Genomic DNA, 57121 nt, shown 5'->3' with positions numbered 1-57121 from the left:
GATCTCCTTCTCGTTCTTGCGCGTGTGCTCGCGGAGCGGGAAGGCGACGTTGTCGTAGATCGTCATCGAGCCGAACAGGGCACCGTCCTGGAACAGCACGCCGTACTTCTTGCGCACTTCCAGCAGCGGCCGGTTGCGCAGGGTCGGCACGTTCTTGTCGTCGACCCACAGCTGGCCCTCTGTGGGGCGCAGCAAGCCGATCAGGTGGCGCAGCAGCACCGACTTGCCGGTACCGGACGGCCCCAGGACCACGGTGACCTTGCCCTTGGGGATGTCGAAGGTCAGGTCCTCCCAGATGACCCGGGACCCGAACGCCTTGGTGAGGTGGCGGATCCGGATCTTCGGTTCGGGCTGGGTCGGGTCGAGGACCCACTCGCGCCGGTCGGCCCCGTCTGGGCAGGGGGCCCACCCGTCGGGCAGCTCGAATCCCTCGGGGGGCGGGACCGGGTTGCCGTACTCGTCCAGCTCGAGCTGGCCGCCGAACCCGGTGGGGATCGGCTCGTTGAGCACCGCGACGGAGCTGGACTGCGGCTGGTGGTCGTACTGGTGCACGGTCTCCTGCGTCTGCGGGGGGGAGGACGCCGGGAACGGGGGCGGCTGGGGCGCGGGTGGCGCCGGTGCCGGCGGGGTGGGCGAGGCCGACCCCGGACGGACCGAGGTGGACCCCGACGGGTGCAGGTCGTACTCGATGGTCGACCCGGCACCCACGCCCGACGGCCCGGTGGCCGGCGGCCCGGGCACGACGGGCGGCGGCACGGCGGACGCCGCACGCGGCGGCTTCGGCAGCTCATGATCGTGGTCGGTCATCGGTGGCCTCGCTTCTGTATGGATCCGGCGGTCTCCCGGCGTGGTGCAGCGATCACGTGGTCTTGACGATCAGCAGGTCCGCGCCCACGTGGTGCGACACCTTGTTGGGGACGCTGCCGAGCAGGAACCGGCGGGCGCCGGTCATGCCACGGTTGCCCAGCACCAGCAGATCGTAGTCCGCGGCACGCTCGACCAGCACCGCGGCGGCGTCGCCGTCGTGCTGCTCGGTCTCGACCGGCACACCCGCGGCCTCGACCCGGGCCGACGCCTCGGCCAGCACGTCGGCGGCCCAGCTGGACCGGCCGACGGTCAGCACCGTCACGCCTGCGCCGAGCGAGCTGGCCACGGCGATGCCGCGGTCCAGCGCCTTGGTGGCGGTCCTGGACCCGTCCGTGCCGATCAGGACCCGGCGAGGGGCCTCGTCCTCGCGCTCACGGCCGGTGCGGACGACCATGACGTCGCCGACGGCGTGGTGGGTGATCTTGTTGGGGACGTTGCCGAGCAGGAACAGCCCGGTCGCCCCGAGGCCCTGGCCACCGATGACCAGCAGCGCGTTGCCGCGGGTCTCGGTGAACTCCAGCAGCGCATCCGCGGGGTCGCCCTGCGGGGTGGCCACGTCGACGTCCAGGTCGGGGAAGGCCTTCAGTGCGATCGACACGCCGTCGCGGGCGGTCTCCTGCGCGCCGATGTAGCCGAACGCCCCGATGTTCTCGGGAAGCTCTGCCTGCACCGACCGGGGGCCGAGCTCCTCGGGCCGGACGCGCGTGTACGCGGTCGCGACGATCAGCGGGATGCCGATGCCGGCGGCAACGGTGGCGGCCCGGCGGACCGCGCGGCCGGCGGTCACCGACCCGTCGGTGCCGACGATCACGGAACTGTAGACGGACATCTAGCCCTCCTCGGGCTCGGGATCGCCGGACGGCCCCGCGGCGTCCTGGTCGATCGGGGTGATGGTCGAGGGTCCGAGGACGGCGACGTCGCTGGCCAGCCACTCCCCCTCGACGAGGGTCAGCTCGATCTCCATGCGAAGCTCGTCGGAGACCTGCTGGGGTTGCAGCGCAGAGGTGTAGGTCTGGCGCATGACCGCGAAGACGGTCGCGGTCTCGTCCCGCACGTCCTGCACGAAGGCGCTCAGCACCGTGCCCACCGACTGGACCTGCGCGTCGGCCAGGCCCTGCCTGATGGCGGGGTCGAACCGTTCGGCGACCTCTCGGGCGTAGTCGCCGGTGGACAGGCTCTGGGTGTCGGTGACCCAGTCGTCGATGTCGCTGCCCTCGAAGGTGGTGACCCGCAGGGCCACCAGCTCACCGGCCTCGCGGACGTCCTCGCGGACGGCAGCCTCGCGACGGAGGTCCTGCGCACCGAGGAAGAACACGGCGGCGAGGATCAGGCCGAGCGCACCCACGGCGACGCCGATCCGGGCGCGCCACAGCAGGCTGCGCACCGGGACCGCGACGGTGTCGGGCAGGCCGTCGGCCGGCCGCACCGTGGTGGCCCGGTCACCGGCGAGGGCGTCCGCGTCGAGGTCGTCCCCACCGATGTCGTGGGGCACCGTGGCACGGTCAGCCACCGCTGCCCACCTCCGAGCCGCCGGGGGCGACGGGCACCGAGAGGTCGGGCAGGCGCAGCAGGCGGGACAGACCAGCCGACGTCGAGACCCGTGCCTCGGGGTTGCCGCGGTCGTTCTCCGGGCGCACGACCTCTCCCTCCGGGACTGCCAGCTGGTGGTTCAGCTGGAACGCCGAGGTGGCGCCGGGTCCGAAGACCGACTCGCACGCCCCACCGGGCAGGGTGTCGGGGATGGGCCGCCGCGGAACGTAGCGTTCGGCTGGCGGTTCGGGCTCGAGCAGGAAGTTGACGCGCAGCCACGGCTCGCCCTGGGCGCTCGTCGGCCCGATGATCCGGAAGGCGTCGAAGAAGTAGGCCTGCTGGCGGATCGTCTCGCCGAGGTTCTCCAGGTTGGGCGCGTCGCTGACGTACTCGTTGAGGTTGGCGAGGTCGCGGATCGAGCAGGCGAGGTTCGCGTCGCCGCGCTGCAGCACCGAGGTGGTGAGCGCGAGGGTCGGCGGGACCGTGTCGAGCAGCCCGTCGACGTCGGCCCTGATCTCCCCGATCAGCTGGGCGCTGTCGGCGAAGTCGGTCAGCAGGTCGGCCAGGACGTCCCGGTTCTCCGCGAGGGAGGCGTTGACGATGCGGCTGGCGGCGAACAGGCGGTCGTACTCCGCACCGTTGTCGGCCACGGACTCCGACAGCGCCGCGGAGTCGGTCATGATCGACTGCAGGTCCTCCGACCGTCCACGGACGGTGTCGGCCAGCTCGCTGATCAGCCTGGCGGCCTGGTCGTTGTCGACGTTGCCGAACACGCGGTTGGCGACCTCGAGCAGGTCCTCGGGCTTGGTGGGCAGCACGATGGAGAGGGGCACGATCACGTCGCCCTCCTCGTAGTACTGCGTCGTGGCGGACTCCGGCACACGCGGGCGGAAGTCGACGGCCTGCTCACCGACCGCGGACTGGCGCAGGACGACGAGGTCGACGTCCTCGGGGATCCGGGCGTCCTGGTCGATCTCCAGCTCCAGGCGCACCCCGTCCTCGTGCAGGTCGGCGCTGGCGATGCTGCCGATGCCCACGCCGCGGTAGGTGACCTGCTTGTTCTCCGTCAGGCCCCCGGCCTCCGGCAGGTCGACGTAGACGGGATACCCCTGTCCGAACACGGCGCCGGCGACGAGCTGTGTGAGGGCGTAGAGGGCCAGCACCGAGGAGGCCAGCACCACGGTGACCAGGTTGATGAACGTCCGCTTCTTCACTGGTCGTAGTCCACCTGTGTCGGACGGGGGGTCGGGATCTCGCGCCCCTGCGGCGGGTCGGTGCACCCACGGACCGGGTCCCCCGGGATGTCGTTGATGCCGCAGACGATCATGTCGAGCACCACCTGCGCGTGCTCGTTGTTGATGCCGCGGATGGTGGAGAAGTTGTGCTGGGCCAGGTTGACGAACAGCCGGTCGAGGGCGGTGAGCGTCGACTCGCGGGTCAGCTCCTCGGTGATGCCGTCCAGCCTCCGGACGAAGTCGTCGATGCGCTGCTGGTGGGTGACCATGATGTCGGTCCCGGTCTCGGCCAGGTCCTGGAGGTTCACCAGCGTGTCCACGAGGTTGTCGTCCTCCTCCGCCAGCACCCGGGTGAACTGCTGGATCTCCGCCAGGGCCCGGCCGTGCATCTCCGCCTGCGGGCCGACGGTGTCGAGGAACTGGTCCAGCCCGTCGAGCAACCGGACGAGGTCCGCGGAGTTGGCGTTGTAGGTCGTCGACACGGCGTTGAGGTCGTCGATGATCTGTCCGAGGGTGGCGCCGCGGCCGTCGAGGCCCTCGGCGCCGGAGCGGATGGCGCCGGCCAGCGTGTCGGTGCTGACGGCGATGAGCAGGTCGGTGGAGGTCTGGATGACCTCCTCGAGCTCGGGTACGACCTCGGTGTCCTCGACCTCGTTGCCCGAGATCCACTCGCCACCCTCGCCGACGGGAACGAGGTCGATGAAGCGCTCGCCGAGGACCGACGTCTTGCGCAGGCGGGCCCGCAGCCGGCCGGGCAGGGCGACGTCGGGGTCGATCTCCATCGTGACCATCGCCTGCAGCTCGCTGTCGAGCTCGATGTCGGCGACGGTGCCGATCGGGACGTCGGCCAGGCGGACCGAGGCGTTGGTCGTCAGGTCGGCGACGTCCTCGAAGGTGGCCAGCACGACGGTGGCGTCGCTGCCCGTGCAGCCGCCGGCGAGCAGGGCGAGCGTCGCGAGGACCGCGGTCAACCAGCGGGTCATCGGCCGTCCTCCTCGTCGTCGCTACCACCGAGCAGGCCCAGGTCGGGCAACAGCCCGCCGTTGCCGCCGCCGTCGGCTTCCGGCACGGGCACGGACCCACGGCCCGACAGTCGCGGGTCGGCACCGGGCAGCGGCGCCGGGGCGGGTGGCGTCGCCGGTGGTGATGCGATCGCCTCGGCCTGCCTGGCGGCGATGTCGTCGGCGATGGCCGTCCGGGCCTCCAGCGGGAGTGAGGACAGCGCGATGCCGAGGGCTTCGGTGAGGGTCGTGCCGCCACCCTCGGGGGCCACGCACAGGCCGGGAAGGCACAGGTCGGGGATCTCGGCCAGGATGTCCTCGACGACGCTGCAGTCGGCCAGGTCCAGCCGGAGGCACAGCCCGAGGATGCGGTCCTCGAGCCGATCCGACAGCGCACCGGTCAGGTAGCCGGCCTCGTTGTCCAGCGGCAGTCGTGCGTTCTCCCAGTCGATGACGCGGCCGGCGGTCTCGAACAGCGACCGGCTGCCGACGAGCGAGTCGCCGATGCGCTCCAGGTTGCGGTCGACCGTGGACAGGGTCGTGGCCAGGGTGTCGAGGTCACGCACCAGCGGGTCGCCGTGCTCGACGACGATCGGCTGCAGCTCCCCGACGGCACGCTGGAGCTCGTTGAGCGCCCCGATCAGCAGGTCGCGGTCGTCCTGCAGGTTGCGCAGGACCGTGGAGGTGTTGCGCAGCGTCGATCCGATGCGCTCCTCGCGGGTGGCGAGGGTCTCGTTGAGGTCGGCGAGGTCACGGACCACCTGGTTGAGGTCCACCGAGCTGTCCGACAGCACCCGGACGGTGTCGGCACCGGAGGCGATGAGGTCGTTGAGGCCCTGGCCGTTGCCGTCGAGGGTGTCGGCCAGCACGTCGATCAGGTCGGCCAGCGCGTCGCCGTCCAGCGCGGCGAGGAACTCCTCGAAGGACCGCAGGACCTCGTCGACCTCGGCGGGGATGCCGGTCCGCTCCATGGGCACGTGGGCACCGGTCTGGAGGGTCGGCCCCTCGATGTAGGGCGGGTCGAGTGCGGCGAACCGCTCGCCGAGCAGGGACTGGGGAGTCAGCCGGACGTTGACGTCGGCCGGGTAGTCGCGGCTGCCGTCGAGGGTCAGCTCGATGTCGACGACGTCGCCCTTGGGCTCGATGGCGGACACCTCACCGACGGGTACGCCGAGCACGCGGACCTCGGACCCGACGAACAGGTTGGCGGTCCGCAGCACCGTGGCGGTGACGACGATGTCCTCGGGGGCGTCGTCGCTGCCGGTCAGCGACACACAGGCCGACGCGACGACGGCGAGGGCCATCAGCGTGGCGACGAGGGCGAGGCGAGCGCGGGTCACTGGGACGCCCCTTCCAGCATCCGCATCAGCGAACGGGGGCCGACGTCGATGCCGAGCTCCTGGGGGGCCCGGACGATCACGGCGCCGCCGCCGCCCAGCAGGTCGGGCAGGACCGGGATCAGCGCTCCGCTGTCCTCACCCTCCGGTGGTGGCGGGTCCTGGGTGTCGGGTGTGCTCGTGACGCCCTGCTCCTCGCAGGTCCGGGGGTCCGGGCCGAGGATGGCGTCGAGCTGCTGGTCGACGAGGCCGCCGCACCCGACGAGGACGTCGACGCCCACGGGGCCGGCGGAGGTGACGAACACGTGGCCCCACGGCACCGGCTGGTCGCCAGCGAACCCGATGGAGGCGTACCCGTTGAGGGCGTCCCCGGCGTAGGCCAGGCCCTCGGCGAGGTCCACCTGGTGGCGGCGGACGATCTCGAGGTCGAGGTGCAGCTCGTCGAGCACCGCGTCGAGGTCGCCACGCACGCGGGCGAGGAAGTCGGCGGTGACCGCCCCGGTCGTCTGGGTCTCGCGGAGCAGGTTCTGCAGGTCCGCCCGGCGGGCCGCGATGTTGCCCATGGCGACGTCGAGGTCGTCGATGATGCCGACCAGCTCCTCGTCGCGGGACTCCAGCGTCTGGCTGAGCGTCGACAGGTTGCGCAGCAGCAGCCGGATCTGCTGCTCCTGGGAGTTGACCAGCTCGGTCAGGTCGGTACCGGAGTCCACGAGCCGCGAGACCTCGTCGCGCTGGTCGCGGGTGACGTCGGCCACGGCGACGAGCAGCGTGTTGAGGGCGTCGGAGTCGATCTCGGTCAGCAGGTCCTCGGCGCTCTCCGCCAGCTGCGGGACGTCGATGGTCACGCGGGTGTTCTCGATGCCGATGCGGTCGCCGTCCTGCAGCAGCGGCCCGTTGAAGGCCGCCTCGCTGATGCCGGTGTCGAGGTCGATGGCCTTCTTGCCGACGAGGGTCCGCACGGTGATGGATGCGCGGGTGTTCTCGGGCAGCTCGACCCCGCCGTCCATCTGCACGATGGCCTCGACGTGGTCCTCGACGATGTCGACCTCCAGCACGCGGCCGGCCTGGATCCCGGCGACGATGGCGATGTCCCCAGCCGCGAGGCCGTTGGCGTCGGCGAACTCCATCGTCAGCGTGTACCCGCCGGTCAGGTCCTCACGGGTCACGGCCAGCGACACGAACAGCGTGCCGGCGATGAGGGCCGCGGCGATGATCCCGATGATGACGGGACTGCGCTCGATGAACTGCTTGCCCATCAGCGACCCTCCTCCCCGGTCCCGGCGCCCCGGGGCGCGGAGGTCCCGAGGGCAACGTCCTGGGCGGTCAGCAGGGGCATGCCGGTGACGACCTCGATGGCGTCCAGCCGTTCCGGGGCGTAGGACAGCTCGGGCGGTGCGGCCGGCCCGGACGTGCCCGACGTGGGGGTCGTGCCGGCGCTGGGGTGGTTGGGGCTGTTGGGGATGGAGCAGGCCGTCGCGCTCTCGGTGACGCAGGACACGACCGTCCCGCCGGCCTGGACCTGCACGGCGACCGCACGGACGTTGAACCACTGGCCGCCGCGGGTGGACAGCATGTAGGACGCCAGGCCCTGTCGGAGCGAGGCCAGGGTGTCCTCGAAGGACCCCCGCTGCTCGCCGATCCGGTCGGTCACCTGCTCGATGTTGTCCAGGGAGGACACCAGCCCGTCGTCGTTGGCGGCGATGAGCCGTCCGAGCTCGGCTTGCACACGCGTCAGGTCGACCGCGGCGTCCAGCAGCTCGCCGTTGCGGCTGGCCAGCGTGCTGGAGACCAGCCGGAGCTGGTCGATGAAGCCCACCAGCTCGGCCTCCCTGGTGTTGAACTCGCCCAGCAGCAGGTTGGCGTTTGCGATGACCGCGCGGATCTCCGGCTCCTGCGACGACACGGTGTCCGCCAGATCCGACAGGTTGACGACCAGGTTCTGGATGTCGTCCTCACGTCCGATCAGGGTGTCGTTGAGCGCCTGGGTCAGCTTGTTCTGGCTGACGGGGTCGATGGCCTCCAGCAGCGGGGTGATCTGGTCGACGAACGCCGCGAGGTCGGCGACGGCGACGGCCTTGCTGATGTCGATGCGTTCCCCCTCCGGCAGCGGCACGCCGCCGGGCGCGGGATAGAGGTAGAGGAACCGCTGGCCGATGACGTTGCGCCAACGCGCACCGACCCCCCAGGTGGTGGTCGGTTCGATGTCGTCGGACACCTCGAACTCCACCACCGCGAGGCCCCGCTCGAGGCGGATGCTGTTGACCCGGCCCACGTCGACCCCCGCGACGCGCACGTCGTCACCGACCAGCAGGCCGGCGGCCTCCTCGAGCTCGGCCTCGAAGACCTTGGCATCGTCGAGGAAGGGCAGGACGGTCGGGATGATCCGGTCCAGCGCGATGTTGCCGGAGATCGAGGTGACCCATCCGGCCGCGATCGTGCAGACGATCGCGAACAGGACGAACTTGGTGCCTGGCAGGCGGTCGGTCACTGGCCGCCTCCGAGGAGCAGGTCGAGGTCACCGAGGACCTGCGTGAACACGTCGGTGATCGCGCCGTCGCCGACGGGCGCCTGCGGGGCGGCGACCACGACGTCGGGGATGGCGAGCACCGGCAGCTGCGGCGGGCCGCCGTCACCGCCGCCCGGTGGGGGTGCGGTCCCGCTGCAGATCGGCAGGACGGCCGCGAGCTCCGGTGGCACGTCGGCGCACAGCTCGCCGGTGATCGGTTCCTCGATGAGGATCTGGAAGCCGGCCGCGAAACCGCTCCACCCGGGGTCGGTCTGCCCGCCGTTGCCGATGATGTCGGCGTAGTCGTTGATGCCCTCGACCATGTCGGCGAGCTCCGGCCGGTAGGCGAACAGCACGCGGGTGACGTTGTCGCCCTCGACGATCAGCCGGTCGAGGTCGGGACGGGTCAGCTCCAGCACGATGTCGAGCTGGTCGGAGAAGGCGTTGAGCTCTGCGAGCATGAACCGCAGGCGGTCCTGGTTGGCCGTGATGGTGTCCAGGGCGCCACCGTCGATGGTGCTGGCGATGCGGTTGAACTCGTCGCCCACGGGACCGAGCGCCTCTGCCACGAGCGACAGGTCGCGGAGGGTCGGCACCTGGTCGTCGAGGCTGCGGGACAGCACGTTGGTCGCCCGGGCACCCTGGTCGATGGCGCGGGCGATGGAGTCCTCCTGGCCGACGAAGGCCCCCATGCCGTCGTTGACGACGACAGCCAGGTCCTCGGGATCGATGGCGCCGAGCAGCCCGTCGAGGTCCTGCAGGACGTCCTGCACCTCGACGATCTGGTTGACGTCGGAGACGCGTCCCTCGTCGGGGATGAACGCGGCGGCCAGCTCGCGTGGCCCGTCGAAGCGCACCTCCAGCTGCTTCTCGCCGAACAACGTCTTGCCGACGATGGCGAACTGGGCGTCCTCGGGGATGCGGTACTGCGGCTCGAGGATCAGCTCGACCTCGGCCTCGAGGTCGTCGTTGAGCTCGATGGCGCCGACCTTGCCGATCAGGACTCCCCGGGCCACGACGTCGGAGCCGTTGACGAGGCCCTGGCCCGTCTCGCCCATGACGACGGTGAAGCGGTAGTCCTCGGCGAAGGCGCCCTGTGCGGCGCGCGTGCCGAACCAGCCGACGGCACCCACCACGACGATGATCAGCAGTCCGAGGAACGCCCGGGCAGCGGTCGAACGGCCCATCAGGCGATCCGCACCGTGTTGCCGCCGCCGTAGAAGATCACCGAGAGCAGCAGGTTGAGGAGGACCACGCCCACCAGCGAGACGCGGATCGCGTTGCCCACCGCGATGCCCACGCCCGCAGGGCCACCGGAGGCGTTGTAGCCGTAGTAGCAGTGCACGAGGACGACGAAGATCGTGAAGACCACGGCCTTGGTCAGGCTGTACAGCACGTCGATGGTGGGCAGGAACAGGTCGAAGTACTGCTCGTAGGCGCCGGAGGACACCGTGTAGTACTGCGTCACGATCAGCTCCGACGCCGAGTACGACGCGAAGAGGGCGAGGAGGTACAGCGGGATCGCAAGGATCAGCGCTGCCCAGATCCGCGTCGACACGAGGTAGACCAGCGACGGGACGCTCATGACCTCCAGCGCGTCGATCTCCTCGGAGATCCGCATGGCGCCGATCTCGGCGGTGAACCCGGCCCCGATCTGTGCGGCGAGGGCCACCCCGGCGATCAGCGGGGTGATCTCACGCGTGTTGGCGAAGGACGCGACGAGCCCGACGTAGGCCTCGGCGCCGATCTGGTCGAGGGCGACGTAGCCCTCCAGGCCGACCGCCGTGCCGGTGAAGAACGCCAGGGCCCCGATAACGAAGAACATGCCGCCGCCGAGCACCAGGGCACCGGCACCGATCGCCACGTCGGTGATGAGCGTGAGGATGACCCCGCCGTACTTGAACGCGCGGGGCATGCCGCGGAGGGCCTCGCCGTAGAAGGCGAACTGGTCGTAGACGTTCTCGAACGGACCGCCGAGGCGGCGGCCGAAGCGGGACAGCGGTGCGGGGATGGCGCTCATGTGCGGCTCAGAGCTTCTGCGGGATCAGGTTGAAGTACATGGCGGTCAGCAGGAAGTTCTGGAAGAACAGCAGGATGAACGTGATGACGACGCTGGCCTGCACCGCGTCCCCGACGCCCTTCGGCCCGCCCTTGACCGTGAACCCCTTGTAGCAGGCGACCGCGCCGGCGGTGAAGCCGAAGAACAGCGCCTTGGTGATCATCATCAGGAAGTCCGGCAGCTGCGAGAGCGCCGACAGGGAGTCGAAGTAGGCACCCGATGTGCCGCCCTGGACGGGCACGGCGAAGTACCAGCCACCGAGGATTCCGGCGACGGCCACGATCGAGCAGAACAGCACCGAGCAGACGGTCGCCGCGACGAGGCGTGGCCCGATCAGCCGGTGCATGGGGTCCACGCCCATGACCTCCATGGCGTCGATCTCGTCGCGGATGCGCCGCGACCCGATGTCGGCGGTCATGGCGCTGCCGCCGGCCCCGGAGATCAGCAGCGCGGTCGCGATCGGCGCCTGCTCGCGCACGGTGGCCAGGAACAGGGCCGACCCGATCTGGGCCTCGGCGCCGAGCTGGCGGAAGAACGACCCCACGTGCAGCGCGATGATCATGCCGAAGGGCACGCTGATCAGGACCAGGGGGATCGCCGAGACCTTGGTGATGAACCAGGCCTGCCGGCGGAACTCGTCGAGCTGCAGGGGGCGCCGGCGCAGCGACAGCATGCCGTCGAGCGCGATGGCGGAGATGCCGCCGAGCTGTCCGAGGACGTTGCGGATCTTGTCCATTGCTGTCGGCCCACTCCTTTCGGTTCCCTGTGTCGAATCCCGCCGACATGGGTATGGCTCGGGGGTCGCTCGGCTCGTGTGAGCGACGTGAGTATGTGGTTCCGGCCGTGCGGGGTCGCTACGCACGTTGACTGCTGGATGTGTACCGGCGACCGATGCTGGTCAGTGGTCGAGGGTTGCCCGATCCCGTCGGTAGGAGCAGAGCATAGGGTCTCGCGGCCCCAGACGTGAACAGCAGCGTCGCCACGGTGTCATCGACGGGCCCCGGAGAGTGACAGTTCCTCTCCAGTCCTCGCCCATCGGCTGGCGCTGCCGACATAAGGTGCACAGCCCCGGGTCACCGGTGCGTCCCCCACCCCAGCCGGCATCACCACACAGGAGGAGCCATGAGCGGTACCGACACGCCGAAGGTCGACGAGGCCGACGTCGAATCCCTCGCCGCGGAGCTCGAGGCGATCCGGCGGCGGGTGATCAACGTGGTCGGCCACGAGCTGCGTACCCCCGTCACCACCATCCACGGCCTGGCCGGCGAGCTGGGCCAGGCGCAGGACCTCGACACGGTCCGCGACGTCATCGGACCGGCGCTCCTGCGCAACGCCGCGCGGCTCACCGTGCTGCTCGACGACCTCCTCGTCGCAGCCGGCATCGACACCGCCATCCCGGTCGATGCCCCCGGCCAGCTCGAGCTGAACGACGAGGTCCGGGCGATCTGGGGCGACCTGCGCAGCAGCATGCTCCAGCTGGAGGGACAACCGGCGACGGTGACGGGTCCCCTCACCGGGATCCGACGGGCGTTGCGGGCGGTCCTGGAGAACGCCGCGGCCTACGGGACCAGCGAACCCGAGGTCACCATCAGCGAGGAGGACGGCCGCGTCACCGTCCGGGTCTTCTCCCCCGGCCCCGACATCCATCCCGAGGAGGTCCGCCTGGCCACGGAGCCGTTCTTCCGGGGCGAACGAGCGGTCACCAGCCGCGCAGGTCTCGGGATGGGCCTGTCCATCGCCAAGGCTGTCGCCGAGGGTGCAGGGGGCACGCTATCGTTCGAGGCGACCGCGGGAGGGACTATTACGAGCATCGTGTTGCCGAGAGCGCCCATTACATGACCAGCAGTGCCCCCCTTCGCGTCGTCATCGCCGACGACGAACCCGACCTCCGGCTCCTGCTGCGGATGCAGCTGGACCGCCACCAGGACTTCGACGTGGTCGGCGAGGCCGCCGACGGCAGCCAGGCGGTCGACCAGGTCCTGAGCACCGCGGCGCAGGTCGTCGTGATGGACCTGCTGATGCCGGGCACCAGCGGGTTCGAGGCCATCGCGATGCTGGCCGAGCAGGCCCCGACGGTGGGCATCGTGGCCTACACCGCGGTGGCCGGCGACTTCGTCCGCACGGAGATGAAGCGGATCGGCGTCGAGCTGGTCCTGAAGTCCGGCGACGTGGGGCCGTTGGCCGACGCGCTTCGCCGCGCGGCACCCGCGTCCGTCGACCGCTGACCCGTCCATCGACCGCTGACGCCTCCCCCGGCGCTGCCCCCAGCCGGTAGCCGGTCCGGTGGGAACCGGCGCGATCGGGGACCCACCCACCCCACCGTGGGTACCGGCACGATCCGAGGGCCTGGTCAGAGGTTTTCGACCCGGCGTGGAACTTCCGGGCACCGAGGTGCCACCCTTGAGGTGTGCCCGCGCAGTCCTGTCCCCGTCATCGCCAGCTGACCCCCCGTGGGTTGGCTGGCATCCTCGCCCTGTCGACCCTGCTGCTGGTGGTCCTGCTGGCCGCCCCGGCCAGCGCCCACGCGGTGCTGGAGGGCGGGTCGGTGTTCGACGGGCAGGTCCTCGACGACGCCCCCGAGGAGCTGTTCCTCGACTTCAACGAAACCGTCGTGTCCCCGCGGGGTGGGCTGCGGGTTTTCGGTGCCGACGGGGAACGGGTCGACGAGGGCGGCACGTTCCAGACCGACGACGCCCCCGACATCGTGCGGGTCGCCCTGCAGCCGGACCTGTCCGACGGCACCTACGCCGTCACCTACCGGGTGACCTCGGCGGACGGCCATCCCGTCAACGGGGCGTTCGTCTTCAGCGTCGGCGCGGAGTCCGGGTCCGGTGACCAGCTGCTCGGCCAGGTGTTCTCCTCCGGGGCCGATCGACCGTGGGCGATCCTCGCGGCGCTCGTCCGGTGGGTGACCTACGCCGGCGTGCTGCTCGCCGCCGGCGCGGTGGCCACGGTGGCATGGCTGCGCGAGCACCTCGACGGCGACGACGCCCCGGTGGCGCGTGTGGTCCGCCGGGCCGGGCTGGCCGTGCTCGCCACCGCGTTCCTCGGCGTGCTGCTGCAGAACGTCCTGGTCAGCGGTGACGGGCTGTCGTCCCTCGTCGACGCCAGCGGGCTGCAGTCCACCATCACCAGCTTCGTGGGCATCTCCGCCATCGTCCGAGCGCTCGGCGCCGCGCTGCTGCTCGTCGGGATCCGTCGCACGCTCGGCGGCCCCGTCGCGCTGCTCGGCGGCCTCGTCATGCTGTCGTCGTTGTTGCTGGAGGGCCACACCCTCACCACCGGGCCGGTCGCCGTGGTCTGGGGTGCCTCCGTGGTGCACATCGCCGCCGCTGCGCTGTGGTTCGGCGGCCTGGTCGTCATGGCCATGGAGCTGCGTCGTCGTCGCCGTTCCGACGACCCGGTCGGCGCCGGCCGGCTGGTCGCCCGCTTCTCCTCCCTGTTCACCCTCAGCGTCGTCGCGGTCGTGCTGGCCGGGACGGCGCTGTCGTGGGCGGAGGTTCGGGCCCTGCGCGCACTGACGTCGACGGGCTACGGGTGGGCGCTGATCGCCAAGGTGGTCGCCGTGCTGCCGCTGCTGGCCCTCGGCACCTGGAACAACCGCAAGCTGGTCCCCGCGCTGACCGCCCGTCGCCGCCGCAGCGCCCGTGGCGGCTCGGGCCAGCCGGTGATCGCCGGTGGGTCCGACGAGGTGGCCGACCGCGCCGCCACACGCGATGCCGCCTGGTCGACGCTGGCCCGGACGGTCCGCATCGAGGCGCTCGTCGTCGTCCTGGTCCTTGCTGCCACCTCGGTCCTCGTCGCCCTCCAGCCCGCCGCGGAGGCCGCCGGTATCACCGGGGCGTTCTCCACCAACCAGCAGTTCGAAGGGCTGGGGCAGCTGTCGATCACCGTCGACCCGAACCGGGCCGGCGCCAACGAGATCCACATCTACCTGCTGAGCGACGTGGGGCGTCCGCTCGACATCGACGACGGCGTCACGATGACGCTGTCGCAACCCGAGCTCGACATCGGCCCGCTCGTCCGCACCCCGACGTTGTCGGGTCGGGGGCACTTCGTCCTCCAGGGCCCCGAGCTCAGCGTGCCCGGCCGGTGGGAGATCACCACCGAGGTGGCGACCAGCCGCTTCGACGTGGTCTCGACGGTGACGGAGATCACCGTCAACCCCTAAGCAGTCCGTCCATCCACGATCCGAGGATCCGGCGCGTCCCTGCGCCACCCGTCCCTTCGAGAGGAACCCTCCGATGACCCTTCGACGCCTGACCGCGCTGCTGGCCGGTCTGACCCTGCCCCTGCTGTGGTCCACCGCAGCCTTCGCCCACGCCGTGCTCCAGCCCGCGGCCGCCCCGGCCGGCGAGGCCACCGAGTTCCAGCTGCTGATCCCCCACGGCTGCAGCGAGGGCGAGCCGCCGCCCCCTCCCGGGAGCGAGGTCGTCGACACCCGCTTGATCTCCCTCGAGATCCCCGAGGGCGTCACCATCGACAGCGTCGCCGACGTCGAGGGCTTCGAGATCGAGCAGACCGACGAGGCGATCACCTGGACGGGCACCCTCGTCAACGAGGACCCGGGCCAGCTGTTCTTCACCGCCACCGTCGACGGCGAGGACGGCACCGAGGTGCCCTTCAACGTCTACCAGGAGTGCAACGACGAGCTGTCCTACCGCTGGACCGGCGACCACGACGCGGCCACTCCGGCCCCCGTGGTAACCGTCGGCGGTGACCCCGAGGCGGGCCACGGCCACGGCGACGACGCCGAGGGCGACGAGCACGACATGGACGAGATGGCCGAGGGCGAGGAGATGGCCATGGACGCCACCGAGGGCGAGGAGATGGCCATGGACGCCACCGAGGGCGAGGAGATGGCCATGGACGACATGGCCGCCACCGAGGAGGCCATGGAGGAGGTGACCGAGGACGCCGACGACGAGGCCACCCCCGAGGGTGCCGTCGCGACCGGTGCCGGCGGTACCGACGGCGGGTCCTCGACCCCTTGGATCATCGGCGGCGCGGCTGCCCTGGTGGCCGGGGTGGGCGCCTTGGTGATGGGTCGCCGCAAGGCGTAGCCCATGCGGAGATGCAGACCCCCGTGGCCCGTGCCACGGGGGTCTTCACTTGCCGGCCTCGCCTCCGCTCGGGAGGACCCCCGGCATCCCCGTGCTAGCATGCATGCATGCGCACGACAGTCGAGCTGACCGACGCGTCCCACGAGGCCATCAGCAACCTGGCCCGTCGCCGCGGCAGTCGCGGCCTGTCGGAGATCGTCCAGACCGCGGTCGACCTGTACCTGGCCTCGCTGAGCGCGGAGGAGGTCGAGGCGGTCCTGGGACTCGAGGGCTCGATCAGCGAGGAATCGGCCGCGTCCATGACCGCCGCGATGGAGGAAAGCAGGGGTCAGTGGCGCACGACGGCGTGATCGCCGACACCGATGTGGTCATCGACTTCCTTCGCGGGCACGGCACGGGCGTGGGGGTCGTTCGCGACCTGTTGCGTGGCGGCCGCCTGCTGCTGTCCTCCATCACCCTGTTCGAGCTGACCTCGGGCGCGCGAACCGACGCGGACACCGCAGCCGTCGACGCGTTCTCGGCCGGGCGCGTGGTGCCCTTCGGGGTCGGGGCCGCCGTCTCGGCCGGGACGGTCGGTCGCGAACTCCGGGCGGCAGGGACCCCCATCGGGGCGGCGGACACCATGATCGCCGGGCTGTGCCTGCACCACGGGTTCGCCCTGGCCACCGGCAACCGGCGACATTTCTTGCGTGTCCCGGGACTCGTCCTGCACGACGCCTGAGCGCCGCGTCAGGGACAGCGCGACGCCCGGCGCAGACCCGGGACCTACGCGCTGGCGCCCGTTCGCTGCTCGAGCTCCTCGACGGTCATGAACACCGAGCGGGCCTTGGGGCCCTCCGACGGGCCGACGACGCCCATCTCCTCCAGCTCGTCCATGAGCCTGCCGGCACGGGCGAAGCCGACCTTCAGCTTGCGCTGCAGCATCGACGTGGAGCCGAGCCCGGACCGGACGACCAGCTCCATCGCGGCCTTGGTGAGGTCCTCGTCGGAGGCGTCGTCGCCCTGCACGTCGGCGATGACCGCGTCCTGCCCCTCCTTGACGACGTTGTCGGCGTAGGTCACCTCGGCCTGGGCCTTGCAGTGGTCGACGATCTTCTCGATCTCCTGCTCGTCGATGTAGCAGCCCTGCAGGCGGTGGGGCTTGGAGGCGTTGGCCGGCATGTAGAGCATGTCGCCCTGGCCGATCAGCTTCTCGGCGCCGTGCTGGTCGAGGATGGTCTTGGAGTCGTGGCCGGTCGCCATCGACAGCGCCATGCGGGACGGCACGTTCGCCTTGATCAGGCCCGTGACGACGTTGACCGACGGGCGCTGGGTGGCGATGACGAGGTGGATGCCGACCGCGCGGGCCATCTGGGCGATGCGGACGATGGCCCCCTCGATGTCGCGCGGGGCGACCATCATCAGGTCGGCCAGCTCGTCGATGACGCACATGATGTACGGGAGGGGCTCCTCACCCTTCGGGCCCTCGTCCTCCAGTGCCCCGTCGTCGAGCACCTGGGTGTCGTCCTCGGGCCCGGCCACCTCGGCGACCGCCTGTGCGGCGAACTCCTCGGGCGTGGGCGCACCGTCGGGCAGCAGCAGGCCGGCCGCGGCGGCCTCGTTGAACCGGTCGATGTTGCGGTGGCCGTAGCGGGCCAGCAGGTCGTAGCGCCGCTCCATCTCCGAGACGACCCAGTCCAGCGCGTCCTTGGCCCGCTTGGGGTCGGTGACCACGCGGGTCAGCAGGTGCGGGACGTCCTCGTAGGTGGCCATCTCGACCCGCTTGGGGTCGATCAGGATCATGCGGACGGTCTCCGGGGAGTTGCGCATGATCACGCTGGTCACGATGGAGTTCATGACCACGGACTTGCCGGACCCCGTCGCACCCGCGATCAGCAGGTGGGGCATCTTGGCGAGGTTGATCAGGACGGGGCGGCCGGAGATGTCCAGGCCGATGCCGGCGGTCAGCGGGTGGGTCTGGGCGGCGGCCTCGGGCGAGCGGAGGATGTCGCCGAGGGTGATGTGGTCCCGCTCGGTGTTGGGGACCTCGATGCCGATGGCGACCTTGCCGGGGATCGGCGCGACGATGCGGATGTCGGGGGTCGCCAGCGCGTAGGAGATGTCCTTCTCCAGCTTGGTGATCGTGTTCACCTTCACGCCCGTGCCCAGCTCGATCTCGAAGCGGGTCACGGTGGGACCACGGCGGACGGCCACGACCCGGGCGTCGACGTTGAACTGCTCGAGCATCCGCTCCAGCGCCTCGGTCATCGACTCCATGTTCGTGGCGTTGCCCGACACGGCCTTGCCGCTGCGCAGCAGGTCCAGCGACGGCAGCTCGTAGGCGATGTCGGGGTTGAGGACCAGCTGGCGGGCCTGGCCGTTGCGCTGGGGCGAGCCCGAGTCGATGAACTCCGGACGGCTGCGCGGCGCGTCGGGTTCGTCGCCCGACAGCAGGTCGGCACGTTCGGCGTCGTCGTCGGCCGCCCGGTCGGGGACGGCACGGCCGGAGGCAGCCCGGTCCATCACGACGGTGTCGGTGGTGGCGGGGTCGATGCGGGTCCGCTCGCGGGCCGGCGCGTCCCCCTCCTCGTCCAGCGGGATGTCCAGCGCGGCGCGGACACCGGCGTCGTCCATCAGGGCCGGGGCCCGACGCGACTCCTCCTCGGAGAACTCCTCCACCCAGTCGCTCGCCGATGGGTCGTCGAGGTCCTCGTCGAGGGCAGCGCGGCTGTCCTCGCGTTCGGCTGCGCGCTGCGCCTTGCGTTCGCGGCGACGCTGGCTTCGTTCGGTGGGTTCGTCGCTGACGAACAGCGTCCAGACCGCCATGGCGGCCACCCGCGGCGAGGTGGCGGTCAGCACCAGCAGGCCGGCCGACAGCAGGCCCAGCAGGACCACGACGGCACCCGGTGTCGCCGCCAGGTTGCTGAGGGGCTTGGCCATGACCACGCCGACCCAGCCGCCGGCGGCGTGGAGGGCCGCACGTCCGGCGTCGGCGCCCGGTGCACCCGATGCGATGTGCCACAGCCCGATCAGGGCCAGCAGCACCACCGCGGTGCCGCCGACGATACGGGGGTTGCGCGGCAGGGGCTTGCCGAGCAGCAGCACCCCACCGGCGGCGATGAGGACGGGGACCGCGAGGCCGAAGACACCCAGCAGGCCCCGGAAGACGTTGACCAGCGCGACCCCGACGAGGCCGGCGCTGCCCTGTGCGTACAGCCCGAGGCCGCTGAGCACGGCGAGCACGATGAGGCCGATGCCCCACAGGTCGCGGATGCGCTCGGGCTCCAGGCCCTTGTCGGGCGGTGCCGCAGCGCGGCTGGAGCCCGACCGACCCCTGCCCGCGGCGGGCTTCTTCTTCGCCGGGGCCTTGCGGGTGGTCGCAGGCGTCTTCTTCGTGGTCGCCACGTCCTGGGTCACACCTCCATGAGGACCGGCACGACGACGGGCTTGCGGCCCAGCTGTTCGCGCCAGAACCGGCTGAGGGACTCGTACACCTTGCGCCGGACGACATCCTCGTTGCTGCTGCCGAGGGAACGGACGTCGTCGCCCAGGACCTTGGCGGCCTGGTCGAGCAGGTGGGCGTTCTCGGCCTCGTAGATCAGGCCCTGCTGCATGATCTCGGGTTCGCCGTCGAGGCGGAACCGACTGTCGAGGCGCAGCACCGCGACGCAGACCCCTTCGGAGGAGAGGCGTTCGCGGTCGCGGAGCACGGCGTTGCCGACGTCACCGACACCGAGGCCGTCGACGAACACGCGGCCGCTGTTGAAGCCGTCGCCGCGCTCGACGCGGCCGTCGCGCAGGACGACGCGGTCGCCGTCGGTGCACACGAACACCTGGTCGGCCGGGGTCCCGGTTGCCACGGCCAGCTGGGCGTGGGCGATCAGGTGGCGGAACTCGCCGTGCACGGGCACGACGGCCGAGGGCCGCACGATGTTGTGGAAGAACTTCAGCTCCTCGGCGGCGGCGTGCCCCGAGACGTGCACGCCGTGCTCGCGACGGTGCACGACCTCGGCGCCCTGGCGCATGAGGCCGTTGAGGGCACGGCTGATCGCGGCTTCGTTGCCCGGGATCTGGGAGGACGCCATCACGACGGTGTCGCCCTCGGTGAGCTTTACGTGCTTGTGCTGGCCGGCGGCCATCAGCGAGAGCGCCGCGTAGGGCTCGCCCTGGGATCCGGTGCAGATGATCAGGATGCGGGCCGGGTCGTACCGGTCGCAGTCGGCGATGTCGATGATGTCGGCGTCGTCGTAGCGCAGGTAGCCGAGCTCGCGGGCGATCGGCATGTTGCGGACCATCGACCGGCCGACGAAGCAGACCTTGCGGCCCATCGCCGTCGCGGCGTCGATGGCCTGCTGCACGCGGTGCACGTGGCTGGCGAACGTCGTCATGACCACGCGTCCGCGAGCGGACTCGAAGACCGTCCGCAGCGTGTTGCCCACGGTGCGCTCGCTGGGCACGTGGCCGGGCACGTCGGCGTTGGTGGAGTCGCACAGCAGCAGGGAGATGCCCTGGTCACCCAGCTGCGCCAGGTGCGGCAGGTCGGTGACGCGGCCGTCGATCGGCGTCTGGTCCAGGCGGAAGTCGCCCGTGTGCAGGATCGTGCCGTGCGGGGTGTGGACCGCCACGGCCATCCCGTCGGGGATGGAGTGGGTGACCTGGATGAACTCCAGCTCGAAGTCGTCGATGGTGACCTTCTCGCCGGGTTCGACCTCGACGAGCTCGACCCGGGCGTCGGGGTGCTCGGCCAGCTTGGCCTCGAGCAGCCCGAGGGTCAGCTTGGCGGAGTAGACCTTCACACCGGGGAAGTCGCGCAGGAAGAACGGCAGCGCCCCCATGTGGTCCTCGTGGCCGTGGGTGATGACGACACCCACGATCTCGGGGCCGCGCTGGATCAGGTCCTTCCAGTCCGGGAGGATCAGGTCGATGCCGTGGTGCTCGGCGTCGGGGAAGGTCAGGCCGACGTCGACGAGGACCGCCTTGCCGTCCACCTCGATGGCGCACATGTTCGCGCCGATCTCACCGAGACCGCCGTAGAAGGAGACGACTGCTGCGTCGTTGGGAATGCTCATGTCACTTGCCGTTCCACTGGGAGGCCGGCGGCCACCATCGCGTCGCGCAGGCGGGCGGCGGTGTCGTCGGCGATCGGGACCATCGGCAGGCGCAGCGCGCCGCCGGGCAGGCCCAGCCACTCCATGGCCGCCTTGAGCGGCGCGGGGCTGGGCTCGAGGAACAGGGCCTCGAAAAGGGGGAGGAGGCGCAGGTGGATGCGCCGGGCGGCGTACAGGTCGGCGTCGACGAGGGCGATCATGTCGGCCAGCTCGTCACCGACGAGGTGGGCGGCCACGCTGACCAGGCCGGCGCCACCGACGGCCAGCAGGGGCAGGCAGTTCTTGTCGTCGCCCGACCACACGCCGAAGTCGTCGGGGGCACGGGAGATCAACCAGCCGGCCTTGGCCATGTCGCCGACGGCGTCCTTGACCCCGTTGATGTTGGCGACCTCGGTGGCCAGCGTCAGCATCGTCTCGGGGGCGATCTCGCAGGCCGTGCGGCCGGGGATGTTGTAGAGGAGGACCGGAAGGTCGGTGGCCGCGGCGGCGGCACGGAAGTGCTGGTCCAGGCCGCGCTGGTTGGGCCGGTTGTAGTACGGCGAGACCAGCATGATCCCGTCGACCCCGACCTCGGTGGCCTCGGCGGTCATGCGGACGGTCTCGGCGGTGTCGTTCTTACCGGTCCCGGCGATCACCGCGGTGTCCTCGCCGACGGCCTCGACGACCGCGGCGAGCAGCTCGAGGGTCTCGCCGTGGCTCAGGGTCGGCGACTCACCGGTGGTCCCGGCCACGACGATGCCACCGTTGCCATGCGCCGCGAGGTGGCGCGCCAGCTTCTGGGCCGCGGGCAGGTCGAGCGCACCATCGGCGTCGAACGGCGTCGCCATGGCGGTCATCAGCGGAGGGAAAGCGTCTGGAGTGGACATTTGTGGGTGTTGACCTCGTGTTCGCGCACCATCGTCGGCACGCACACCGCGTTGGTGCAGTGTACTGGCGTGCCCAGTGTTGCTGGTGTGTTTGCTGAGGGCCCTGTTGCTCGTGTGGCCCGTGTGGCTGGTGTGACAGGCCCGGGGGGTCAGGCCTGTGCGATGTCTGCCGTCGAGTGTGCACCCGGTCCGTCGTCGGCGTCGTCGGCCGACGGGGCGTCGCGTGGGGCGAGCCGGAAGCCGACGAGGAAGATGGAGCCACCGGCCGCGCGGGGTTCGTAGGTGATCTCCGCTCCCATGGCGTCGACGAGCTCCTTCACGAGCGGCATGCCGACCCGCGGCCCGCCACCCTCGTCGGGGGCGTCGAACAACCGATGGGCGATGCCCGATGGTACGCCGGGACCGTCGTCGGTCACGACGAGGACGCCCTGGCCGCCGGTGGACCGCGCCTCGACCCAGACGGTGGTGCCGGCGGGGGTGTGCTCGGCGACGTTCTCGAGGAGGTTGTAGGCGATGCGCCGGGCGGCTCGCCGGTCCCCCACGACCCGGATGGGCGGGACGTCGACGTGGACCTCGTGGTCACCGAGGCGCGGCCCGAGGGCGTGGAGGCAGTCGGCGACGACGCGTCCGAGCTGCACGGCCTGGGGCTTGGCGTCGCGGGCCTCGTCGAGCGCGCCGACGTCGGCGAGCTGCTCGATGCCGCCCTCGAGCTGGGCGGTCCGCATGCGCAGCTGGGCGGCGAGGGCACGGCGGGTGTCGGCGTCGAGGGCGTCGGCGGAGTCCAGCCGGTCGGCGACCCGCTCGACCGCGCCGAGGGGTCCACGGACGTCGATGCTTGCCTGCCGCACGAACGATCGGCGTCGGCGGGTCCGCTTGGCGACCTCCGAGGCGGACTGTCCGGCCTCGGCGATGTTGTCCTGCAGGCTGGAGGCGTAGGTACCGGTCAGGTAGCCGACGCTGATCAGCACGGCCGTGATGATCATGAGGACCACGACGCGGTCGCCGAGGTCGGGGCGGTGCAGCGCGACGGGGGTGTACAGCCACTCCTCGCTCGCCAGCTGCAGCCAGGCCAGCGCCACGGAGAGGGTGGTGAAGCTGGTCGCCGCGGTCGGTCCGAGGATGATGCCGGCCGACACGATCGGGATGACGTACAGCGCGCCGGTGCCCGATCCGGTCCCGCCGACGAACGCCGCGGCCCCACCGAGCACGATCGCGTCGGCGACCAGCGACAGGGCCACGGAGGTCCTGGGGACGGTCAGCGAGGTCCGGAAGTAGATGGTCGTGACGACCGCGAGGACCGGGATGCCCAGCAGCACCGGCCATGCCGTGGTGCCGTAGATCAGCCCGATGATGACGCAGGCGATGATGTAGGCCCCGCCCCCCACTGCGCGCACGATGCCGAACCGACGAAGGAGGACTTCGTCGGGGGTGTAGACGCTGGACTCCGCCCGCTCTGCGATCTGGCTCACGGCCTGCAGCCTACGCGGCGGGTGTGTCAGCGGGCCCGTTGCGGCCCCGGTCAGCCGGCCACGACCGCGGCGGTCGCGGGCCCGCCCGGGGCGTCAGCCGGCGCTGTCCAGCCGGTGCCGCAGCTGGTGCCATCCGCGGAGGTTGCCGAGCACGTCCTCGTCCCCAGCTGCTGGTGTGGCGACGTGCTCGAGCGGCGACCAGTGCGGCGGGTCGGCGGTGACCAGCCGCTGGTACAGCTCCTCGTCGGCGGAGAGGTCCCGGCGGCCGTCGTGGGTGAGGTAGCTGACGCGGGCGCAGCGGGCCGCGGAGATGCGCCGCTTGGTCCGCTCGTCGAGGTCCTGCTCGTCGGGCCGGATGTAGGGGGTGTGCCAGCCGCCCACGGGGACCTCGACGGGCGTGGACGCGTCGAACGCCTCGCGCATCGCCTCGGCGGCCACGCGGATCTCGGGCTGGGCCAAGGGGCTGCAGCGCTGGTGCCAGAAGCCGTCCCAGTCCGTGGCCGTCACGATCACGGTGTGCCACATGAACGGCTCGAGGATCCGGTTGGCGACCTGCTTGTGCACCCCGAGGTCGTCGAGGACGCGCACGGCCTCGACCGCGGCGTCACGGGCCCGCAGCCACGCGTCGGTGGCGGCCCGTGCCTCCTCCCCCTCCAGGGGTGCGCCGGCCTGCATGCCCCGCTGGTTGGCGCCGAACTCCACCGGCATGGCGGGGTCGTCCTCGACCCGGGCGATCTGCTTGCCGATGGGGATGGCACGCGAGGACGCGGAGTTGCGGGAGAACACGCGGTGGGTGTTCAGCTCGGCCAGCACGAACCGGTGCAGCGTGACCTCGATCGTGGTCACGCGGACCCCGTCGGGCGAGATGCTGTCGGCGATGACGGTGGCCGACGGCACGGTCGGGGACGAGTCGTCGGGGTCGGCCCCGGTCTGGGGCTGCTGCAGGTCGGTCACGGCGCCGGTCACCTCGGGTCTGATCGGTCTGGCGGAGGGTGTTCACCGTACCCCCCGACGCCGACATCGCCCGGGTCGACGAGGTCCGACCCAGCGGGTCACCGACGGCCCCACCCGGAACTGCGCAGCTCGACCGGCCGACCGGCCGAACTGCACATCTGGGCGGCGGGACTGTGCAGGTCGGCCATGGGGGCGGCAGAGGTACACATCTCGAAGGGCCGGGACCGTCCCACCCCGGGGCGCCCTCCGCGACGCTGTCACCGGGTCACGCGGGCCGGCTGGCCCCTCGGGGCTCTCCCGCACGCACCTGCTCCAGGTCGAACACCCCGGAGGCCCGTGCGGACAGCGAGGCCCGCGGGCGCATCGACCCCGGACGGCTGGGCGCCTCCTGCACGTTGGCCGCGGTGGCCCACAGGATCGTCTTGACCTGGAAGGGTCGCAGGCCGGGGTGCTTGGAGAGGATGCGGGCCGCCATGCCGGCGATGTGCGGGGCGGCGTAGGAGTTGCCGGTCCCGGTGATCCGCTGACCGCCGCGCCAGGCGACGTCGACGTCGACGCCGCGGGCGAGGAACTCCGTCGGCGGGTCGGGGTTGAAGTGGAAGCGTTCGGGGTCGTCGGTGGTGTTGCAGGCCACGCTGACCACGCTGGACAGCAACGACGGCCACGACGGGCGCTGGACGTTGTTGGCGGCGGTCACGACCAGGGAACCGGCGAAGTACGCGCGGTCGCACACCTCGTGGAACGGCAGGGCCCAGTCCTCGCGTGTGGTGCCCAGCGACAGGTTGATGACGTCGTAGCCCTGCTCGACGCACCACGCGAGTCCGCGCAGGAAGACCGCCGCCTTGCCGGCGAGGCCCTCGCCGAGCACCTTGACGCTGGTGATCCGTGCACCGGGTGCGAGGTCGTGCACGATGCCGGCGCAGGCGGTGCCGTGGCCGAACGCGTCGCGGTGGGCTCCCCGGACCTCCTCGACCTCGCCGTCGGGGCCGAGCCGCAGGGCCACACCCTCGGCGACGTCGACACAGCCGTCGAGCGCCGGGTGGTCGGCGTCGACGCCGCTGTCCACGATCGCCACCCGCACCCCCGAGCCGTCGGCGCCCTCCCACGCCCACTCGGGGGTGATCTGGCCCAGGCGGATGGCGTCGGGCAACCGCATGACCGAGGAGTCCTTGGCCCATGCCGGGATGTCGGAACGGGGCATCAGCGGACCAGCGCCTCGATGATCGTGGCGACGGTGGCGTAACGGCCGGGGTCGGCGTCGGCCAGGCGCCGGAGCTCGGCGGCGAGCTCCGCGGGTTCGGGCACGTCGGCCAGCGCACCCAGGCGGTCGTCGGTCAGCGCGGCGGAGGCGACGGCCGCGTGCAGCATCGCCTGCTCGGTGTCGGCGACGTCGAACAGGCCGTCGTCGGGGTCGATCAGCTCGAGCACGCCGACGATCCGGCTGTCCCCGTCGACGGGCACGGCCAGGACGGAGGAGGGGTTGTGCCCCAGCAGGCTGGCGGTCCCCTCCCCCAGCCTCGGGTCGGCGGACTCCGCCGACAGGACGAGCGGCTGCCCCGAGGCGGCGACGTAGCCGGCGACGCCCTCGCCCGCGGAGATGGGTTCGCCGACGACGTCCCAGCCGAGGGCACCGGCGCTGGCAGCCACCCGCATGACCCGCCCCTCGATGCGCAGCAGCAGGCCGTGCGAGGCGCCGGTCCCCCGGGTCGCGGCCTCCACGATCGCGGTCAGGACGGGATCGACCCTGGTGCGTGGCATGGCGGTGAGCCTACGACGGTCCGTCCTCGACGTCGTGGACCGGATCTGCGTCGTGGACCGGATCTGCGGCGCGGACCGGATCGGCACGGGCCCGATGGGCACGGACCTTCGCGCGGTTGCCGCAGCGCGACATGCTGCACCACCGCCGTCGACCCGGCCTGGACGTGTCCAGGAACACCAGGTCGCAGTCCTCTGCGGCGCAGCGCCGGACCCGGTCGTGGTCGGCGTCGGTGACCAGCAGGACCGCGTCGCGGGCGACGGTCGCGAGGACCTGTCCGTGGCTGACCTCGATCGGCCAGCCACGAGCTCCTCCGGCCCCGACCTGGGGGGCCAGGTCCGGCTGCCCCGCCAGCCGGTTCAGCCGGGCGATGTCGCCGATGGCCGGCGGGCCACCGACGACCAGGACGGCGGCGATGCGGCTGACCGCGTCGTGCAGGGTCCGGGCGTCGCGCCGCTCGCGTTCGGTCAGCGGGAGGAGGTCGCGGACGCGCAGGTGCGTCCGCGCCCAGTCCGACAGCCCGTCGGGGTCCTCCGGTGCGTCGAGGTACTGCAGGCAGAGGGTGCCCGCGTCGAAGTCGCGCGGGACGTCGCTGCTGCCGACGGGGGCCACGTAACCAGCCTAAGCGGTGTCTCGCTCGGGCGGGGGACGTGGGACGTGGGCTCAGCTGTCGAACAGGAGGTGTTCCAGGCCGACGGTGAGCCCGGGGCGGCGCGGCACTTCCTTGACCGCCAGCAGCACTCCGGGCATGAAGGACGTGCGGTCGATGGAGTCGTGCCGGATGGTCAGCGTCTGCCCCAGGCCACCGAAGACGACCTCCTGGTGGGCGACGAGGCCCGGCAGCCGGACGGAGTGCACCGGGATGTCGTCGGTGACCTGCCCCCGCGCGGGATGTCCGTCGGGACCGGGGACGTCGATGGACTGCTGTCGCCCCTCGGCGATGAGCTTGGCGGTGCGCAGGGCGGTGCCGCTGGGCGCGTCGACCTTGCGGTCGTGGTGGGACTCGATGATCTCAACGTGCGGCATGTGGGCGGCGACCTGGCGGGACAGCTCCATCATCAGCACCGCACCGATGGCGAAGTTGGGGGCGACGACGGCGTTGGCGGGGCCGGTGAGGGCGCGGAGGTCCTCGAGGTCGTCGTCGGTCAGGCCGGTGGTGCCCACGACGGCGTGCACGCCGGCCTTGAGCAGCCAGGCGGTGTTGGTCCGCACCGAGTCGGGGTGGGTGAAGTCCACGCAGACGTCGGCGCCGGCGTCGATGATCGCCTCGCGGCTGTCGTCGGCGTCGAGCGCGGCGACGAGCTCGACCTCCGGGTCCTCCCGCACCGCATCGCACACCGTGGCCCCCATCCGACCGAGGGCTCCGAGGACCGCTACGCGCAACATGTGGTCAACCATAGAGGCCGCCTCACTGCCGCCGACGCCACGTGGACCCGTCGGCGCCGTCGAGCACCTCGACCCCGAGCTCGGCGAGCTGGTCACGGATCTCGTCGGCCCGTCCCCAGTCCCGGTCGGCCCGGGCCCGGTCGCGTTCGGCGACCAGCGCATCGACGGCGTCGGTGTCGAGGTCGTCGTCGGCGTCTCCGGTGGGCCGCTGGACCTCCTCCGCGGTGAGGGAGGTCAGGCCGAGGCCGAGCAGGCTCTCGACGGCCTGCAGGAGCACACGCCGGTCGGCGTCGTCCAGGTCGTCGTCACGGACGACCGCATGGAGCTCGGCCAGCACCTTCGGGGTGTTGAGGTCGTTGGAGATCGCGTCGTGGATGCGCGCCAGGTAGCCCCTCCCCTCCTCGGTGGTGAGCGCCTCGGCGGCCCGCTCGTGGGTGAGAAGGTCGGTGGGGATGCCGTCGGGCATGCGGCCGAGCAGCCGGATCAGGGCCGTGCGGGCGGCGTCCATCGCCTCGTCACCGAAGCCGAGCTGCTGGCGGTAGGTCGAGCCGAGGAGCAGGTAGCGGTAGACCCGCGGGTGGTACCCCTGCTGGATCAGGTCCTCCACCAGCAGGGTCCGGCCGGCGGACTTGGACATCTTCTCGTCGCCGAACAGCACGAACTCGTTGTGCATCCACGTCGGGACCCAGTCCGTGGCGTCCTCGGTACCGAGGAACGCCTTGCTCTGGGCGATCTCGTTGGTGTGGTGCACGGGGATGTGGTCGACGCCGCCGGTGTGGATGTCGAACTGGTTGCCCAGGTACTCCATGCTCATGACCGAGCACTCGAGGTGCCAGCCGGGGGCACCCACGCCCCACGGCGAGTCCCACTCCATCTGGCGGGTGACGTCCTCGGGGCTGGACCGCCACACGGCGAAGTCGGTCGGGTTGCGCTTGCCCTCGACCGCCTCGACCCGTGCCCCCTCGCGCAGGCCCTCGATGTCGAGCCCGGCCAGCTCGCCGTAGTCGGTGACGGTGGTGGAGTCGAAGTACAGGCCGCTCGGCGCGGCGTAGGTGTGCCCGTCGGCCTGCAGCTTCTCCCCGAACTTGATCATCTGCTCGATGTGGTCGGTGGCCCGCGGCGCGACGCTCGGGGCGAGGACCCCGAGCCGCTCGATGTCGGTGAAGAACGCGTCGGTGTAGTGGGCGGCGATCTCCCAGATCGACCGCTCCTCCCGCGCAGCGGCGACCTCGAGCTTGTCCTCGCCCGCGTCGGCGTCGCTCGTCAGGTGGCCCACGTCGGTGATGTTGACGACCTGGGTGACGTCGTAGCCGTGCCACAGCAGGGCCCGTCGCAGCGTGTCGGAGAACACGTAGGCACGCATGTTGCCGATGTGGGCGTACGCGTAGACCGTCGGCCCACACGTGTACATGCCGACCGTGCCGGGCTGGAGCGGTGTGAACTCCTCCAGCGTGCGGGTCAACGTGTTGAAGAGCTTGAGCATCGGGTCTGGCCCCGTGGGTCGGTCGCGGTCGTCGGACGTGGCCGGGCAATGGTACGGCCCGTCACGCGGGTCCCCACACCCGTCGACGCATGGAGCGCACCGCCTCCGCGTGTGGCATCCCAGCCCGGACGGGGTGGCCATCGCACACACCCCTCGGCGGCGTGCGGCATCACCGCCCCAGGGGGTGGCCCATGGCACACGCTGGCCAACCCCGTGTGGCATCGCCACCCCGTGGGGCGGCGCAACGCACACGCCGGTCGGGCCACACACGCCGGCTGATCAGGCCACACACGCCGGCCGGTCAGGCCACACACGCCGGCCGGTCAGGCCACACGCCGGCCGGTCAGGCCGCACACGCCGGCCGGACACCTGGGTCAGGCGACGGCGGCCAGGTCGTCGGCGTCGAGGGGGCCGACGGCAGCGATCGTCTGGGGTCCGCCGAGCAGGACGTCGGCGACCTCGGCCACCTCGTCGGCCGTGACGGCCTCGATGGCGGCCATGATCTCGTCGAGGCCCAGCAGGGGTGTCCCCGTCGTCATGGCGCGACCCATCCGGGTCATCCGGCTGGAGGTGTCCTCCAACGCGAGGATGGTCGAGCCGGTCAGGTACCCCTTGGCCTGGACGAGCTCCTCGGCGGACATGCCGCCGGTGCGCATCTTCTCCAGCTCCGCCCGGACGACCTCGACGGTCTCCGCGGCCTTGCCGGGAGCGGTGCCGACGTACACCGCGTAGGTGCCGCTGTCGGCGTACATGGCCGGGTAGCTGTAGACGCTGTAGGCCAGCCCACGGCGTTCGCGGACCTCCTGGAACAGCCGGCTGGCCATCCCTCCCCCGAGCGCCTGGTTCAGCACGCTCATGGCCCAGCGACGGTCGTCGCCACGCGGCAGCCCGGACCCGCCGAGGACCAGGTGGGCCTGCTCGGTCGGCCGGCGGTGCACCCGCAGCGGTTCGGTGGGAGACGCGGTCGGCTGGATCGTCTCGACCTCGCTCTGGAAGCCCGGTTCGTAGGCGCCCAGCGCCTCGTCGACCAGCTTGACCAGGTCGTCGTGGACGACGTTGCCGGCCACGGCCACGGTGATGACGTCGGTGGTGTACCGCGCCGACCACCAGCCCGCGACCTCGTCACGGGACATCGCGGTCATGGAGGCCTCGGAACCGAGGATCTCCTTGCCCAGCGGATGGTCGCCGTAGAACGCCTGGGCGAACTCGGAGTGCACCAGGTCGTCGGGTGCGTCGAGGTGCATGCGGATCTCCTCCAGCACCACGTCGCGTTCGTTCTCCACCTCGTGCGGTTCGATGACCGAGGAGGTGAGCATGTCGCCGAGCACGTCCACCGCCCGGACTAGGTCACGGTCCAGGCAGCGGGCGTAGTAGGCGGTGTACTCCTTCGTGGTGAAGGCGTTCATGTCGCCCCCGACCGCGTCGAGGACCTGCGCGATCTCCAGCGCCGAACGCCGTCCCGTCCCCTTGAACAGCAGGTGCTCGAGGAAATGGGTGGCGCCTTCCAGAGGGGGCTGCTCGTGTCGCGAGCCGACCCCCACCCAGAAACCGACGCTGATGCTGCGCACCCCCGGCATGTGTTCGCTGACCACCCTGATCCCGTTGGGGAGGGTGGTCAGGCGAACACCGTCGGGGATCCTGACGCCTTCAGCCACGATGTCGGATCCCTGTCGTGCTAGGAGCGACGACGACGGCGACGACGGCCTTCGCCGTCCTCGGACCCACCGTCACGGCTGCGGGTGCGCGTGCGCTCCCGACCACCGTCGCTGTCGCCACCACGCTCGCGGCTGCGACCACGGTCACCGCGCTCGGCGCGGGGCTCGGCGGGCTTGTCCTCCGTGCGGGTCTCCGCGGCGCGGGTCTCCGGCTGGGTCTCCGCTGCGGCCTCGGGCTCGTCATCGTCGTCGTCGGCGGCACCGGCCGTCGGCTCCTCGATGATCGCCAGGGAGAACTTGTTGCCGTTCTTCACCTCGCGGACCTCGACCCACAGCTTGTCACCGACGCTGACGGCTTCGTCCGCGTGGTCCAGGCGCTTGTTGCCGCCCAGCTGGGAGATGTGCAGCAGGCCGTCCGCACCCGGGGTCAGGTTGACGAAGGCGCCGAAGTCGACGGTCTTGACGACCGTGCCGTAGTAGCGCTCTCCCTCCTGCGGGACGACGGGGTTGGCGATCGCACGGATGCGGGCCAGGGCCATGTCGGCCGAGGGACCGTCGGCGGCGTAGATGCGCACCACACCGCGACCGGCGTCGTCCTCGACGTCGATGTTGGCGCCGGTCTCCTCGGTGATCTCGCGGATGATCTTGCCCTTCGGGCCGATGACCTCGCCGATCTTGTCCTGCGGGATGTACTCGACGTGCACCTTCGGCGCGTACTTGTTCATCTCCTTGCGGGGCTCGGAGATGCAGTCCGTGATGACGTCCAGGATGTCCATCCGGGCGTCCTTGGCCTGGTTCAGCGCGTCGGCGAGGACCTGGGCGGGGATGCCGGACAGCTTGGTGTCGAGCTGCAGGGCGGTCACGAACTCGGCGGTACCGGCGACCTTGAAGTCCATGTCACCGAAGGCGTCCTCGGCTCCCTGGATGTCGGTCAGGGTCGTGTACTTGCCGTCCTCGGAGATGAGGCCCATCGCGATACCGGCCACGGGGGCGTGGATCGGGATACCGGCGTCCATCAGGGACAGGGTCGAGGCGCAGACCGAGGCCATGGAGGTCGAGCCGTTGGAGGACACGACCTCGCTGACCAGGCGCATGGCGTAGGGCAGCACCTCGGTGGAGGGCACGACGGGCAGCAGCGCCCGCTCGGCCAGCGCACCGTGGCCGATCTCACGACGCTTGGGACCGCGCATGAAGCCGGTCTCGCCGACGGAGAACGGCGGGAAGTTGTAGTGGTGGATGTACCGCTTCTCGGTGTTCGGGTCGATCGTGTCCAGGCGCTGGGCGTCACGCATCATGCCGAGCGTCAGGATGTTGAGGACCTGGGTCTCACCGCGGGTGAAGACACCGGAACCGTGTGCGCGGGGCAGCACGCCGACCTCGGCGGACAGGGCGCGCAGGTCGGCCGGACCACGACCGTCGATGCGGACGCCGTCGTTGACGACGCGGCGACGGATGAGGGTCTTCTCCAGCGAGCGGAAGGCGTTCTTGGCCTGCTTCTCCAGCTCGTCGTCGGCGACGTCGACGTCACCGGCGTTGGCGAAGACGTAGTCGATCGCCTGGTCGCGGAGCTCCGCGATGGCGTCGGTCCGCTGCTTCTTGTCCATCCGGTCGTCGACCAGGATGCGGCCGAGCTCCTTGGCGGCCGACTTCTCCACGGCGTCGTAGACGCGGGAGTCGTAGGCGGCGAACAGCGGGAAGTCGCGGGTCTCCTTCTCGGGGGACTTGGACGCGAACTCCAGCTGCAGGTCGCACAGCTGCTTGAGGTAGCCCTTGGCTTCCTCGAGCGCCTTGCCGAGGACTTCCTCGGTCGGCTTGACCGCACCCATCTCGATCTTGGTGACGGCGTCCTCGGTGGCCTCGGCCTCGACCATGAGGACGTCGACCTCACCGGAGTCGGGGTTCAGGCGACCGGCGACGACGAGGTCGAACACGCCCTCCTCGTCCATCCACTCGAAGGTCGGGAAGACCGTCCAGTTGCCGTCGCGGTCCATGCCCATGCGAACACCGGCGACCGGGCCGTCGAAGGGGATGCCGGCCAGCATCGTGGCAGCCGAGGCGCCGTTGATGGCCAGGACGTCCGGCGGGTTGGACTGGTCGGCGGACAGGGTGGTGATGAGGATCTGGACCTCGTTGCGCAGCCCGTCGTGGAAGGTCGGCCGCATCGGGCGGTCGACGAGGCGGCAGGTCAGGATCGCGTTCTCCGAGGGGCGACCCTCGCGCTTGAAGAACGAGCCGGGGATGCGTCCCGCGGCGTACATCTTCTCCTCGAAGTCCACCGTCAGGGGGAAGAAGTCGAGGTGTTCCTTCGGCGCACGGCTGCCGGTCGAGGTGACCAGCAGGATCGTCTCGCCGAGGTGGCAGACGACAGAGCCGCCGGCCTGGCCGGCAAGCTTGCCGGACTCCATGGTGATCTCGACGCCGCCGACAGTGGCAGACGCGGAGTAGGTACCGAGCTTCGTCATGTGGTGTTGCCTTTCGTCCCGCGTGTTGTCCTTCTACGCACGCCTATCGGTGCGCCGCGGGGTGGTTGGTGAAGCACGAGACGACTGCCCTGTCAGGGGGCGGATCTCCAGCCCCGGTTCTCAGTGGTCACACGCCAGCGTCCTGGGGGCGTGCTGGCGGGTGGCCACTGACAACCGAGAGCGCTTCGGTGCCCGAAGTGGGGGCGATCGTCTCGTAGGTCGTATGCAGTTGTGGGTTCGTATGCAGTTGTCGATGTGCACCCGTGGGTGCGATGCCGTCGGGTCCTGCGGCACGGTCCGTGCCGAAGAAAATCGACGAACGGCGCCGGCCCCGAGGGGTTCCGGCGCCGTCGAGGCGTGCTAGCGGCGCAGTCCGAGCCGCTGGATCAGCGAGCGGTAGCGCTCGATGTCCTTGCGCTGGAGGTAGCCGAGGAGGTTCCTCCGCTGGCCGACCAGCATCAGCAGGCCGCGCCGGGAGTGGTGGTCCTTCGCGTGGGTCTTGAGGTGTTCGGTCAGGTGGTTGATCCGACCGGTCAGCAACGCGATCTGCACCTCGGGGGAGCCGGTGTCACCCTCGTGGGTGGCGTACTCCTTGAGGATCTCTTCCTTGTTGGGCAGGGGTGCCTTGGGCATCTGTGATTGCTCCTCGTCGTGGTCGTGTCCCGCCGGGTGGGCTGCGCTGCTCGCAGTCCGGGGTACCTGGCCGAGCGTCGGAGCCGACGCCGTCCTGGCCCTCCTGGGATCACCCGCCGTGCCGGTGAGAAACACCGAACGGGCACGAGATGATCGCCACCGAATGGTGACTAGCGACGGAGTATAGCGACCACTCCTGCGCTGGCCACCCGTCCGCCTGCGCGGATGGCCGGCGCCGGCGGGTCAGCGCGAGGGGCGGAAGGACGGGCCGCCGGTGATCGTCTGTCCGGCCGGCGGGGTCACGGTGGCCACGTCGCCGGTCGTGGTGTTCAGCACGCGGATGGTGTTGCCGGTCCGCCAGGCGATCAGCGTCCCGGAGGCGTCGGCCTCGACGCGCTCGGCGACGTCGGGCCCGGCATCGTCGACCAGCACCTCCACCTCACCCGTGGCGGCGGCGACCGCGACGAGCCGGGTGGTCCCACCGTCCTCGGCGACCAGGACGACGGTCTCGCCGTCGGGCAACCAGTGGGGGTCGGAGACGGCCACCAGCTCGGGCTGGACGACCTCGCCGTCGGGCCACGGCGCGATCCGGAGGACCCCGACGCCGGCGACGGCGTCGACGATGGCGATGTCGCCGCTGCCAGCGGGATCGAGCGCCGCACCGATCAGCGCGGCCCCCGGCCGGATCTGCACCTGGGCGTCGGCGTTGTCGAAGCCGTCGAAGCTGCGGATGGTCAGCAGCACCATCCGACCGTCGGCGGTGCGGTAGAGGGCGGTTGACCGCTCGGCGGCGTCCGGGGCCCCGGCATGCGGGCCCGCGGCCTGCAGCGTGGAGATCACCCGGTCGAGGGCGTTGACCCCGCCGTTGCAGCCACCGCCGGCCTGCAGCGGTGTGCCCGTGCACTGCGTCGACCGCTGGTGGTAGATGACACGACGGTCCGTGGCGCTGGACAGCTCCACGACGTCCCTGACCTGATCGTTCTGGCGGCGGTCGGCGAGGATCGGCCGGCCGGCGTCGACGACGAAGTAGGACACGGCCGTGCCGGTCTCGTGGAGGGCCATCAAGTCGCCCTCGCGGAACCAGTCCATCTCGCCGCACTCCCCCTGCGGGCAGGTGTACACGAAGCCGAGGTCGGTGCCGTCGAAGGACGCGGCCCGCACCTGGCCGGCGTCGCCGACGGCGGTGCCGTAGACCAGCGCCCCGACGGGGACCTCGACCACGATGACCGGATCGAAGCCGACCTCCACACGGCCGGCGTCACACACCTGCAGCGTGACCGCACACGTCATCGCCGCGGGACCGGGCTGCAGGTACTCCACCGTGGCCGGCGGCAACGAGTCGACGTTGCCCAGCACCAGCGGCGCCGGCGCACCCTCGCGGTCACCCGAGTCGGCGTCCACCGCACCGCCGGCGGACTGGGCCGCGGCACCGAAGCCGGCCGCCCACGCGTCCTCGGAGAAGCCGTCGACCAGGATGATCCGCTCGACATCGGCCGCCTGACCCAGCCCTCGCGCGTCGGCGATCGCCAGCGCCGTGGCGGCACGGTCGGCGCCCGAGACGCGGGTCACCGACAACCCCATCCCCCGCAGCGCGTCCTCCACCGCCTGCCCGATCGCCGCGGTCCCCCCGACGATGTTGACCGTCGTGATCGCCGAGGACGCCAGGTACTCCCGCGTCGACGTCGTCAGCTGGTCGGTCTGGGTCAGCAGCACCGGCCAGCCCTCCGCGGCTGCCCAGCCACCGGCCGCCAGGGTGTCGGCGAACCCGCTGCTCGGGTTGCCCTCCACCCCACCGGCACGGGCCAGGATGGCCGTCGTCGCCGACGGCCGCTGGCGGGCCACATCGATGGCCGTCTCGATCCGCGTCGGCCCGGACAGCCGCTGGACCGTCAGACCCTCGGCAGCCAGCTCGTCGGCCACCGCCGAGGAGACCGCCGACTCACCACCCAGCACCACCGCATCAGTCGCCCCGACCCGACGGATCTCCGCCATCGTCCGGGCCGGCACCGGCCCGTCGGTCGGCACCAGCAGCAACGGCCCCTCGTCCTGCAGCACCCCGGAGGCCAGGGAGTCGGCGAACACGTCCTCGCGGCCGATCAGCACCGTCCGTGCCCCGCCGTCGGGGAACGTCGCCCTCGACAGCTCGACGGTCACGTCGACGTTCGGCGTGGAGGACTCCGCCAACCCGACCGCGATGGTGTCGGGAGGGAACGGATCGTCCTCCCCCGCGACGACCGGCACGACGCCGACCAGCGCCAGCACAGCGGTAACGACGACGAACAGCAGCGAACGCTTCACCACGGGCCTCCTCGCGACGACAACCCCGAGAAGGTGACGGTACGAAGGCCCGCTAACGAGCCGCTAACGAGCGGACGGAACCGCCGCCCTCAGCCGTCGAGGTAGTGCTCGTGGACCCATCCGATCGACGCGACGAGCTGGACCAGCCCCTTGCCGCCGTCCTCCACGTCGAGCGCGTCCTCCTTGAGGGCCTTCCAGACATCGTCGGCGTCCATGTCGGGGGCGAGGGCCAGCAGCAGCGCGGCCTGGCCGCTGATGAACGGTGCGGCCATCGACGTCCCGCTCCAGCTCGCCCACCCGCCGCCCGGGACGGGAGCGACGATGTGTTCACCCGGGGCGGAGATGTCCACCCAGCCCCCGCGGCTGGAGAACCCGGCGAGGACGGTGCCGTCCGTTGCAAGCGCCGCGGTCGCGATGACCTCGTCGAACTCCGCCGGGTAGTGCTTCTCGTCGGTGCCGCTGTTGCCGGCCGCGGCGACGATCACGACCTCCTGGTCCTCGGCGTCCTTGACGGCACGCTCGAGGACCTTGGACTTCTCCCCCGCACCGAAGCTGATGTTGATGATGTCCACCCCCTGCTCGAGGGCCATCCAGATCGCCTCGGCGGCGAGGAAGCTGCTGCCCATGCCCTCGGCGTCGAGGACGCGGAAGGGCACGACGGTGACATCCGGAGCGGTGAGGTCGACGATGGCGGTGATGTGGGTGCCGTGTCCGTGCGCCTCGTCGACCGTCCCGTCACCGTCGTCGTCCACGCCGTTGGCGACCTCGTTGGTGTCCGGGTCGTCGTCGACGAGGTCCCAGCCCCCGTCCAGGGTGACGAAGGGGACGGCGCTCGGGTCGACGCCGGTGTCCAGCACCGCAACCCGAACGCCCGCGCCGTGGGTCTGCTCGTGCGCCGTGGCGAGGTCGAGCAGTCCGACGGCCGGCTGGCTGCGGAAGTCCTCCTCGGTGCTGGGCACGGCGCGTGCCTCGCCGTCGTTCCACCCGCTCATGCGTCCGCCGGCCTCGGGGATCGATCCGGTGATGTCCTCCTCGGCGTAGGCCACGCCGCGCTGGCCCTTGATCTTGTCGGCGGCCTTGTGGGCGTCGTGGTCGGACCTGAACCGCCAGACGTTGCGGGACGCGAGTACCGGCTCGACGACGGTGGTGCCGCTGGCCGCGGCGATGGCGGCGGGGTCGACCCCTGCCGCGAGGCGGGCGACGATGTCACCGGGCTCACCGGCGCTGGCGCCCGTGGCCAGCAGGGGCACCAGCAGGATCGTGGTCAGGCCGGCCGAAAGCAGCTTCGCGATTCTCATCGGTGCATCACCTCGAACGCCGCCCAGCTGACCGGATGGGCTCCGGTTGCCGCTGCGGTTCGTTGTGCTCGTTGGAGTGCCGCGGCCAGGGAGGAGCCCGAGCGCGCGGCGTCGTAGGCGTCAGCCAGCAGGGAGCCGGTCCGGTCGTCGGGAACGTCCCACTTGGCGACCACGACCGCGCGTGCGCCAGCGCCCAGCAGCGCCCGGGCCATGCCGGCTCGCTCGCCACCCAGGGCGGCCGAGCGTCCGACGGCGCAGGCGCTGAGGACGACCGTGGTGTCGGCCCAGGGGAGGGCGGCCAGCTCGGCTGCGGATGTCCAGCCGTCCGCCAGCTGGACGTCGGAGGCGAACGGGGCGTCGGTGCGGAACCGGCCGTGGCAGGCCAGGTGGACGTGCCGTCCCGGTCGCAGGCCCGCGGACAGGGCGTCGGTGGACGCGGCAGCGCCCACCAGCACCTCGGCGCCGGGCAGCCGGTCGGCCAGGGCTCGCACCTCCTCGACGGTGCCCGGCAGCGCGTCGGGGGTCGGGGCCAGCAGCAGGGGTGCCTCGTCGCGCTGGAGCGAGGTGTCGAAGTGGGTGGTCAGTCCGGTGGCCGGGGTGACGGAGATCTGGTGGTCGGCGATCAGCGGCCTGGCCCGGCCGCCGAGCGCGGCGAACGGCACGTGGCTGGTGGACCCGTCGGGCGACAGGACCAGCGGTGCCCCCTCGGGGATGTCCAGCGGATCGATGATCCAGGAGCGGAGGAGGGTCAGCAGGTGGTCGGCGGTGTCGGCCAGACGTTCGGCGAAGCGCGCGACGACGGGCCCGCCCCCACGCAGGCGAACCCACTGGGCCTCGACCTGCCCGACGACGAGCTCGATGCGGTCCAGCGGCCCCAGCTCGTGGACGGTGGTGCGGTCTCCGGTGGTCACGAAGGCCCGGAGCTGACCGCGGTGGGCCTGCCACGAGACCACGACCGCCCTCGACGGCGCGTCGGCGGGCGGCGTGTGTGCCCTGGCGTGGTCGTCCACGGCGGTGCTGCTGCGCAGCTGTCGTTCGAGCACCCATGCCTTGCGGTGCGACAGGGCCTCGGCGGCCTCCCTCGTCCGGTCGGCGGCGAGCAGCGCGACCACGAGGTCGTTCATCGCGTCGGCGCTGTCGTCGAGGAACCGCAGCCGGGCCAGGTGGTCGGTCAGGTCGAGGCTGTCGGTCCGCAGGTCGGTAACTGCCTCGTCGAGGTCGGCGATCGCCGCGGCCGGGTACCCCTCGGCGAGCCGGACGAGCCCGCGCGCATGGGCGACGCGGCGCTGCAGGTCGGGGCGAGGGGCCATCGACAGGGCATCCTCGGCGCCCTCGAGGTGGGCCCGGGCGTCGTCGAGCCTGCCCGCGTCCAGCGCCGGGGCCACGCCGTGCAGGTGCACGTGCGCCGTCTGGACGGGCCATGTCCCGTTGCCCAGCACCCCGAGGGCCTCGTGGACGGCGGCGGACCGGTCGGCGCCGGCAGCCAGGCCCGACTCGAGGATGGCCATCGCGTGCAGAGGCTGGTCGTCACACGCGTCGGCGAGGTCCGCCGCAGTCGCCAGCACCCCGAGGCCGTCCTGATCGCGGCTTCGTCGCAGGAGCACGCGCCCCAGTCCCAGCAGCGCAGCGGCACGGTCGTGCGGGAGGGCGAGTCGCTCGAAGTCCCGGACGGCCGCACGCAGTGCCTGCTCGGCCTCCTGCAGCTGGCCGAGCAGCAGGTGCGCCTGTCCGATGTCCAGCGTCGTCCGGGCAACCTCCCCGTCCATTCCGAGGTCGTGGAAGCGTCGGCTGGCGGTTCGGAGGACCCGCAGCGCCCGTTCGAAGCGGCCGAGCTGCAGGTGCGCGGTCGCCCCGTCGCGGCGGCTCTGGGTGGCGGCGACCTTCTCGCCGCTGGCCGCGAACCGTGCGGCGGCCCGGCGGAACCGCCGCAGGGCCTCCTCGGGGCGGCCGAGCGCCAGGAGCTCGCAGCCAGCGTTGTGCAGCAGCGGCGGCGCCTCGTCGTCCATGTCGAGCGCGCGATACCCCGAGAGCGCCCGCTCGTAGGCATCGAGGGCCTCCCGATGGCGACCGAGCAGGCCGAGCGTGACGCCGAGGTTCTTCACCACGGTCGGCAGCAGCCAGCGATCGTCGTCGTCGAGCCCGAGCCGCGCGAGCCGGACCTCGACCGTGGTCCCGAGCTCCAGGGCGTCGCCGTGGCGGCCGAGCTCGTTGAGCACGTGCATCCTGCCGAGCTGGACTCGAGTGGCCATGAGCGGGTCGCCGAGGCGCAGGAACGCACGCTCGGCCTCGCCGATCAGGGCCAGCGCTTCGGCGTTGCGGCCCTCCTGGGACCTCGCCTGCGCTGCGACGTAGGCCAGCGGGCCGATCTCGCCGTGGTCCCCGGCGGTCCGGGCGGCCTCGAGCGAGGCCATGGCCTGCCGTGCAGCCGACTGGGGGTCGGTGGCGATCAGCTGGCGCAGGGCCTCGATCACGGGTCGACCACCAGGTCGACCCGCATGGTCGCCCCCGCGAGGAAGACCATGACCTGGTAGGTGCCGGGGTGCACGACGCCGAAGGAGAACTGGCCGAACGGGTCCAGGTCGGCCTCGGCGACCAGCTCGCTGCCGTCGCGCAGCTCGACGAGCTCCACGGGGTCGCCCTCGGCGGTCAGCACCTGTCCGCTGACGCTCACCCGGTCACCGGCACGTGCGAAGTCGATCGCCGTGTCGGCGACGTCGCTGGTGTGGATGCACGACCACCGATCGGCGAGCCCGACCGCGCGGACCTCCACCGCATCGCGACGGCTGTCGAACAGCAGCTCGCCGAGGTGCACCCGGTGGTGTCGGCGGAACTCCGCGAGCAGGCGTTCGCGCAGCTCGGCTGGTGGGGACTCCAGCCGAGCCGTCCGTGCCTGTTCCTGGAAGGACTGCAGCCAGCGCAGGCGCGCACGGACGTCCTCCGATTCGCGGGCGAGGCCCCGGCGGACCTCCTCGGCCCGGGCCGGGCTCATGCGGCCCTCGAGGAAGTCCATGATCCGCGACGTGGAGGGTTCGGGGTTCATGCGTGTTCGTCCAGGTCGATCATGGCGGTGCGGAGCTTGTCGAGGCAGCGGCCGCGCGTGGGGCCGATGGAGCCGATGGGTCGGCCCAGTCGGTGGGCGACCTCCTCGTAGGTCGGCTGGCCGGGATCCAGGTACAACGACACGAGCAGGTCACGACACGGTGCGGCGAGGGCGAGCACGGCCTCGACGACCCACGTCCGGTCGGTCCACGTGTCCATCCAGTCGTGCCACGGATCCACGTCGGGGTCGGGGTCGACGGTGTCCACCGACAGCCTGGCGGGGTTGCGGCGAGCGATCGTCCGCCACGTCGTCCGCCTGGCGACGGTGGCCAGCCAGCTCCCGAGGGCGCTGGGGTCACTGACCCAGTCGATGTTGCGCAGCAGCTCGGTGAAGACGGACTGCGCGATGTCGGCCGCCTCGTCACGTGACAACCCGTAGCCCAGCGGGACGGAGAAGACCAGCCGCTCGTAGCGGTCGAGGAGGTCGATCCACGCCATGTCGTCGCCGCGCGCGCACCTGACGAGCAGGTCGCCGTCGTCGGCGTGATGGCGCTGTCTGACCTCGGACATGACGTGACTTCCGCTGGATCGTGGCGATCGAGGCACAGCGTGGCCCGACGCCCCCCGCAGGGTAAAGAAAACTTCGCTCCGTATGTATTTCGACACACCCCCCGCGCCACTCCTCCTTCGTACGACCGGTTTCTCCGGACGACGACCGCGACCGGCGCGAACGGCCGCGGGGAACACCCGCATGACTCGTTCTAACGGGGGACGAGCCAAGCGGGTGTTCCGCGTGGGCTTGGCGGTGTTCCGCGTGGGCCTGGCGGGTGTCCTGCGTGGGGGGTTCTCGGGTGATCCCGGGTGTGCTGCTCTACCGTGGCGCTGATGCGCGCAGCCTTCGTGACGGCCGTCATGGCCCTGACCGTGACCGCCTGTGCGTCGACCGGAGCCGTTCCCACGACCGCGGCCGCCGTTGACGACGCGGGGGCGCGCACGCGGGCCGAGGTGCTGTCCCGCTACACCGACGACGCCGGGATCGTGGCGCTGCGCACACCCGACGTGATCGGCATGTCGGCCGTGCGAGCCGATGCCGCCCTGGGCGAGGCAGGGCTCGACATGCGGCTGGTGCCGCTGGACCGGACCCAGCCGGTCACCCGCCAGTTCCCGGGCCCGGGTGACCCACCGCCGCCCAGCGGCACGGTCGAGGTGTGGCTGGGCGAGCCGCCGGAGACCACCGCGACACCGACACCGACCGCCACCCCGTCGGCCACGCCCGACCCGACGGCCAGCCCGTCACCGACGGCCACCCCAGCACCCACGGTCGACGTGACGACCCGCTACGTCCTGCCGCCGCACACCCCCGGCCGGCTGCGCATCAACCCCAGGAACCTGCCGGCCCTGCCGGCAGGCACCGAGCTGACCGGGCTGGCCAGCTGGTACGGCCCGGGTTTCCACGGGCTGACCACCGCGTGCGGGGGCATCTACGACCAGAACGGCCCGACTCTGGCGACCCGTGAGCTCCGCTGCGGCACCGTCGTGCGGATCACCGGTCCCACGGGCCTGACGGTGGAGGCAACCGTCACCGACTGGGGACCCGCGGAGTGGGCCGGCCGCCGCTTCGACCTGTCCGCGGCGGTGTTCAACGCCATCGCCCCCCTGGGCGCCGGAGTCATCCCCGTACGGGTCGTCACCGTCAACGTCCCCGGATGACGGCGTGACCATCGGCCGCGAGACGTTCCGACCGCTGCTGTGGCTGTCGGCCGCGCTGGCCGTGCACCTGCTGCTGACGGTGGCGATCCCCGACCTGCGCATCGCCGTCACGAGCGGGTCGGTCCGGCTGGCGCTGGAGGTCGTGATGGTCTCGGTGATGGCCGGCGCCGCGATGCTCATGGCGCTGCTGGAACGATCCGGCCTGCCGACCGGACGCGACGCGTTCGTCGCGGCCCTCGTCGTGCAGTGCCTGGCGACCATCGTGTTCGGCATCGCCCCGTCGTTGCTGGACCGGCCCCCCGACCTGATCGGCAGCTACTACCCGTGGCTGGTCGGCCGGTACATCGCGGGCCTGCTCCTGACCGCCGCAGCCCTGCGGGCACGACCCGGCAGGGTTGCCCCGGCGGTGCTGGTGGCCGTCGTGTCGGTCCTGGTCGTGGAGATCGCGATCAGCCTGTCCGACCCGTTCGTGCCGCTGGAGGTCGCCAGCGACGGGACCGTCACCCCGCAGCCCCTGCACTACCTGCTGGAGATCGTGCCGGCCGGGCTGTTCGCCTGGGGGGCCCTGGCGGCGAGCGACCACGCCGCCACGACCGGTGACCCGCTCGACCGCTGGTTCTCCCTCGCCCTCGTCGTCGGTGCCTTCGCCCAGGTCCACGACGCGCTGTTCCCCGCGGCGCTCGGGCCGGTGGTCACGTCCACGGACGTGCTCAGCCTCGGGTTGTCGGCCCTGCTGCTGGTCGGCGTCGGCCTTCAGGTCCGCAACCTCCTGCAGCAGCGGGACCGCGCAGTCGGCCTGCTCCGCGAGGACCTGCGCTCCAGCGGACGAGTGCTGCAGGAGGTGCGTGCCGCACGGGAACGCGAGGCCGCCTTCGTGTCGGTGATCACCCACGAGCTGACCTCGCCCGTCGCCGCGATCAACGCCCAGGCCCACGTGCTGGAGGCGAAGGCCCCGGCGTCGTTGCACGATCCCGTGATGGCCGTCCGGGACGAAGCAGCCCGGCTCGCGGTGCTGGTACGCAGGATGGAGGAGCTGCGACGCCTCGACGACGCGGAGTTCAGCGTGCAGCAGCGGCCCGTGGCCATCGTGCCCCTGCTGGACGAGGCGGCGTCGTTCGCCCGCAGCATGCCCGAGGCGCTGCACGCCGTCGTCGACGCGGCGCCCGCGAGGGTCCTGGCCGACCCGGTCCGCCTGGGGCAGGTGCTGCGCAACGTCGTGGCCAACGCCGCACGCCACGCCCCAGCGGGATCCCTGCTGCACATCAGCGGACGGCGTGACGGAGGGCGGTACGTCATCGTCGTGACCGACGCCGGGCCGGGGCTGGCGGGCGTCGATCCCGAGCAGCTGTTCCAGCCGTGGGTCCGCGGGGCGGACGCCACGACGAGCGAGGGCACCGGGCTCGGGCTGTACCTGTCCCGCCGCATCATGACCGCCCACGACGGATCGATCGCCTTCGAGGACCCCGACCAGCCGGGCGCCCGTGTCCGCATCGAGCTGGTGGTCCAGTGACGCTCCGCATCGTCCTCGTGGAGGACCACACCAGCCTGCGGCAGGCCCTCGCCGCCGTCATCGGCATGCAGGAGGACCTGGTCGTGGCCGCGGAGATCGCCGAGGCCGACGACCCGCTGGTCGACGCCCTGCCACCCGCCGACGTGGTGGTGGTCGACCTCGACCTGCCCGGCGGCGACGGCATCGACGTGATCGCCCGGGTGCGCGCGCGGGTCAACGAACCCACGGGCCAGCCCCCGGCGTGTGTCGTCCTGACCGGCCTGACCGACGACCGCGAGCTGGGACGAGCCATCGAGGCCGGCGCATCGGCCGTGCTGCACAAGTCCACGCCGATGCCCGAGGTGCTGGATGTGATCCGGCGGGTCGGACACGGCGAGACCGTGCTGTCGGCGGCGGACACCTCCCGTCGGCTGCAGGCCCTCGCGAAGGACCGCGAACAGCGGTGGGAGGGTCGGTTGCTCGCCGAACGGCTGACCCCCCGGGAGCTGGAGATCCTGCAGCTGCTGGTCCACGGACTGGGCAACGAGGCCATCGCCGCGGAGCTGGTCCTCTCCCCCGCCACCGTGCAGACCCACGTTCGCAACCTCATGGGCCGCCTCGACGCGGGGTCCCGCCTGGAGGCCGTTGCGCTGGGGCTGCGCCTCGGACTGGTCGATCCACCCCCCGGCCCCGACGGCAGGTAGGGGAAGTTACCGGAGTGAGGGTAGGCCGGAACTGCGCCCCCTCGCGACCATCGTGGAGTGCGACGGATCACCCCCTCCTCGACCCCTGCAGCGGTCCGCGCCAGCCGTGCCGGCTGGGGCGCCGCGGCCAGCGCCCTGCTGGTCCTTCCCTGCCTGTTCCTGCTGCGCGAGGGCACCGATGCCGCCATCGTCGTGATGCTGCTGGCCCTGATCGCCACCTTCGTGCTGCTCAGCCGTCACCTGTGCCTGGGCGAGCTGGCCAGCGTCGGTGCGGTCCCCGTGGGCCACAGCGCCCGTGACCTCCCGCTGCTGCCCGTCCGGGCGACCGCACGCGAGGTCCTGCGGCGGCTCGCCCCCGTCGACGCGACCACCGCGCTGGTGCTGGCCGACGACGGCTGGCGGCTGGTCGCCACCGAACGTGTCGTCCGGCGCGCCCTGGCGACCACCGGCGAGGTCGACGTGGCCGCCATGGCCACCCGCGTGGCCGCCGTGGCGCCCGACGTGCCGATCGACCGGCTGCCGCGACCGATCCTGGCCGGTGAGACCTGGGTCGTGCTCGGCAGCGAGCCACCGCGGGCCCTGACCCGCGAGGACCTGTTCTCTGCGTCCCTCCGCCGACCGGGCGACCTCGACATCGAGCAGCCGGGAGAGATCCGCGCATGACCATCGGCCTCGACCTGGCCGTCGACGGCCTCGCGAGGGTGATGCTGGGGCTGATCGTCGTCGTCGGCATCCCCGTGCTCGCCCACACCCGGGCATCGGTCCCCGCCCTGCACCGTCGCCGTGTGCAGGGCCTGCTCGTGGTGTTCGCGGCGGCGATGGCGATCCTCGTGACTGCCGACGACCTGCTGCTGCTGTACCTCGCGTGGGAGGTCACCAGCGTCGTGTCCTTCCTGCTGATCGGCACGACGCACACCGCCGCGTACGCGCGCGAGGCGGCCCGCCGGGCCCTGTTCGTGACGGGTGCCGGCGGCCTGGCCCTGCTGGTGGCGATCCTGGTCCTGGTCCAGCACACCGGCGAGCAGACCCTGTCCGGCGTCCTCGCGGCGGGCGTGGCCGGCACCGAGGCCACGGTTGTCGGCGCGCTGGTCCTGCTCGCCGTCGCGACGAAGTCCGCCCAGTGGCCGCTGCATCGGTGGCTGCCCGGCGCCATGGCCGCCCCGGCCCCGGTCAGCGCATTCCTCCACTCCGCGACCATGGTCAAGGCCGGCGTGTACCTGGCCCTGCGCATGGCACCGCTGCTGGCCGGTGTGGCCCTGTGGGACACCGCGATCGTCGTGGTGTCGGCGGCCAGCCTGCTGCTCGGTGGCTGGCGAGCCCTCCGCGCCCAGGACCTGAAGGCGTTGTTCGCCTGGTCGACCATCAGCCAGCTCGGCATGCTCGTGCTGGTCGTCAGCGCACCGGTCCCCAAGGCGCTGCTCGGCGGCACCGGGCTCGTCGTCGCCCACGCGCTGGCCAAGTCCGCCCTGTTCCTGTCGGTCGGCACGATCGACGCCGCCACGGGGACCCGACGACTGGACGCCCTGGTCGGCCTCGGTCGGCGCTGGCCCGTCGTCGGGGTCACCGTCACGGTGGCGGTTGCATCCCTGGCCGGGATGGCCCCGACCTACGGCTTCGTCGCGAAGGAAGCGGCCCTCGCCGGGCTGCTGTCCGGTGATCCGGTCCGGGCATGGGTGCTGGTCGCCGGCTCCGCCCTGAGCGCCGCATACGCTTGGCGCGTGGCCGTGATGCTCTGGTCACGACCCACCACGACCGTGGCCATCGACCGGGTGTCGACGGGCATGGTTGCGGGTCCCGTCGCGCTGGTCGCCCTGGTGGCCCTCCTCGGCACCATCTGGCCGCTGGGTGATGCGGTCGCCAACGCCGCCGCGGTGGCGGTGTCGTCGGCCGCCGGCGATGCCCACCTGGTCCTGTGGCCCGGGTTCGTGCCCGCCCTCGGCCTGTCCGTGGCCTCCCTGCTGGCGGGTGTGGCCCTCGCGACCGTCGTCGGACGCCTGGACGACCGGGAGGTTGCCCCCGGCACCACCCCGCCGGTCGACGTCGTCGGTGCGTTGCTGGAGCTGCCCGCCCGCCTCGGCCGCGGGCTGGAGGTCGTGCTCCGCCCCACGGCCAGCGACCGGACGGTCGGGATCCTGCTGCTCGCCGCCGGCCTCGCCACGCTGGCCCCCACCCTCACCGACACCGCCGCCCTGCCCGGGATCGAGCTCGGTGAGGACCCGGCCGTCTGGGCGGCGATGCTGGCCGTGCTGGCCGGTGCGGTCGTGGCCGTGGTGACCCCGCAACGCTTCTCCGCAGTGCTCTCCGTCGGGGTCGTCGGGTTCGCCATGGTCGGCTGGTTCGTCCGCATCGGTGCCCCCGACCTGGCCCTGACCCAGGCCCTCGTCGAGACCGTCGTCGTCCTGGCCTTCCTCCTGGCGTTGCGACGTGCCCCGGCCACGCCCAGCCGACGCGATCGCGGGCGCACCGTCGGGTTGACCCTGCGCGGGGCGGTCGCCGTGGCCTCCGGCCTCGGCGCCGCAGCCCTGTCCCTGGCCGTCAGCAGCGGCCAGCGGATCAGCGACGTCGGTCAGCGCGTCGCCGACCGGGCCGTGCCCGACGGCGGTGGCCGCAACATCGTCAACGTCGTCCTGACCGACGTGCGCGCCCTCGACACCCTCGGCGAGATCACCGTCGTCGGCGTCGCCGCGCTGGGCGTCCTGCGGTTGCTGACCCCCGACCGACTCCTGACCCCCGACCGTTCCCTGGAGGTGCGCTGAGATGCGTTCCGACGATCCGGTCCTGCGCTGGGCCATCGACACCGTCATCCCCCTGGTCCTGCTGTTCGCCCTGCACCTGCTGCTGGTCGGTCACGACGAGCCGGGTGGCGGGTTCGTCGCAGCCCTCGTCGTCGCGGGGGCGCTCGCCGTGGACGCGATCGCCCACGAGACCGACCCCCGTCGTGCCCTGCGCCGGTGGCTGCCCCCCAGCGAGATGCTGGTCGCGATCGGCCTGCTGCTCGTCGCCGCGGTGGCGTTGTGGCCGGCCCTGACCAGCGCGCCGCTGCTGACGGCCAGCGGCATCACCGTGCCGCTGGGGTGGCTGGGCAAGGCCAAGCTGACCACCGTGCTCGTCTTCGACGTCGGCGTCTTCCTCGTCGTCGTCGGGTTCGCCGCGGCGGTCCTGGACCGCGTTCGGGAGGTTGCGCGATGACGCTGCCGCTGCTGCTCGCCATCGCGGTCACCGTGGGCCTGGGGGCCTGGCTGGTGATGGACCGCGACCTGTTCCGCATCGCGCTGGGCACCGTGCTGCTCGGACACGGGGCCGTGCTCGTGCTGCTGTCGCCGCGCCTGCCCGGATCCGCACCGCTGATCGGCACGGACGGCGTCGTCGCCGCTGACGTCGCCGATCCCCTGCCGCAGGCGTTCGCGCTGACCGCGATCGTCATCTCCTTCGCGGTCGTCACGCTCGTGCTGGCGCTCGCCCACCAGATGTTCGACACCCCGACCGGCGGACCGGGGTCACCCTCCGACGACACCGCCGGTCCCGAGGAGCGTTCGTGACCATCGTTGCCCTTCCGATCGTCTGGCCGCTGCTGCTGGCCGGGCTCGCACTTGCCGTCGGCCGTCGCCGGCGGGCGGCCCGCACGGTCGGCCTCCTCGGGTCCCTCGGGATGACGGTGGCCAGCGTCGCGCTGCTCGCGCTGGTCGCCTCGGACGGTCCGCAGGTCGTCGACGTCGGCGGCTGGGGGCTGCCCGTCGGCATCACCCTCGTCGCCGACCTCCTCGCCTGCCTGATCCTGGTCGTCTCGGCCCTCGTCGTCCTGGCCACCCACGTGCACGCGATGGTGGCCTCGGAGGTCGAGCAGCGCTGGCCGCACTACCACACCGCCCACCTCGTGCTCGCCGCCGGGGTGGCGCTCAGCCTGCTCACCGGTGACCTGTTCACCCTGTTCGTGGGCTTCGAGGTCTCGCTCGTCGCCAGCTACGTGCTGCTGATGGGGCCGGCGTCCGGGGCGACCCTGCGTGCCGCCCGGCCCTACGTCATCGCCAACGTGGTGGTCAGCACCCTGTTCCTGATCGCGGTCGCGGCCACGTACGCCACGGCCGGAACGGTCAACCTGACCCTCCTGGCGGAGGTGTGGCCGGGGCTGGGTGCCTCGGGGGACGCCATCGGCCTGCTGCTGCTGACGGTCTTCGCGACCAAGGCGGCGGCGTTCCCGTTCCTCGGCTGGCTGCCCGACGCCTACGCCCGGGCGTCGGTGCCGGTGGCTGCCCTCCTCGCCGGCCTGCTGACCAAGCTCGGGGTCTACGCGATGGTCCGCGGCGAGTCGTTGCTCGGCCTCGTGCCCGAGGGGCTGGGCTGGCTGCTGCCCGTCCTGGCCGGCACGACCATGTTCGCGGGTGTCGTCGGTGCGCTGGCGCAGACCGACATCCGGCGCATCCTCGGCTTCCACATCACCAGCCAGATCGGCTACATGCTGTTCGGGCTGGCCCTCTCGACCGCCGCGGGACTTGCGGCCACCGTCTTCTACGTCGTCCACCACATCCTGGTGAAGTCCGCGCTGTTCCTCGTGGCCGGCACCGTCGAGCAGCGGATCGGGAGCGGACGGCTGGAGCGGACCGGCGGGCTGATGACGTCGACGCCGCTGCTCGCGGCGGCCTTCGCCGTGCCGGCCCTCAGCCTGGCCGGCATCCCTCCCCTGTCGGGCTTCACCGCCAAGGTGGCGGTGCTCCGTGCGGGCCTGGACGCCGACGCGGTGGTGCTGGTCGCCGTCGGCACCGTGGTGTCGCTCCTGACGATCCTGTCCATGGCCAAGGTGTGGGCAGGGGCGTTCTGGGGCGAGGAGCCCGACCCCGCGCCCGCGGCCCCGACGACCCGATGGTCACCACGGGCCGTGGCCGGAACGGGTGTGCTGGTGGCGGGCACCCTGGTGGTCTCGCTCGCCGCCGGGCCCGTGCTGGAGCTGTCGACGCGCGCCGCCGACCAGCTCGTCGACCCGACCGCGACGACGGAGGGCGGATGACCATGATGGACCCCGAACACCGCACCGGCGCCACCTCGGTCGTCGGGCTCCTCGCCCAGGTCGCCGTCCTGGTGGCCTTCTGGGTCGTCCTGTGGGGGTCGGTGACCCCCGGGACCGTGGTCTCCGGCATCGTCCTCGGCGCGCTGCTGCTGCGCGGCGGCGCCGCCCATCCGGTCCCGGTCCGCCCCGTGCGCATCCTCGTCCTGGCCTGGACCCTGGCGGTCGAGGTCGGCGTGGCCAACGTCGCCATGGCCCGGGCGGTGTTCCGCGGGCCGGACCGGTCGGTCGAACGCCGCATGCGGGTGTCGTTGCGGACCGTCGGGGCTGGCCTCGACGCCGCGATCGCCCTTGCGGTCACGTTGACGCCCGGGACGATCGCAGTCGGGCTGGAACGCCGTCCGGGCCGGCCGACGGTGCTCCGCCTGCACGTCCTCGACGGGACCGTGGAGGACACGGCTGCCTCGGTGCACCGGATCGAACGCCGCCTGCAGGAAGCGTTCGGCGTGGACGACGGACGGGTGCAGCCGCTGCCGCCGGGAACCGAACCCGCCGGCGAGGAGTACGACGACTCGCCCGAGGAGGCGTTGACATGAGCACGATCGTGATCGGCATGCTGGCCCTGGCCGCGGTGCTGTCGGCCCTTCGCGTCCTGCGCGACGGCGACGTCGCCGACCGTGTCATCGGGCTGGACATGCTCCTGCTCGTGGTCGTGGCCCTGGTGGCCGTCGATGCGGCTGGTCGCCAGTCCGGCGAGCACCTCGAGCTGCCGATGGTGGTGGGGCTGCTCGGCTTCCTGTCCACGGTGACCGTGGCGGCGTACCTTCGCGGTGGTGGCTCGTGATCGCCGGGATCGGCTGGGCCGTCATGCTCGTCGGGGCGCTGTGGATGCTGCTGGCCGCGATCGGCATCCATCGGATGGGATCGACGTTGTCGCGCCTGCTCGTCGCCGGCAAGGCGGCGACGATGGGCATCGGCGCGGTCCTGGTCGGGGCGGCGGTGGTGCTGCAGGACCCCGCCGGGTCGGGGCTGCTCGTGCTGTCCGCGCTGGTGCTCGTGGTGACCACACCCGCCGGGGCACACGCGCTGGCCAGGTCGGTGCGCGGTGTCAGCCCGGTGGCGCTGTCCGACGACGACGAGCCGGCGCCGGCGGCCGATCGGTCCGGGTGAGTTGGAAAGGCCGCTGCCGGTGTGATCACCGGGAGCGGCCGTGTACCCCCCTCAACGACCGTCTGCCCCCGACGTGACGGTCCAGTCCCGTCAGTCGGCCAGCAGCTCGCGGGTGCGGGCGACGTCGGCGTGCATCTGCTCGACCAGCGCGTCGACGCTGTCGAACCTGACCTCGTCGCGCAGGCGATGGGTGAACTGCACCCCCGCCTCGATGCCGTACAGGTCGCCGTCGAAGTCCAGCAGGTACGCCTCGACCCGCAGGCTCGTGACCCCGCTGAACGTGGGGTTGGTGCCGACGCTGATGGCGCAGGGCTGCCAGGTCCCGTCGGGCAGCCCGAATCGCCCGGCGTACACGCCGTTGGACGGCACCGCGGCACGCGGGTCGACCTGCATGTTGGCGGTCGGGAACCCCAGCTGGCGACCGCGCTGGTCGCCGCGCACCACGATGCCCTCCAGCACGTAGGGCCGGCCCAGCCACCGACCGGCCTGGACGACGTCGCCGCGTTCGATGGCGCCGCGGATCTCCGTCGACGACACGACGACCTCGTCCATCTCCAGGAGCGTCACCGCCTCGGAGGTGAAGTCGAACGCCGGGCCGAGGTCGGCCAGCGTGGTCACGTCCCCCGCCGCCTTGTGGCCGAACCGGAAGTTCGCGCCGACGACGACGTGGGTGGCCTGCAGCGGGCCGGCGAGGACGTGGTCGACGAAGTCGACCGGGGACAGGTGGCGCAGCGAGTCGTCGAACGGCAGCGCCACGACGAGGTCGACGTCCTGGGCGGCGAGCGCCGCCAGGCGCTGCTCCAACGTCATCAGCAGCGGCGGCCGGGCGCCGGGGTTGACGACCTCCATCGGGTGGCGGTCGAAGGTGACGACCACCGCCCGGGCGTCGCGTTCCGAGGCGATCTTGAGGGTGCGGGCGATCAGCGACTGGTGGCCCCTGTGGACACCGTCGAAGAAGCCGATGGCCACCACGGACGGCGCTGCCTCGACGTCCTCGAGTCCGATTGCGATCGTTGCGTCCATCAGCGGGAAGGTCCTGCCAGTCGGGGTACTGCGTGCACGGGCCGGTCCGGCCAGGCGCTCAATTGAACACCACCTCGGGGCGGGCGAGCCGACCGCGATCGCGCATCACGGCGATCAGCGCGCCGGAGGGATCGAGGATCGAGACCGGGCCGTCGTGGCCGGTCGCCGGGATGCCGCGACCGTTGCTGACCAGGGCGGCCTGCTCCTCGTCCAGCGCGACCGCCGGGTAGTCCGCCATCGCGTCGGCCATGGACATGACGGCGTCGCCGAACGTGCCCTCCTCGGCCATCGCCTGCAGCGTGTCCAGCGACGTGGCGTCCTCGATGGAGAACCGGCCCGATCCCAGCCGGCGGAGTCCGGTCAGGTGCGCACCGACGCCCAGGCGATCGCCGACGTCGGCGGCAAGCGTGCGCACGTAGGTGCCGGCGGTGCAGGTCACCAGGAAGGACGTGCTCGGCTGCTCGCCCGGCTCGAAGTCGGCCATGACGATGTCGTGGATGGTGACGGGTCGGGACTTGCGCTCGACCTCCTCACCGCGGCGGGCCTTCTCGTACAAGCGCTCGCCGTCGACCTTGACGGCCGAGACCATCGGCGGGATCTGCTCGATGTCACCGACGAAGGCGTGCAGCGCTTCGCAGACCATCTCCTCGGTGATGTGGGAGGCGTCGGTGCGGCTGGTCTCCACCCCGTCGTTGTCCAGGGTGTCGGTGGTGCGGCCGAGGCGCATGCGGGCGTCGTAGGTCTTCTGGGAGGCCTGCAGGTACGGGACGAGCTTGGTTGCCCGGCCGATGCAGACCACGAGGACTCCCGAGGCATCGGGATCCAGCGTGCCGGCGTGCCCGACCTTGGGGCCCTTGCGCTTGCCCCGCCGTCCGGGCCTGGATCCGACGATGCGACGCACCCTGGCGACGACGTCGTGGCTGGTCACGCCAAGGGGTTTGTCGACCACCAGGACACCCTCGACGTCGGGCGCCAGCGGTCCGGTGTCGGCCGCCCGCCTCGTGTCGGAAGGGCCCGTGTCGGAAGGGCCCGTGTCGGAGGGACTCGTGCCTGGGGACGTGGCCGTCATCGGGATCCTGCTCCAGCGTGGGTGTGCAGCTCGGCGCGCACGCGGTCGGCGATGTCCGACGGGTCGCCGTCGGCGGTGAACCCGGCGGCCAGGTGGTGCCCGCCGCCGCCGAGCCGCTGTGCGATCGCCGCGACATCGGTGCTGCCGCGGGACCGCAGGGACGAGCGCCAGCGGCCGCTCTCGGTCTCGCGCATCAGCAGGGCGACGTCGACGGTGTCGACCCGGCGCAGCAGCTCGATGAGCCCGTCGGTCTCGTGCGGGTCGGCGCCGCTGAGGTCCAGGTCCTCGCGGGTCGTCCACGACCAGACCAGCTCGGGGGTGACCTGCGCCCGACCGGTGGTCCGGGCCACCAGGCCCAGGTAGCCGGGTGACGCCGACTCGTACACCGCGCGGGTGACGCCGACCTGGTCTGCCCCTGCCTCCAGCAGCCTCGCGGCCACGCGGTGGTCCGCTGGGCTGGTGGCGGAGAAGGAGAACCGGCCGGTGTCGGTCAGCAGCGCCAGGTACAGCGCGTCGGCCATCGCCGGGGTCAGCTCGACCCCCAGCGCATCGATCAGCCGGAGGACCAGGACGCCGGTGCAGCTGGCGCTGTCGTCGACGATCCGGATGTCACCGAACCCGTCACCGACCGCGTGGTGGTCGATGACGACGACGGTCGCGGCGGCGTCGACCAGGGGCTGGAGGGTGCCCAGGCGGGTGGCGGCAGCGGTGTCGCAGCAGACCAGCACGTCGGGGCGGGGTGGCAGGTCCTCCGGGGCCCGGACCCGTCCGCGCAGGGGCAGGAAGGACAACGCCGGCTCGAGCGGGGCCGGCAGGGTCTCGGCGTCGCGACCGCCCCACGAGGGGTGCACGTCGACACCGAGGGCGTCGAGGGCCGCGGAGGTGGCCAGCAACGACCCGAGGGCATCGCCGTCGGGGTCGATGTGACCGACCACCACGACGGTCCGGGCGCCGCGGAGCAGCTCGGCCGCGGCCCCGATCGCCTGCTCGACGTCCAGCGGTCCCTCAGCGGTCATCGTTGTCCAGGTCGGCCAGGATCTGGTCGATCTTGCGGCCCTGGTCGGCGACCTCGTCGATGGCGAACACCAGCTCGGGGGTGTGGCGGACCGTCAGGACGCTGCCCAGGTCCCGTCGGAGCAGGCCGGTGGCGGAGTCCAGGCCCTGCTGGGCACGCTGCCGTTCCTCGGGCGTGTCGGGCAGCACCGTGTAGTAGATGGTCGCCCGGTCGTTGTCACGCGACATGCGGACGTCGGTGACCGTGACGAAGCCGATGCGTGGGTCCTTCAGCTTGGGGATCAGCTGGCCCACGATCTCCTTCACCCGCTCGCCGAGCCGTCTTGCCTTCTCCGGATTGCTCATGAGGGGTCTCCCACGGGGTCGAACGAGCCGCTGAAGCCGTGTTCCTCGGTGGCCACGACATCCACGTGGATGTCGAGGAGCTCCACCTCGACGGCCCTGGCGATGATGCGCTCGACGTCCTGGACGACACCGCGGCCCACGGTCTCGTTGCCGCAGGCGATGGCCACACCGAGGGTGCAGCGCTGCCAGAGATCCTGATGGCCGATCTCCGCCACCGAGACCCGCAGGTCGTCACGAAGACGTGCCTGCAGGCGCCGGATGACGCCACGCTTGTCCTTCAGGCTTCGCGCGGCGGGGATGTGGAGGTCGATCTCGACCAGGACGGCGAGCATGCGGGCCAGCCTACCGATCGAGATTCCTGCCACAGGGGGAGGTGTGGACAGCGTCCGATCGGTAGAGGTCCCCGATGGCACTGCTGCTCGCTGACGTCGCGGTCGCGCGCGGGCGCGACTGGACGGTGCTGCACGGAGACCCCGCCCCCGGCAGCCCCACCACGATCCAGCACGTCGCCGAGGCGCTCGGCGGTGCCGCAACCGCCACCGACGACGTCGCGGCGGCCACCGCCGACGTGGCGCTGGAGGCCGGCACCAGCGAGTGGTCGGGGCCCTCCGCCGACGGGTTCCTCGCCGTGTTCGGCGAGCTGCCTGCGGTCGTCCTCCACGGCAGCGGCAGGGCGGCATCGGCCGGGTCGGCGCTGTCGGCGTGGGCCGACGCCCTGACCATCCTCCAGGCCCGAGCCGGGGCCCTGCTCGACCTGGCGGAGGCCGCCGACCACAGGCAACGCGAGGCCGAGGCGGCGCGGCCGGCGGCACAGCGAGCCCGCACGGCGGCGCTGGAGGGGCTGCGGTGGGTGCAGCGGGATCCCGAGGCCACCGACGAGGCACGGTCTGCTGCATGGCGCCAGTACGACCGCACCGACCTGGTGGTGGGGCGGCTCGACCGGTCGATCGCCGAGGCCGAGGGTGCCCTGGCCCGTCTGCGCGCGCGGGCGCGGGGCCTGGCCAGCGAGCACGCCGACGCCGCACGGGGAACGGCGATCCGCGTCGACGCCCGCCTCGTGGACCCGACCGGGCGCCCGTCGTTCGGCAGGGCAGCGACGGGCGGCGGACTGCTGGACGGGTCGGCCGGGATCGTGCTGGACGCCGACGGTGACGGCACGGTCGGCCCCGACGAGCTGGCTGCGGCGCTGGCCTTCGTGCTGGGCGACAACGGGATGGCCCAGCTCGACCTGGTTACGGCGATGACGTTGCTCGGCCGGTTGCTGATGGACGCCGCGGCCGATCCTGCCGCCAGCGCGGCCTTGGTCGGGGCGTTGCGCCTCCAGGGACTGGACGGGGCGCTCGCCGACGCGCTCGCGGTGGGGAACCCGGTGATCGGGACGGGCGTTGTCGGACCACTGACCCCGCTGCAGGCCGCGTTGCGGTCCACCCTGGTCGAGCCGTTGCTGGCGCTGGTCACGAGCGCGAACGACCCCGCCTCGTGGCGGTGGCTGACCCACCTGCTCGCCGGCCTCGACGCCGATGCGTGGGACCCGGCGCTCGGGCTGGCGCCGCTCGATGGCATCGCCGTGGACGCGTGGACCCTCTACCAGGACCTGTTCGCCGCCGACCCCGACCGCTACCTGTGGTCCGGCATGGCCACGCTGGCCGGCGGGACCTTCTACGCGGCGTTCCAGGACCTCCACGTGCTGCGGGTCGGCCTGGAGTCGGACGAGATCCCCGTCGAGGAGGCCGTGGAGATCCTCACCCGACACCTGGGTCCGTTGGGATCGCAGCTGGCGGGCGAGCTGGCCGAGGCCGGCGCCGACGCCATGGCCCGGGAGCTGAGGTACGTCGAGACGACGTTCCTGGACATGCAGAAGCAGATCTTCGACGACCTCGCGTGGCAGCACGTCGCCCATCGGGTCGGGGGCATGGAGGTCATCCAGCAGCTGGCCGACGACGGGATGATCCTGCCCCTGCAGCTCGACGCGTGGCACGACATCGACAGCGGCGTGCCCGACCGGGTCGAGGCCGGCAACGCCAGCCTGCTGCGCCACGAGCAGTCCACCATCATCGGCGACGACTACGACGCCATCAGGGACCACAGCCCGATCACCTGGGCGACGACGATGGGCATGTCGGTGCTGGCCTCCTCCCCCGTGCCCGGCGGGCGGCCGTTCCGCGAGGTCGTGCCCGTCGAGGTCGGGCTGTACGTCGACACCCCCGACCGCGTCACGATCTACCCCGACCGGGTCGGACCGTTCGACCTGCCGTTCGGCGCGGTGTCGATCGACACCCCGGACCGAGTCGGCGCCAGCGTCGACCTGCCGCTGAACAACGTGTCGATCTTCGAGCACCGCTGGGAATGGATCGAGACCGACATGCTCCCCGCGTGGATCGACCACGTGCACGCCGGCACCGCCGGGCCGCTGGTCGCCGTGCCCATCCCGGAGCAGGCAGCCCCCCAGCGGCTCGTGCCCGACGTCGGGCCCCTCCGCTACGATCCCGCCGAGTGAGGACGAAGCAACGGGCCGTCGTGGCCGCCCTGTCGATGCTGCTGCTCGGTGTGGCCTGCACCACCACGTCGGGAGGAGGAACCGCGCTGGACACCTGGGACCTGACCGACGGCCACGCGCCAGCCGACGTCGGCTGGGACGGCGACCTGACGGCGATGGAGGCCGAACCCGGCGAGGTCAGGCTGCCCGGGGGGGTCGTGCTGACCGGGATCGACCGGGCCAACGCCACCCGCGAGGGCGACCGGCTGACCGCCCTGACCGTCACCTTCCCGCACGAGTCCGTCGACGAGGTCGTCGCGCGGGCCACCACCCTGGCCGAACCGCTGGACCTCGACATCGAGGCGATCCGTGCCTGGGCCGTGGCCAACCGTGCCGGACAGGACACCTCCCCCGGCGGGGCCACGGCCACGACACCCAGCACGAGGCTGGACGACGCCACGACGCTGGCGTTGTCGACCCGGGCGTTCCCCGATGGTGACGCCCTGCTGCGCGTCGAGGTCTTCTGGGCGTCCTGATCCCCGCCGCCCCGGCCGTGCGCCCCGCCCGGGGTCAGCGGATCGGCGGGAACGGCGGCGTCGGTGGTGCCACGGGCGTTGACCGTCGAATGATCCTCCGACGGGCCGTGGCGTCGGGACGATCCGCAAGTGGTTCCCGGTCGGGGTCCACCGACCACAGCACGACTGCCGCCGCCACACCGCACGACAGGCCGAGCGCGCCGACCCACCGCACGCCGGCCAGGTCGGCGACGAGCCCGCCGAGCACACCACCGACGGGGGCGGCCACCAGGGCCAGCAGCTTCATCGAGGCGCTCACCCGACCCAGCAGCGGTGCGGCCACGCGCTGCTGTCGGACGACCCGGCTGGTGATGTTCCAGACGATGCCCGCCGCACCGAGGACGCCCAGCGACACGACGGCCACGCCGGTGGTGCTGACCAGGCCCATCAGCCCGTACGCGCCACCGAGGACCAGCGGGCTCAGCTGCAGCACCCGCCGGACCCCGATCGCGCGGACGATCCGGTCGGCCACGCTGCTGCCGACCAGGCCACCCACCGCTGCGGCCAGGAGCACGAGGCCGTAGGCGGACCGGGGCAGTCCCAACGGGCCGATGACGAAGAGG

The 57121-nt window shown here is 71.9% G+C and carries 54 protein-coding genes (2 of these 54 only partly in view); 19 read left to right on the top strand and 35 right to left on the bottom strand.

Annotated features, from left to right (window positions below; translation table 11 throughout):
• The 11 genes in view from CUC05_RS03530 to CUC05_RS03480 are tightly spaced (at most 52 nt apart) and all read right to left on the bottom strand, a layout consistent with a single transcriptional unit that may run on beyond the window.
• A protein-coding gene (locus tag CUC05_RS03530; RefSeq protein ID WP_157965166.1) for an ABC transporter ATP-binding protein crosses the window boundary here: on the bottom strand, positions 1–807 show its 5' portion. 510 nt of this gene lie to the left of the window's left edge; 807 of the gene's 1317 nt are visible here — the first part of the coding sequence; the start codon lies at positions 805–807; its stop codon lies beyond the left edge, outside the window.
• Positions 808–859: 52 nt separating this feature from the next.
• Positions 860–1696, bottom strand: a complete 837-nt coding sequence (locus CUC05_RS03525; RefSeq protein WP_108664699.1) for a universal stress protein — start codon at positions 1694–1696, stop codon at positions 860–862.
• Positions 1697–2377 carry a hypothetical protein gene (locus CUC05_RS03520; protein WP_108664698.1) on the bottom strand — a complete coding sequence of 227 codons (681 nt, stop codon included), beginning with the start codon at positions 2375–2377 and terminating at the stop codon, positions 1697–1699. It lies immediately after the preceding gene.
• Positions 2370–3611, bottom strand: coding sequence for an MlaD family protein (locus CUC05_RS03515; protein WP_157965165.1), 1242 nt, complete (start codon positions 3609–3611; stop codon positions 2370–2372). Before CUC05_RS03515 ends, CUC05_RS03520 begins: the two co-directional genes overlap by 8 nt.
• Positions 3608–4615: an MCE family protein gene (locus CUC05_RS03510; protein WP_108664697.1), complete on the bottom strand. Its 1008-nt coding sequence runs from the start codon at positions 4613–4615 to the stop codon at positions 3608–3610. Before CUC05_RS03510 ends, CUC05_RS03515 begins: the two co-directional genes overlap by 4 nt.
• Positions 4612–5973 (bottom strand): MCE family protein, encoded by a 1362-nt coding sequence (locus CUC05_RS03505; RefSeq protein ID WP_108664696.1) that lies wholly within the window; start codon positions 5971–5973, stop codon positions 4612–4614. The genes CUC05_RS03510 and CUC05_RS03505 overlap by 4 nt, the downstream gene beginning before the upstream one ends.
• Positions 5970–7226: an MCE family protein gene (locus CUC05_RS03500; RefSeq protein WP_108664695.1), complete on the bottom strand. Its 1257-nt coding sequence runs from the start codon at positions 7224–7226 to the stop codon at positions 5970–5972. Before CUC05_RS03500 ends, CUC05_RS03505 begins: the two co-directional genes overlap by 4 nt.
• Positions 7226–8458 carry an MlaD family protein gene (locus CUC05_RS03495; RefSeq protein ID WP_108664694.1) on the bottom strand — a complete coding sequence of 411 codons (1233 nt, stop codon included), beginning with the start codon at positions 8456–8458 and terminating at the stop codon, positions 7226–7228. Before CUC05_RS03495 ends, CUC05_RS03500 begins: the two co-directional genes overlap by 1 nt.
• On the bottom strand, positions 8455–9663 hold the full coding sequence (locus tag CUC05_RS03490; RefSeq protein WP_108664693.1) for an MlaD family protein: 1209 nt from the start codon (positions 9661–9663) through the stop codon (positions 8455–8457). The genes CUC05_RS03495 and CUC05_RS03490 overlap by 4 nt, the downstream gene beginning before the upstream one ends.
• On the bottom strand, positions 9663–10496 hold the full coding sequence (locus CUC05_RS03485) for an MlaE family ABC transporter permease (protein ID WP_108664692.1): 834 nt from the start codon (positions 10494–10496) through the stop codon (positions 9663–9665). The genes CUC05_RS03490 and CUC05_RS03485 overlap by 1 nt, the downstream gene beginning before the upstream one ends.
• A gap of 7 nt (positions 10497–10503) precedes the next feature.
• A complete protein-coding gene (locus tag CUC05_RS03480; RefSeq protein WP_108664691.1) occupies positions 10504–11271 on the bottom strand; it encodes an MlaE family ABC transporter permease in 768 nt (255 codons plus the stop codon).
• Between the two features lie 386 nt (positions 11272–11657).
• On the opposite strand from CUC05_RS03480, the gene CUC05_RS03475 reads away from it, so the two are divergent.
• The 6 genes from CUC05_RS03475 to CUC05_RS03450 all read left to right on the top strand — a co-directional run bounded on the left by CUC05_RS03475 (position 11658) and on the right by CUC05_RS03450 (position 16319).
• Entirely contained in the window at positions 11658–12374 is a 717-nt protein-coding gene (locus CUC05_RS03475) for a sensor histidine kinase (RefSeq protein ID WP_108664690.1), read from the top strand.
• Positions 12371–12760 (top strand): response regulator, encoded by a 390-nt coding sequence (locus CUC05_RS03470; RefSeq protein WP_108664689.1) that lies wholly within the window; start codon positions 12371–12373, stop codon positions 12758–12760. Before CUC05_RS03475 ends, CUC05_RS03470 begins: the two co-directional genes overlap by 4 nt.
• A gap of 182 nt (positions 12761–12942) precedes the next feature.
• Complete coding sequence (locus tag CUC05_RS03465; RefSeq protein WP_108664688.1) at positions 12943–14706, top strand: copper resistance CopC/CopD family protein; 1764 nt, start codon at positions 12943–12945, stop codon at positions 14704–14706.
• Between the two features lie 73 nt (positions 14707–14779).
• Positions 14780–15598, top strand: a complete 819-nt coding sequence (locus CUC05_RS03460; protein WP_108664687.1) for a hypothetical protein — start codon at positions 14780–14782, stop codon at positions 15596–15598.
• 107 nt (positions 15599–15705) lie between these two features.
• On the top strand, positions 15706–15948 hold the full coding sequence (locus tag CUC05_RS03455) for a ribbon-helix-helix protein, CopG family (RefSeq protein WP_108664686.1): 243 nt from the start codon (positions 15706–15708) through the stop codon (positions 15946–15948).
• The gene (locus CUC05_RS03450) at positions 15930–16319 is read left to right on the top strand and encodes a type II toxin-antitoxin system VapC family toxin (protein WP_157965164.1); all 390 of its coding nucleotides are present in this window, start codon (positions 15930–15932) and stop codon (positions 16317–16319) included. Before CUC05_RS03455 ends, CUC05_RS03450 begins: the two co-directional genes overlap by 19 nt.
• Before the next feature lie 44 nt (positions 16320–16363).
• Here CUC05_RS03450 and CUC05_RS03445 read toward each other — a convergent pair whose 3' ends face one another.
• The 18 genes from CUC05_RS03445 to CUC05_RS03360 all read right to left on the bottom strand — a co-directional run bounded on the left by CUC05_RS03445 (position 16364) and on the right by CUC05_RS03360 (position 40554).
• Positions 16364–18982 carry an FtsK/SpoIIIE family DNA translocase gene (locus tag CUC05_RS03445; protein ID WP_157965163.1) on the bottom strand — a complete coding sequence of 873 codons (2619 nt, stop codon included), beginning with the start codon at positions 18980–18982 and terminating at the stop codon, positions 16364–16366.
• 8 nt (positions 18983–18990) lie between these two features.
• Complete coding sequence (locus CUC05_RS03440) at positions 18991–20646, bottom strand: ribonuclease J (protein ID WP_108664684.1); 1656 nt, start codon at positions 20644–20646, stop codon at positions 18991–18993.
• Positions 20643–21521, bottom strand: coding sequence for a 4-hydroxy-tetrahydrodipicolinate synthase (gene dapA, locus CUC05_RS03435; RefSeq protein ID WP_205712108.1), 879 nt, complete (start codon positions 21519–21521; stop codon positions 20643–20645). The genes CUC05_RS03440 and dapA overlap by 4 nt, the downstream gene beginning before the upstream one ends.
• 179 nt (positions 21522–21700) lie before the next feature.
• Entirely contained in the window at positions 21701–23020 is a 1320-nt protein-coding gene (locus CUC05_RS03430; RefSeq protein WP_108664682.1) for an ATP-binding protein, read from the bottom strand.
• A 93-nt stretch (positions 23021–23113) separates the two neighbouring features.
• Entirely contained in the window at positions 23114–23974 is an 861-nt protein-coding gene (locus CUC05_RS03425; protein WP_157965162.1) for an FAD-dependent thymidylate synthase, read from the bottom strand.
• Between the two features lie 265 nt (positions 23975–24239).
• Positions 24240–25175, bottom strand: a complete 936-nt coding sequence (locus CUC05_RS03420) for a S8 family serine peptidase (RefSeq protein WP_108664680.1) — start codon at positions 25173–25175, stop codon at positions 24240–24242.
• Positions 25175–25732, bottom strand: a complete 558-nt coding sequence (locus CUC05_RS03415) for a GAF domain-containing protein (protein ID WP_108664679.1) — start codon at positions 25730–25732, stop codon at positions 25175–25177. The genes CUC05_RS03420 and CUC05_RS03415 overlap by 1 nt, the downstream gene beginning before the upstream one ends.
• A 10-nt stretch (positions 25733–25742) precedes the next feature.
• Positions 25743–26342, bottom strand: coding sequence for a CGNR zinc finger domain-containing protein (locus CUC05_RS03410; protein WP_108664678.1), 600 nt, complete (start codon positions 26340–26342; stop codon positions 25743–25745).
• Between the two features lie 51 nt (positions 26343–26393).
• Positions 26394–27116 carry a 4-hydroxy-tetrahydrodipicolinate reductase gene (gene dapB / locus CUC05_RS03405; protein ID WP_108664677.1) on the bottom strand — a complete coding sequence of 241 codons (723 nt, stop codon included), beginning with the start codon at positions 27114–27116 and terminating at the stop codon, positions 26394–26396.
• Between the two features lie 22 nt (positions 27117–27138).
• On the bottom strand, positions 27139–28599 hold the full coding sequence (cysS, locus tag CUC05_RS03400) for a cysteine--tRNA ligase (RefSeq protein WP_108664676.1): 1461 nt from the start codon (positions 28597–28599) through the stop codon (positions 27139–27141).
• Positions 28600–28973: 374 nt separating this feature from the next.
• Positions 28974–30254, bottom strand: a complete 1281-nt coding sequence (locus CUC05_RS03395; protein ID WP_205712107.1) for a M16 family metallopeptidase — start codon at positions 30252–30254, stop codon at positions 28974–28976.
• Between the two features lie 20 nt (positions 30255–30274).
• Positions 30275–32716 (bottom strand): polyribonucleotide nucleotidyltransferase, encoded by a 2442-nt coding sequence (locus tag CUC05_RS03390; protein ID WP_108664675.1) that lies wholly within the window; start codon positions 32714–32716, stop codon positions 30275–30277.
• A gap of 360 nt (positions 32717–33076) precedes the next feature.
• Positions 33077–33349 (bottom strand): 30S ribosomal protein S15, encoded by a 273-nt coding sequence (gene rpsO, locus CUC05_RS03385; protein WP_108664674.1) that lies wholly within the window; start codon positions 33347–33349, stop codon positions 33077–33079.
• 243 nt (positions 33350–33592) lie between these two features.
• On the bottom strand, positions 33593–35647 hold the full coding sequence (locus CUC05_RS03380; protein WP_170127906.1) for a cell wall-binding repeat-containing protein: 2055 nt from the start codon (positions 35645–35647) through the stop codon (positions 33593–33595).
• 89 nt (positions 35648–35736) lie between these two features.
• Complete coding sequence (locus tag CUC05_RS03375) at positions 35737–36945, bottom strand: S8 family peptidase (protein WP_108664672.1); 1209 nt, start codon at positions 36943–36945, stop codon at positions 35737–35739.
• Positions 36942–39416: a CHAT domain-containing protein gene (locus tag CUC05_RS03370; RefSeq protein ID WP_108664671.1), complete on the bottom strand. Its 2475-nt coding sequence runs from the start codon at positions 39414–39416 to the stop codon at positions 36942–36944. Before CUC05_RS03370 ends, CUC05_RS03375 begins: the two co-directional genes overlap by 4 nt.
• Positions 39413–39985, bottom strand: coding sequence for a carboxypeptidase-like regulatory domain-containing protein (locus CUC05_RS03365; RefSeq protein ID WP_108664670.1), 573 nt, complete (start codon positions 39983–39985; stop codon positions 39413–39415). The genes CUC05_RS03370 and CUC05_RS03365 overlap by 4 nt, the downstream gene beginning before the upstream one ends.
• A complete protein-coding gene (locus CUC05_RS03360; RefSeq protein ID WP_157965161.1) occupies positions 39982–40554 on the bottom strand; it encodes an RNA polymerase sigma factor in 573 nt (190 codons plus the stop codon). The genes CUC05_RS03365 and CUC05_RS03360 overlap by 4 nt, the downstream gene beginning before the upstream one ends.
• 315 nt (positions 40555–40869) lie before the next feature.
• Here CUC05_RS03360 and CUC05_RS24435 point away from each other — a divergent pair, with 315 nt between their 5' ends.
• The 11 genes from CUC05_RS24435 to CUC05_RS03300 are packed head-to-tail and all read left to right on the top strand — an operon-like array spanning position 40870 to position 50056.
• Complete coding sequence (locus CUC05_RS24435) at positions 40870–41694, top strand: septal ring lytic transglycosylase RlpA family protein (RefSeq protein WP_157965160.1); 825 nt, start codon at positions 40870–40872, stop codon at positions 41692–41694.
• A gap of 4 nt (positions 41695–41698) precedes the next feature.
• Positions 41699–43204: a sensor histidine kinase gene (locus tag CUC05_RS03345; RefSeq protein ID WP_108664666.1), complete on the top strand. Its 1506-nt coding sequence runs from the start codon at positions 41699–41701 to the stop codon at positions 43202–43204.
• Complete coding sequence (locus tag CUC05_RS03340; RefSeq protein WP_170127905.1) at positions 43201–43887, top strand: LuxR C-terminal-related transcriptional regulator; 687 nt, start codon at positions 43201–43203, stop codon at positions 43885–43887. The genes CUC05_RS03345 and CUC05_RS03340 overlap by 4 nt, the downstream gene beginning before the upstream one ends.
• A gap of 57 nt (positions 43888–43944) precedes the next feature.
• Positions 43945–44550, top strand: coding sequence for a hypothetical protein (locus tag CUC05_RS24430; RefSeq protein ID WP_157965159.1), 606 nt, complete (start codon positions 43945–43947; stop codon positions 44548–44550).
• Positions 44547–46643: a hydrogen gas-evolving membrane-bound hydrogenase subunit E gene (gene mbhE, locus CUC05_RS03330; protein WP_108664664.1), complete on the top strand. Its 2097-nt coding sequence runs from the start codon at positions 44547–44549 to the stop codon at positions 46641–46643. Before CUC05_RS24430 ends, mbhE begins: the two co-directional genes overlap by 4 nt.
• Before the next feature lies 1 nt (position 46644).
• Positions 46645–47076 carry an MnhB domain-containing protein gene (locus tag CUC05_RS03325; protein WP_108664663.1) on the top strand — a complete coding sequence of 144 codons (432 nt, stop codon included), beginning with the start codon at positions 46645–46647 and terminating at the stop codon, positions 47074–47076.
• On the top strand, positions 47073–47426 hold the full coding sequence (locus CUC05_RS03320) for a sodium:proton antiporter (protein WP_108664662.1): 354 nt from the start codon (positions 47073–47075) through the stop codon (positions 47424–47426). Before CUC05_RS03325 ends, CUC05_RS03320 begins: the two co-directional genes overlap by 4 nt.
• Positions 47423–48889: a proton-conducting transporter transmembrane domain-containing protein gene (locus tag CUC05_RS03315; RefSeq protein WP_108664661.1), complete on the top strand. Its 1467-nt coding sequence runs from the start codon at positions 47423–47425 to the stop codon at positions 48887–48889. The genes CUC05_RS03320 and CUC05_RS03315 overlap by 4 nt, the downstream gene beginning before the upstream one ends.
• Entirely contained in the window at positions 48886–49482 is a 597-nt protein-coding gene (locus CUC05_RS03310) for a Na+/H+ antiporter subunit E (RefSeq protein ID WP_108664660.1), read from the top strand. The genes CUC05_RS03315 and CUC05_RS03310 overlap by 4 nt, the downstream gene beginning before the upstream one ends.
• Positions 49479–49730, top strand: coding sequence for a monovalent cation/H+ antiporter complex subunit F (locus CUC05_RS03305; protein ID WP_108664659.1), 252 nt, complete (start codon positions 49479–49481; stop codon positions 49728–49730). Before CUC05_RS03310 ends, CUC05_RS03305 begins: the two co-directional genes overlap by 4 nt.
• Entirely contained in the window at positions 49727–50056 is a 330-nt protein-coding gene (locus CUC05_RS03300; RefSeq protein WP_108664658.1) for a cation:proton antiporter, read from the top strand. Before CUC05_RS03305 ends, CUC05_RS03300 begins: the two co-directional genes overlap by 4 nt.
• 90 nt (positions 50057–50146) lie before the next feature.
• On the opposite strand, the gene CUC05_RS03295 is transcribed toward CUC05_RS03300, so the two are convergent.
• Genes CUC05_RS03295 through CUC05_RS24230 form a run of 5 tightly spaced genes read right to left on the bottom strand, consistent with a single transcriptional unit; the run spans position 50147 to position 53839 of the window.
• The gene (locus CUC05_RS03295; RefSeq protein ID WP_108664657.1) at positions 50147–51079 is read right to left on the bottom strand and encodes a bifunctional riboflavin kinase/FAD synthetase; all 933 of its coding nucleotides are present in this window, start codon (positions 51077–51079) and stop codon (positions 50147–50149) included.
• A 58-nt stretch (positions 51080–51137) separates the two neighbouring features.
• Complete coding sequence (gene truB / locus CUC05_RS03290; RefSeq protein WP_108664656.1) at positions 51138–52148, bottom strand: tRNA pseudouridine(55) synthase TruB; 1011 nt, start codon at positions 52146–52148, stop codon at positions 51138–51140.
• Positions 52145–53164 (bottom strand): DHH family phosphoesterase, encoded by a 1020-nt coding sequence (locus CUC05_RS03285; protein ID WP_108664655.1) that lies wholly within the window; start codon positions 53162–53164, stop codon positions 52145–52147. The genes truB and CUC05_RS03285 overlap by 4 nt, the downstream gene beginning before the upstream one ends.
• The gene (gene rbfA, locus CUC05_RS03280; RefSeq protein ID WP_108664654.1) at positions 53154–53507 is read right to left on the bottom strand and encodes a 30S ribosome-binding factor RbfA; all 354 of its coding nucleotides are present in this window, start codon (positions 53505–53507) and stop codon (positions 53154–53156) included. Before rbfA ends, CUC05_RS03285 begins: the two co-directional genes overlap by 11 nt.
• Positions 53504–53839 (bottom strand): DUF503 domain-containing protein, encoded by a 336-nt coding sequence (locus CUC05_RS24230; protein WP_114476294.1) that lies wholly within the window; start codon positions 53837–53839, stop codon positions 53504–53506. Before CUC05_RS24230 ends, rbfA begins: the two co-directional genes overlap by 4 nt.
• 74 nt (positions 53840–53913) lie before the next feature.
• Between CUC05_RS24230 and CUC05_RS24225 the strand changes: the two genes are divergently transcribed.
• Together CUC05_RS24225 and CUC05_RS03270 are read left to right on the top strand one after the other, a co-directional pair.
• Complete coding sequence (locus CUC05_RS24225) at positions 53914–56004, top strand: hypothetical protein (protein ID WP_114476293.1); 2091 nt, start codon at positions 53914–53916, stop codon at positions 56002–56004.
• Entirely contained in the window at positions 56001–56519 is a 519-nt protein-coding gene (locus CUC05_RS03270) for a hypothetical protein (RefSeq protein WP_108664653.1), read from the top strand. Before CUC05_RS24225 ends, CUC05_RS03270 begins: the two co-directional genes overlap by 4 nt.
• 34 nt (positions 56520–56553) lie before the next feature.
• On the opposite strand, the gene CUC05_RS03265 is transcribed toward CUC05_RS03270, so the two are convergent.
• Positions 56554–57121: the final stretch of an MFS transporter gene (locus CUC05_RS03265; RefSeq protein WP_108664652.1), read on the bottom strand. Its footprint extends 713 nt past the window's final position; 568 of the gene's 1281 nt are visible here — the last part of the coding sequence; the start codon falls outside the window, past its right edge; its stop codon occupies positions 56554–56556.

Source organism: Euzebya rosea, from assembly GCF_003073135.1.
Taxonomy (GTDB): domain Bacteria; phylum Actinomycetota; class Nitriliruptoria; order Euzebyales; family Euzebyaceae; genus Euzebya; species Euzebya rosea.
Note: the sequence above shows the minus strand (reverse complement) of the source record. Positions and strands in the feature narration are given on the sequence as shown.

Coding starts and splice junctions, on each gene's coding strand:
- CUC05_RS03525 (WP_108664699.1), bottom strand. CDS start 1,696: ATGTCCGTCTACAGTTCCGTGATCGTCGGCACCGACGGGTCGGTGACC.
- CUC05_RS03510 (WP_108664697.1), bottom strand. CDS start 4,615: ATGACCCGCTGGTTGACCGCGGTCCTCGCGACGCTCGCCCTGCTCGCC.
- CUC05_RS03500 (WP_108664695.1), bottom strand. CDS start 7,226: ATGGGCAAGCAGTTCATCGAGCGCAGTCCCGTCATCATCGGGATCATC.
- CUC05_RS03490 (WP_108664693.1), bottom strand. CDS start 9,663: ATGGGCCGTTCGACCGCTGCCCGGGCGTTCCTCGGACTGCTGATCATC.
- CUC05_RS03485 (WP_108664692.1), bottom strand. CDS start 10,496: ATGAGCGCCATCCCCGCACCGCTGTCCCGCTTCGGCCGCCGCCTCGGC.
- CUC05_RS03480 (WP_108664691.1), bottom strand. CDS start 11,271: ATGGACAAGATCCGCAACGTCCTCGGACAGCTCGGCGGCATCTCCGCC.
- CUC05_RS03475 (WP_108664690.1), top strand. CDS start 11,658: ATGAGCGGTACCGACACGCCGAAGGTCGACGAGGCCGACGTCGAATCC.
- CUC05_RS03470 (WP_108664689.1), top strand. CDS start 12,371: ATGACCAGCAGTGCCCCCCTTCGCGTCGTCATCGCCGACGACGAACCC.
- CUC05_RS03460 (WP_108664687.1), top strand. CDS start 14,780: ATGACCCTTCGACGCCTGACCGCGCTGCTGGCCGGTCTGACCCTGCCC.
- CUC05_RS03455 (WP_108664686.1), top strand. CDS start 15,706: ATGCGCACGACAGTCGAGCTGACCGACGCGTCCCACGAGGCCATCAGC.
- CUC05_RS03440 (WP_108664684.1), bottom strand. CDS start 20,646: ATGAGCATTCCCAACGACGCAGCAGTCGTCTCCTTCTACGGCGGTCTC.
- dapA (WP_205712108.1), bottom strand. CDS start 21,521: ATGACCGCCATGGCGACGCCGTTCGACGCCGATGGTGCGCTCGACCTG.
- CUC05_RS03420 (WP_108664680.1), bottom strand. CDS start 25,175: ATGCCCCGTTCCGACATCCCGGCATGGGCCAAGGACTCCTCGGTCATG.
- CUC05_RS03415 (WP_108664679.1), bottom strand. CDS start 25,732: ATGCCACGCACCAGGGTCGATCCCGTCCTGACCGCGATCGTGGAGGCC.
- dapB (WP_108664677.1), bottom strand. CDS start 27,116: ATGTTGCGCGTAGCGGTCCTCGGAGCCCTCGGTCGGATGGGGGCCACG.
- cysS (WP_108664676.1), bottom strand. CDS start 28,599: ATGCTCAAGCTCTTCAACACGTTGACCCGCACGCTGGAGGAGTTCACA.
- CUC05_RS03390 (WP_108664675.1), bottom strand. CDS start 32,716: ATGACGAAGCTCGGTACCTACTCCGCGTCTGCCACTGTCGGCGGCGTC.
- rpsO (WP_108664674.1), bottom strand. CDS start 33,349: ATGCCCAAGGCACCCCTGCCCAACAAGGAAGAGATCCTCAAGGAGTAC.
- CUC05_RS03375 (WP_108664672.1), bottom strand. CDS start 36,945: ATGAGAATCGCGAAGCTGCTTTCGGCCGGCCTGACCACGATCCTGCTG.
- CUC05_RS03365 (WP_108664670.1), bottom strand. CDS start 39,985: ATGAACCCCGAACCCTCCACGTCGCGGATCATGGACTTCCTCGAGGGC.
- CUC05_RS03360 (WP_157965161.1), bottom strand. CDS start 40,554: ATGTCCGAGGTCAGACAGCGCCATCACGCCGACGACGGCGACCTGCTC.
- CUC05_RS24435 (WP_157965160.1), top strand. CDS start 40,870: ATGCGCGCAGCCTTCGTGACGGCCGTCATGGCCCTGACCGTGACCGCC.
- mbhE (WP_108664664.1), top strand. CDS start 44,547: ATGACCATCGGCCTCGACCTGGCCGTCGACGGCCTCGCGAGGGTGATG.
- CUC05_RS03325 (WP_108664663.1), top strand. CDS start 46,645: ATGCGTTCCGACGATCCGGTCCTGCGCTGGGCCATCGACACCGTCATC.
- CUC05_RS03320 (WP_108664662.1), top strand. CDS start 47,073: ATGACGCTGCCGCTGCTGCTCGCCATCGCGGTCACCGTGGGCCTGGGG.
- CUC05_RS03310 (WP_108664660.1), top strand. CDS start 48,886: ATGACCATGATGGACCCCGAACACCGCACCGGCGCCACCTCGGTCGTC.
- CUC05_RS03305 (WP_108664659.1), top strand. CDS start 49,479: ATGAGCACGATCGTGATCGGCATGCTGGCCCTGGCCGCGGTGCTGTCG.
- CUC05_RS03295 (WP_108664657.1), bottom strand. CDS start 51,079: ATGGACGCAACGATCGCAATCGGACTCGAGGACGTCGAGGCAGCGCCG.
- truB (WP_108664656.1), bottom strand. CDS start 52,148: ATGACGGCCACGTCCCCAGGCACGAGTCCCTCCGACACGGGCCCTTCC.
- CUC05_RS03285 (WP_108664655.1), bottom strand. CDS start 53,164: ATGACCGCTGAGGGACCGCTGGACGTCGAGCAGGCGATCGGGGCCGCG.
- rbfA (WP_108664654.1), bottom strand. CDS start 53,507: ATGAGCAATCCGGAGAAGGCAAGACGGCTCGGCGAGCGGGTGAAGGAG.
- CUC05_RS24230 (WP_114476294.1), bottom strand. CDS start 53,839: ATGCTCGCCGTCCTGGTCGAGATCGACCTCCACATCCCCGCCGCGCGA.
- CUC05_RS24225 (WP_114476293.1), top strand. CDS start 53,914: ATGGCACTGCTGCTCGCTGACGTCGCGGTCGCGCGCGGGCGCGACTGG.